We start from the raw sequence: 54104 nt of genomic DNA, 5'->3' as shown, positions 1-54104 counted from the left end.
CCCAGTTTCCAATGACCCTCCCCGGTTGAGCCGGGGGCTTTCACATCAGACTTAAGAAACCGCCTGCGCTCGCTTTACGCCCAATAAATCCGGACAACGCTTGCCACCTACGTATTACCGCGGCTGCTGGCACGTAGTTAGCCGTGGCTTTCTGGTTAGATACCGTCAAGGGATGAACGTTCTACTCTCATCCTTGTTCTTCTCTAACAACAGAGTTTTACGATCCGAAAACCTTCTTCACTCACGCGGCGTTGCTCGGTCAGACTTTCGTCCATTGCCGAAGATTCCCTACTGCTGCCTCCCGTAGGAGTCTGGGCCGTGTCTCAGTCCCAGTGTGGCCGATCACCCTCTCAGGTCGGCTATGCATCGTTGCCTTGGTGAGCCGTTACCTCACCAACTAGCTAATGCACCGCGGGTCCATCCATCAGTGACGCAAAAGCGCCTTTCAACTTTCTTCCATGCGGAAAATAGTGTTATACGGTATTAGCACCTGTTTCCAAGTGTTATCCCCTTCTGATGGGCAGGTTACCCACGTGTTACTCACCCGTTCGCCACTCTTTTTCTTTCGGTGGAGCAAGCTCCGGTGAAAGAAAAAGCGTTCGACTTGCATGTATTAGGCACGCCGCCAGCGTTCGTCCTGAGCCAGGATCAAACTCTCATAATGATTTGTTTGAATGACCATACGGTCATTAAGCTCATAAAAATTAACTTTGCTAGCTATTGCTTGCATGTATTTGTTTCAATAAATTGAAACGTCCTACACATTGGTTCGTTTGCTTGCTTTGTTCAGTTTTCAAAGGTCTACAGTGCTGTGTTAGCAACTTTTATATCATATCAGAGCGACAATTGATTATCAACTCTTTTTTAAAAGTTTTTTTCGCTCGTTGTTTTTCAACTTCGCAGCGGCTGTCTCAGCGACTTCATTAGAATAACAAATGATTTGTTATTTGTCAACAACTTTTTTTAATTAATTTTGTTGATGTATCAACATCGATTAACTATTTTATTATTGCGACTTCGTTATAATATCATCTGTTTCATTTTTGGTCAAGTCTTTTTTGAAGTTTTTTCAAACGCTCTTTTGACCCGCTGGCTCAATTGCCAACGTTGAATACTTTATCATTCTAAGAATGAAAGAGCAAGCTTTTTTCTGAAATATTTTCAACTAAGTCGAGATAAACAAAAAAACTACCCAAAATAGGTAGTTTAATCAATATCGATCGTACGAAAACGGATCTGATTTTGATCGTCTCGTTTTAAGGTTGTTTCTTCTTTCAGATAAGAAAACTTCTTCTCATTGATCGCTGGATTCTCAAGCATTTCTTCATAACCCGCAAAAATATCATGGATATATTTTTTATAAGCTTTTTTCTTTTTGATTCTTTTCTTCATTTGGCACCGTCCTTTACGTGCTTATCTTAGCAAGCCGAAAGGATTCTGACAACCATTATCCGCATTTTCATACCAAAAATTCACTTTGACACAACTATTCCATTAATTCAGCCAAGTGACACTAATGGAATAGAATGCTTAGCTTGCGGTCAAACGTTTTTGAAAAGCCAATCGCTCTCCGTTCGGAAAAGGGAATGTTACCTCTCCTTTGTATTGATAGCCAGCTGCTTGAATATTCTTTTGCATACCAATATTAGCTTTATACGTATCGATACGTAAATCAACGATTCCTTGCTCTAATGCAACCACTTCAAGAGCTTGCAGCAATTTGGCGCTTAACTTTTGCCCTTTAAAATGAGAACTGACAACGACGCGATGAATGGATAGATATGGACCGTTTCCATCCCACCCTGCGCCGGTAATTGCGTTGTAGACAGGATCTTCACCAGAAACCAGTGCCGCAGACGCTGCGATTTTCCCATCTTTCACTAACACATAGCTTTCACCTTTTGCAATATCTTCTTTGATTTGAGTTTCTTTTGGGCCATAGCCATTTTGCCATTGTGGGGATCCTTGAGCTTTTAAAAAAGCAATGCCTTCTTCAAAAAGCGCCATCAACTCAACCAGATCATCCTCCGTTGTTTTACGAAACTTCTCCATTAAAAACCACCTTTCTTCTATAAAAAGAAGCGGATAGTAAAGCATTCAAAGTCGTTCTTAATCAATCGTTTTTAATTTCCCCTGGAACTCACTGATTGATTGATACCCTTTTTCTTTCATGATCGCTGCTAATTCTTTCGTCAATCGTTCAAAGATCACCGGTCCTTCTTTTTGCAGCTCTGTGCCGATCTGCAACATAGAAGCGCCACATAACAAATGTTCATACGCATCTTGACCATTACGAATCCCACCAGTCCCGATAATTTTGATTTCTGGCTTGAGACGTGTATAGAAAGCCCGCACATTGGCTAATGCCGTTGGTTTCACATATTCGCCTCCCAAACCGCCAAACCCATCTTTTGGTTTGATGACTACTGAGTCAGTAGCAGGATCGATAAATAAAGCATTCCCAATACTATTGATTGAATTGATATAAGTTAACGGATACTTGTTCAATATCTTAGCCATCTCATCAAAGTGAGCCAAATCAAAGTATGGCGGCAATTTGACACCTAAAGGTTTTGTGAAAAAACCAAAGACTGTTTCCAAAATTTGATCGGTCAAAGGAAAATCATAGGCAACTTGGGGTTTTCCTGGCACGTTTGGACAAGAAAGATTTAACTCTGTGATTCCTTCAAAATCACTTTCTTGGATTTTCTTCAATAACTCAATGTTTTCAGCCACGCTCATACCAGCGACAGAGAAAAAGAATGGCGCTTGCTGGGTCATTTCCTGCTGTTTTTTGATAGCATAGTCTAAGTAGTAGTCCACCCCTAGATTTGGTAATCCCATCGAATTGATGCTTCCTAACGGTAAATCGGTATAACGTGGTTCTGGATTTCCCGCACGTGCTTCTAGCGTTGCACTCTTCGTGACAAATGCCCCAGCTGCTGATGCCGCTAATTCATCTAATTCCTCGATCGTCATACAATGGACTCCTGAGGCGTTCATAAACGGATTTTTGTATGTATATTTCCCAAAATTCGTAGCTAACATTGATTCATTCCTCCAATCTTTCCAACTAGTTTACCGTTTCATTTCCTAAAATGCAATGCAATCTTCGCAAACTTTCTGCAAGCACTGACTAAAAGCAAGATAGTTAAAGACAAGCATCCAACTTAAATCCAAAAAGACTCTTCTATCAACTTTATTCAGCTGATAAAAGAGTCTAAGACATTTATTTTCTACGATAAAATCCTTAACGAATCCCCAAAGCAATCCGTGCATAACGACTCATTTTATCAGTCGTCCAAGCGGGATACCAGACTAGTTTTACTTCTGGATTTTTGACTTCTGGAATATCGCTTAGTGCTTCGTGTATCGATTCAGTCAATACGTCGGCTAAGGGACAGCCCATTGTTGTTAAGGTCATTTTGATTATGGTATTGCCTGTTTCTGCATCAAATTCGACTTCATAAACTAAGCCTAGATTCACTATATCAATCCCCAACTCAGGGTCAATCACGGTTTCCAAGGCAGCCAAGACACGCTCTTTGATTGCTTCTGCTTCTACTTCAGTATATGCCACGGTTGAAGACCTCCTTTAATTCTTGTTTCAAATAATACCTTCTTTTGCAAGATTTGTAAATGGACGATCCTTGATTATGGACGGCTTTTCTTGTGTATTTTCAGTTCTGGGAAGACCCCCGTCGTTTTAAAGGTCCGTTGTTCATCATCTGTCGCAAAACGACCTGTGATCGATTGGGTCGGCACAAAGTTAATAAACGCATTGCCGTCTGCTTCTAAAACGGCTTGTTCTAAATCGTAGATCTCGTAGCGGGTCACGACCATCATGATCATATTGCCCGGTACGCCTGAATAGCCTCCGACTGAGGGGAACAAAGTCATGCCACGAAACACATGCTTAGAAATATTTTTCCCAACAGCTTCCGCATTGGTCGTAATAATCATGGCCGTTACCTTTTGATGACTTGTGTGCAGCATGTCCACAACGTAGCTCATTGCGAAAATCGAAATGATCGTGTACAACGCACTTTCCCAAGAAAAGACGAAACCTGAGACCATGACAATAATGCCATTTAAAATAAACATATATTTACCGACTGTTTTTCCAGTCGTTTTTGATAATATCAACGAAAGGATATCCATTCCGCCGGTGGTAAAACCCATTTTCAGTGAAAACGCAACGCCGACGCCTAACAGTACGCCACCGAGCAAAGCGTTAACCAAAATATTGTCAGTGATTGCTCCTTGTGGAAGGATTATCGTTAAGACAGAAACGACAACGACATTGATAAAGCTCAATAGTGTCGATGATTTCCCGAGTTTGATGAACCCGAGAACAAAGATAGGCAAGTTTAAGAGGAAAATAAACAGCCCTGTACTAAGGTGAACGCCAAAATGTTCCAAGGCAAGTGCCACGATCAATTGGGCGACCCCGTTCATCCCAGCAGAAAGAACGTTTGCGGGAATCAAAAAGAAATTTAAAGCAATGGCTGCGGTGATACCTGACAGCAAAATAACCCCTATTTTTTTCAATCGTTCTGATTGTTCGTGCTTCGTTAATAACTTACTCACAATGATCTAGCTCCTTCACTAAAAATCTCCTTCCAAAGAATAGCAGTTTGTGTGAAAAAATGAAACAATTATTTGCAAAAATTTACTTTTCATTCCCGCATCGTTCGCCTCCATGTTAAAATCATAGGTAAGAGATGAGAGGAGTGATTGATTTTGGCAAAAGAAGCAAGTTTTGATGTCGTATCTGAGATCAACACAGAAGAAGTGAAAAACGCCATTCAACAGGCGGAAAAAGAATTGAAAAACCGATTTGATTTTAAAGGCTCCACGGTAGAAATCAAGATGGATGAGGGCAAATTGACGATTGTCGGGGATGACGAATTTAAGCTGGAGCAAATCAAGGATGTGCTCTTTGGGAAGCTGATCAAACGGAATGTACCAACGAAAAATATTCAATTTGGCGAAACGGAGCATGCCTTGGGAGCAAAAGCTCGTCAAACAGCAGAATTGATCAATGGGATCGATAAAGAAAACGCCAAAAAAATAACGACTGCGATCAAAAACGCCAAGCTAAAAGTTAAAACTCAAATTCAAGACAATCAAATTCGGGTAACCGGCAAAAGTCGTGACGATCTGCAAGAGGTGATCCAATTGTTGCGTAAACTGCCCTTGACGATCGACTTACAGTTTACAAATTATCGCTAATCAAAAAAACTAGAACAGAGTCTAACGTGTTGGTTAGGCAAAATCAGCTTTATCTGCTGATTTTGCACAACCTCTCCTGAAAGCTCTGCTTCTAGTTTTTTTCTTGCCAAAAATGAGTCAATGCCTTTGATAACTCTTGCGGCCGACGAATGTTTAAGGCATGCTGCCAGTGCAGTGGGAAAAGTTCTTGGTAACGCGGTGTCCGAAAACGTTGATCCAGCAATAACACCACGCCGCGATCGCTGACATCCCGGATCACTCGACCGGCTGCTTGCAGGACTTTATTCATCCCGGGCAGCTGATAGGCATACGCAAAGCCATCTGCCTTTTTCTCATCGTAATATTCCCGAATCAATTCTTGCTCGTGATTGATTTGCGGCAGTCCGACTCCTACCACTGCCGCACCGATCAAGCGATCGCCTTTCAAGTCGATCCCTTCAGAAAAAATTCCACCAAGGACACAAAATGCCACTAATGTTTTTGGCTGGCTCTCTTGTCCGTCTTGACTTGTTTCTAGCAAGGATGATCGTTGCCGCTCAAGAGATTGAAACTGTGCAAGAAACGCCTCGCGCTCTACTTCGTTCATGGCTGTCCCCTGAATCAAGACCTCCACCTCTGGCGCCTGTTGGGAAAATGCTGCCGCCACATCATCCAAGTAACGATAAGAAGGGAAAAAGACCATATAGTTTCCCGCTTTCGCTGCGGTCATTTGCTGGATTGCATCAACGATTGCAGGAATGCTGGCTTCACGTTGGCGATACGTTGTTTGGATATAGTCTGCAATAAAAATCCCCTGATTTTTCGGATCAAAAGGACTTGGCAGGCGATAGCGCAAAGCTTCATTGCCGCCTCCTAACACCTCTTGATAATAGGACAAAGGAGTAAAGCTCGCAGAAAACAACAGGCTGGCCTTGCCCTTATCTAACACAGATTCCAAAAACGGCGCTGGTTCAATGCAAAATTGCCGTAGTTTGATATCATAGCGGTCGATCTCCACCGTCGTTTCGTAGTGATCATCATAAAATTCACTGATCTTCAAATAATGGTTAGCTTCAAAATACACTTGCAGCACTTCTTCTTGCAATTCATGCTCAGGATTTGCCGGCAACCATTCCTTCATCAATTCAGCTACTTTGTAGAGCTGATTGACCATCGTTTCATGGGGAGCTGCTTGATGGTGATATTCCCACTCTTCCTCTTTTGCTATTTGAGCAATAGCCGCAAATTCTTTGTCAACTTTGTTTAGGGCGCGTTTTAATTTTTGCTGGTCATTGGATAGTTTCTTCTTTAATTCCTTAAATGGCTGCCGGGTAATGGTTGCCGAATACATTTCTTTGGAACGGTTGACTAAGTTATGGGCCTCATCCACTAGAAAGAAATATTCTTCATCCGGCTCCTCAAAAAATCTTCGCAAATAAACGGTGGGATCAAACAAATAATTATAATCACCAATAATGACATCGCAAAAGACACTGACATCCAGTGAAAGCTCGAAGGGACAGACCGTATGTTTCTTTCCGTAGGTCTCGATCACTTCTCGGGTTATTTGGTTCTCGTGATGCAACAGATCCCATAATGCTTCGTTGATTCGATTGTAATAGCCTTGCGCATACGCACAGTGTTCTGGCGTACAGTTTCGTTCATCTAAAAAACAGATTTTGTCTTTGGCGGTAATCGTGACACTTTTGGTTTCACTACCGTTGTCTGCTAACTTGCTCAGTGCATCTTCGGCCACTTGTCTGGTGATCGTCTTCGCCGTCAGATAAAAGACCCGATCAGCCCCTTCTTCCCCTAGCACTTTTAATGCGGGAAACAGCGTTGACATGGTTTTTCCAGTTCCAGTTGGCGCTTCCGCAAAAAGTCGCTTGCCATTTTTTAGTGTTTTATACGCCGCTGCTGCTAACTCTCGCTGCCCTTTGCGAAAGGTTTCAAAGGGAAAAGACAGCAGCTGCAAAGACGTATTGCGGACACGGCGCCAATTCTCTTGAAAAACTAACCATTTATGATATTCCTGAAGTAATTCTTCATAAAAAACAGCTAATTCTGAAAACTGAAATGTTCTTCTCGTACGGGTGGTCAGCTTTTCAGTGGTTTGATAATAAGTCAATTGTACGGCGATTCGATCGATGGGTCTCTTCGGATCATTACCTTCAGCAGTAGGTTCCGCTTCTGGTTTCTCTTGATTTTCACTGTCACTAAGCGCTGCTTGTTCATTTTCTTGTAGTAAAAACAAATAAGCATAAACCATTCCCTGGGCAAAAAACAAATCGATTTGATCTTCAGGGATATCTTCGAACGCTGGTTCTGAAGTTTTGATCTCATCGATCACCCAAGAATTAAGAGTTGCATCAAAAAAGAGACCATCGGCACGACCTTCGACAGTGATCGAATCTTTCTCAATTTGGCTTTCTCGTTTGAAAAAGACTTCTTTTTGATACGCATCCCCAGCCTCTTTTTGTAGTTGGCGATGGATACGGGCGCCTTCTTGCGCGGTATGATTACTGACTTTGCGGCTATCAATATCGCCTCGGCGCAAAATAAATTCTACGATTTTTCTAACCGCAACTTTTCCTTTATACACGTGTTCACCTTCTCGTTTGCCATTATAGCGGATAGATTACTTTTGGAAAAGCGAACAGAAACAGCTTTTCATCCTCTGCGGAGAGTATCCTATCCAAACAGGTTTTATCACCATGAAAAAACCACTTGCAACAAAACACCTACTCATCAGATAATTGACTTCATTTTTTTTTTCCAGAAAATGGGTTTGGCGAAGGATTTACAAAAAAGCCTACTCTACTCACCTAAGCAAGTAAAGCAGGGCTATTTTTGAAAGATATTTATTGATCGACTTGAATATCATAACTGACACCATTTTGGTCAAAAGCTTGTTGATTGTCTAGATCTAAGGTGAACTCAAAGGTCCGTCCATCTGCTTTGATTGTCAAATGCTTCCCTTCAACCGTGTATGATGCATCTTGATAGGTGATCTCATAAATTTGATAAGGGTCGTTGGACAACTGTACCTCTGAATGGGAAAAATGACGCTGAAAATCACTTTCGATTTGTCCTTCATACAAGGCAACATCACTAGAGCTGGCTGAACTATCTTCTAAATCTGCCATCGGCAAATACTGCTTAACGATCGTCAACTCATTCTCATGAAAATCATAAACCCCTTGGCTTTGCGGAAAGATGACACTCTCATCTTGGATCAGCATCAAATCAAGGTCCCCATTTTCAACCGTTTTTGAGGCGGAAGTAACAGTTTCAGAAACTTCTTTCGAATCGTTGATGGTTAGCTCCTCTTGGCCACAGCTCACTAAAGCGAGCGCGGCGAAGCATAGAGTGAAAAAAAATTGCAGGGATTTTTTCATAAAAAACACCTTCTTACAAAAAGTTGAGGTATACCAATCAAAACTAACGCAAGATACAGATCACACACTTTCCTCGAAGTTGGTCACGAAGAATGTTCATGCTTTCGTCAAAAACTAGACCCGTTTCAAACGAATCAACGCTTTCTTATTTTAATTAGTATAACAGCAGTTTTTTGCTAATGCGGTTTCTTAGAAAAATTTTCGAATTCCCACAATAATTCTAAGCTTTTCTCTCATCAAACTATTGGTTAGCCTTATCACCTGCCTGCCAAAGGTTGATCACAGCATCTTCACGAAGTAAAGCCTATCCGTGCCAAGCACAGGTGTATCCGTAAGCACAGCAAACGGTTCGAAGCCGACTGCTTGGTAGAATTGCGGCGCTTGGTAGTCTTGGGTGGTAACCGTCACGGAACGACACCCCGCTTTTTTACCGTGATCAAAAAGTGCTTTTATCAATTGTTTCCCGATCCCCTGATTCTGATGGCTTGGATCAACTGCTAACAATTGAATATGGATCGTATTGCCTGTCCGTTTTCCAATCACCCCACCAAGTTGATCCTGATTGTCAAAAAAAGCAAATGAAAGCTGCTCTTGATCGGAAAAGGCACTCACTGCCTCTGTTTTTTTCGTTGAATGATTTAGCCATTGACAGACTGCCTGACGATTGTCTTCTGCGTTTATCGTTTTTATCATTAATTTTTCACTCCTAAAAACCTTTCTTTGTTTCCTCTTATACTTTAAGCTATACTTATAGTCAGACACAAGTATTTGTGATCCTAGGAGGTTTTAGCATGAAAATCATTGGTTTAGTGACAGGACCCGTTCAAGAAAATTGTTACCTAATTTGGAAAGAAGATGTTTTGTTGATTATTGATCCTGGAGCAGAAGCAGCGAGATTGATCGCTGAGATCGAAAAAACAGGCGCAAAACCAGCAGCGATTTTATTGACCCACACTCATTATGACCATATCGGCGCAGTTGACCATTTGCGGGATTATTATCAGATCCCCGTTTACGTGAGTCCGCTTGAGCAAGGATGGCTAAGTGATCCTATGAAAAACCTTTCTGGCCGTCATCCTGAATTAGGAACCATCACCGCACGTCCAGCTGAATTCGAGCTAGAGTTGAAAGAGTACGAGATAGCTGGCATGTCCTTTAAGGTTGTTGCAACCCCGGGTCATTCCATTGGCAGCGTCAGTTTTATTTTTGACAATTTTGTCGTTTCCGGAGACGCCTTATTTAAAGGTAGCATTGGTCGGACAGACCTGCCAACCGGAAATTTGGAACAATTGCTGACCAGCATCCAAACGCAACTCTTTGTTTTACCGAATCAAATGGCGGTCTATCCTGGCCACGGAGAACCAACAACGATCGAAATTGAGAAACGGACCAATCCGTTTTTTAACGCATAAACGTATGACGAATCAAAAGGAGGAATAACTAGTTATGGCAAAGACGGAATTGTATGTCGTGCGTCACGGAAAAACAATGTTTAACACATTGCAGCGGGTGCAAGGCTGGTGTGACACACCATTGACTCGAACCGGTGAACAAGGCATCCACTATTTAGGCCTTGGGTTACGCGATGTGGATTTTGTAGAAGCAGTATCCAGTGACAGCGGTCGCGCGATTGAAACCATGCGTCTGATACTGGGTGAACATGTCAGAGGACCGGAGATCCCTTATCACATCGACAAACGGATTCGTGAATGGTGCTTTGGCTCACTTGAAGGGGCCTATGATGCAGAAATGTGGGGCGTTCTGCCGCGGATTCTTGATTTTCCTGATTATGATGAGATGATTGCTAATCATGTCACGTTTGAGGCGATCGCCAATGCGATCTACCACGCCGATACAGCCAATTGGGCGGAAACCTTTGATGTTTTGACCGAACGTGTCAAAACAGGGTTTGAAGATATCGCCTATCGCGTTGAGAAAAAAGGCGGCGGCAATGCGTTAGTTGTGTCTCACGGCTTAACGATCGCTTTTCTTTTGCATCTGATCAATGATGAGAACAATGTTCGTATGGATATTGAAAATGGTTCGGTCACTCGACTGATCTACGAAGACGGCAGCTTTACCATCGCCGAAGTTGGTAACACAGAATACATCAAAAAAGGCTTAGCGCTCTCTCAAGAGCTTTTGTCCTAAGAGAAACCTCTGACGGCTAATCAATTTCTTCAAGAAAGGAGCAGTTTTTGTTTTAAAAACTGCCCTCTTTTTTTAGGAAAAAGATTGGTATTCGAATCAGGAAACGGTATACTAAGAGTTGTATTTTGTCATAGAAAGGACTGGACCAATGTTTTTTACAAATTTTATAAAAGCGATTTTATTTGGGATCATTGAAGGGATCACGGAATGGCTGCCAATTAGCAGCACTGGTCACTTGATTCTTGCCGACGAATTTATCGGTTTGAATGTTACCCCCGAATTTATGACGATGTTCAATGTTGTCATTCAATTGGGCGCGATACTAGCGGTCGTCTACTTATATTTCCATAAACTGAACCCTTTTTCCCCACAAAAAAATGAAATAGAGAAAAAAGATACGTGGACGTTATGGTTTAAAGTTATTGTTGCGGTCTTGCCATCGGTTATTATCGGATTGCCGTTAGATGATTGGTTAGATGCGCACTTCTACAACTTTTTCTCCGTTTCGATCGTCTTGATCGTTTATGGGATCGGCTTTATCGTAGTTGAAAAACGAAACAAGAATAAAGCACCGAAATGTACCGATTTGAACAAATTCACCTACAAAGCGGCCTTGATTGTCGGCATGTTCCAGGTATTGGCATTGATCCCAGGAACTTCTCGTTCTGGTGCTACTATATTAGGTGCTATCATGATCGGCGCTTCTCGTTATGTTGCTGCTGAATTTTCATTTTTCTTAGGTATTCCAACCATGTTTGGTGCCAGTGCCTTGAAAATCTTCAAGTTTTTGAAAGATGGCAATGCCTTTGATTTCCAAGGAACCGTCATCTTATTAACAGGAACCATCGTCTCATTCATCGTTTCGATCATCGCGATCCGTTTCTTGATGAACTACATCAAGCGTAACGATTTTACCGTATTTGGATGGTATCGTATCGTTTTAGGAATCATTTTGATCGGCTATTGGCTGATCCAATTATAAGCAAAAAGAGCAACTCTTGTGGCACTTACCTGCCCAAGAGTTGCTCTTTTTTTGTTTGAAAGGTCTCTAGTTCCTCACGTGTTTTTGATTACCATACCGTCAATAATATCCACCGCACTTTCGGTGTCGTTGATAATTGATTCAAAACGATCATAAACATCTTTCCATTTAATGATTTCAAGAACGTCCGTTTCGTCTGTGAATAACGCTTTTTTCATTTTTGAATACAAACGGTCTGCTTCTGATTCAATCGTATTCACATCATTAATCATTTGACGCAATGTTTTTGAATTTTTGAACTTAGGAAATTCTTTTAAGGCCGTTTCAACGCCTTGTGTCGCTTGAACGATCATTCCAGCAAATAAGTTGGTTTCAGGGCGGATCTTCGTAATGACCAAATTCTCAAATAAATAAGTCAGTCCCATAATGCCATCCAAAATATCATCTAGACGCTCTGAAATGACTAGGATGTCCTCGCGATCGATAGGGGTGATAAATGAATCATATAACTCATTGGTTAGCTCAGCGATCACTTTATCCCCTTCTTTTTCCAAAGCATGAATCTCAGCTGCTGCTTCGGTCAATGCTCGTTCAGAATAATCGTTGATCAAAAGCGAAAAACGTTTGGCAGCTAAATGGCCGTTCGTCGCCAACTGCTCCATTGCTGCAAAATAATCGAATCCTTTTTTTCGTGCCATTACTTTCTCTCCTCACAAAATTAGCAATAAAAATTTGACCATTAGAAACGCAATCAATCCACAGCCAGGAAAGGTTAAAATCCAAGCATAGATCATTTCTTTTACAATGCGCCAATCAACGCTAGAAAAACGCCGAGACGCTCCAACGCCCATGATAGCGGTCGTTTTCGTGTGCGTTGTTGAAACTGGGATACCAAATACGGAAGACAAGAACAAACAGATTGCTGCAGTAACATCTGCAGAAAAGCCTTGGTATTTTTCCAGTTTTACCATATCCATCCCCACTGATTTAATGATCTTCATCCCACCGACCGATGTACCGATCCCCATGGTCAAGGAACAAAGAACCATCACCCACAGTGGGATGGCAAAGCCATTGCCGGTCTTTTCAGCAAGATTGTTGTAAAAAAGGCCTAACATGAACACACCCATGAATTTTTGTCCATCTTGGGCACCATGCAAGAAGGCATTGGCACCAGCCGCGATGGCTTGACCAACCGTAAAAATTTTGTTGGCTTTTCGCCGTTGGGTATCGCGAAAGAGCCATACGATCAGTTTCGTGATCAAAAATCCACCAATAAACCCCATTAACGTAGACACAACGAGACCGATTAAGACTTTCATCCATTCTTCACCGTTGACTGCATGTAAACCACCCAGAGCCATGGCAGCCCCTGTCAATCCCGCAATCAATGCGTGAGATTCACTGGTTGGGATCCCAAAATACCAAGCTGCGACCGTCCAAACAACAATTGAAAACAAGGCAGCGGCTAATGCGATCTGTGAGACCCGAAAACTCCCGCCTGAGTCAAAAGTCACAATATTACTGATGGTTTCTGCAACTTGCGCATTAAAATACGTCATCACCAGCACACCTAAGAAATTCATGACGACTGCCATGCCAATGGCGATATTCGGGCGTAAGACTCTCGTGGAGACAGCGGTTGCAATAGCATTCGGCGCATCCGTCCACCCGTTGACGAAAATCACCCCTAATGACAAGACAATCGTTAGAAACAAAGCGATATTCACATAGATTCCCCCATTTAAAAATTCCGAAGTAATCATAGCATAGAAAGCTCTTTCTGTGTAAACTTTTTATAACTATTCAGTAAAAAATGTGTAAAGAAGCATTTTTCAAAACCATAAAGCAAAAAATAGCACGGCCAAAAAACAAATTTTTGTGTTAAGTAAAATTTCTTTACAACTTTTATTGCAATCACTCTTGGCATTAGGTATAATGACTAGTGTTGATTTATACGTTTTCTAAACGTAATTGAACTTTTTTTTCGGAGGTGAAATACATGCCAAACATTGAATCTGCAATCAAACGTGTTCGCACAAGCGAAGCGGCTAATGCTAAGAATTCATCTCAAGTAAGCACAATGCGTACAGCAATCAAAAAATTTGATCAAGCTGTTGAAGCTGGTGCTGATAACGTAGATGCGTTATATAAAGATGCTGTTAAAGCAATCGATATGGCTGAGACTAAAGGATTGATCCACAAGAACAAAGCTAGTCGCGACAAATCTCGTTTAAGTAAAAAAATTGCAAAATAAGCAAATTAAGAAAGGCGCAGCAATCATCGATTGCTGCGCCTTTCTTTTTGACTTACTGTTTGCCATGTTTTAAAACAAATAGCTGGAACAAATACTCTTTGTCCATCTGGCCACTTTTTACTAAGTAATCATTTTCGATCAATTCGTTATAGAGTGCCGCTAATTGCTTTTCTCCAAAGCCTCGCGCTTGCTGCATCGCTAACTTCACTCGGTACGGATGAATCCCCAACGTTTCTGCGATATTGGCTTGCTGGTAGCCAATTTTCATCAAAATCGCTGCCTGTAACAGTAGACGCACTTGGCTGATCAAAATAGCATTGATCTTGATCGTCTCTTCCCCTTGCAATAATAGATCGTCATACAAGCGCAACGCATCCGATACGTTCCCCTTTAAGACATCACTGGTTAATTCAAAGACATTATGTTCCAACGTCTTAGGGATCAACTGCAAGACGATCTCTTTCGTGATTTTATTGCCGTTTCCTGCATACAATCGTAGTTTCTGTAACTCCTGCATCGCTTTTGATAGTTGCAGATCCGTTAACCGTAAAAACAAATCAAACGCCTCTCGGCTCATCTCGATGCCATCATTGGCCAACGACTGTTGGAGATACTGACGCACGTCGGCTTCTTTCATAGGTGCGACATCAATCACAACTGCGGCTTTCTTCAGCTGCTTAGTAATTTTTTTCCGTTCATCTAATTTATCGACATCTGCAAAAATCACCATTACCGATGATTCCAATGGGTCTTTGATGTAATTCAAAAAATCATCTAGGTCATGCTCAGGTGCATTGCTCTTTTTTTCAGCCGTTAAGAAAAATGGCCGCTCAACGAAAAGTAATCGCTGATCGCCAAAAAAAGGCAACGATTGGGCTTCTTGGATCACCATATCAAGGGGATCTTTCTCCATGTCAAAGGAAGCAAAATTCAGATCATCTTTCCCAACGGAAAAACGCTCCAAAAAGGCCGTGCGAACTTGCTCTTGTAAAAACATTTCACTGCCGATGACTAGATAAATCGATTGCAACTCCTTGGTTCGAATTGCTTGCAACGCTTTTTGTAATTCCATCGTTCCCCCCGCTTTCATTCTTATCCTACCATTAGTCAATCGGATAGTCTAGCAGCGTTTTTATCAAAAATGATTGTTGTTTTTCAGACCAAATAAATTGGATCATGCCTTGCTGATCGGTTCGCAAAACGGTCTGATTTACCAACGTTTCAAGCACCTCTTCATGAGGATGCCCGTACCGATTGTTCCGTCCACTTGAAACGATCCCGAATTGGGGATCGATTGCCGCAACAAACTCAGGTGCCGTCGAGGTTCGACTGCCATGATGCCCTAGTTTCAATACATCAACTTTAAGATTCGGATAATCATGAATCAACTTTTTTTCCCCTGCTTGTTCGAGATCGCCAGTAAATAAAAATGTTTTATCCCCTACCTTGGTTTTAATCACCAGCGAATCTTCGTTTTGCCCTGCACCTGATTCTGGTGCCAATACTTGCAACTGAAGGAAATCACCCACTACTTGGCCAACCGTCGTCCAAACAACGCTTGTCTGCTTAGGCAGTTCGTTTAAAAGCTTGGCGATGCGGTGATCTTGTTCACTTCCTGGTACGAGATATAACGTTTCAACGGGGATCGCCTTCATCAATGCTAGCGCATCTCCCATATGGTCCGTGTCCCCATGAGTTAGAAACAACCCGGTGATTTTCCTGACTCCCTCCCCTTTCAAAAAAGGAATCAATGTAGATTCCGCGGCAGCTTGTCGTTTGCGCTCTTGCCAGTTTTCTTTCGGAAAAGACAGAGAACCTCCAGTATCGATCACATAAACTTCGCGATTTTTTTCTGCCTGTAAAACGATACTATCGCCTTGACCAACGTCGACATAACTAATGGTGGGTAAAACGCGATTCTTCTGAAAGACGATTGGTACAACAAGCGAAAAACAGATCACCAGCAGCCACCGTTTCTTTTGGTAACAGAGCAAGCTGAGCAAACAACAACTAGCAGCCAATCCTGCAGGAACGGCACCCACCGTTATCGACACGCCTCCTACAGCGCCCACGACAACTTCCATAAGCAGCAAAAGCCCTTCAAAAAGGGCAATCAGCCCACTGATGGTTGGGAAAAGTGTCCCAGCAATGAACATTACGAAACAGGCTGGTAGCAAAACCAATTGAAAAAACGGTAAAAAGACAAACGTCAAAAAGCCCCCAAATAATGGGAATTCATAAAAGAGCGAGACAATGACAGGCGCAGCCAGCACCGTGAGGAACTGACAGCGCCAAAACCACGTCAATCCGATTGGTCGCTGCATTACTATCAAGAACGTCATCAAAAGACTTAGTTGCCCCGATGTTTGAAGCAATACTTTGGGATCAACGAATAAAAGAGCCGTTAAGACGATCCCATAATGATCACTTGCCGATAGCCGTTGTTGATAAAGAGTGGTCACTTGAGTAACCGACAATGCCAAGACAGCACGCCAGACACTAATGCCGCCGCCACAAATCCCAATTACGACCAAGAAAAAGACCCCCATTGGCAACAGCATTTCTTTTTGCGTAAACCCCAATCGGCAGAAGCATCCGCGAAACCATTTGAAAAATAAGACAACATGCATTCCTGAGATCGTAAAAAAATGCAATAAGCCACTCGCACGATACATTTGACGTACTTCTTGAAAGTCATGGTCTTTAAAACCAAAGAGCAACGCATTGATATAGGCTGCTGAGCGTTCAGGAAAGATTCGTTGCACAGAAGAAATAACCTCTGCTCGAACTTTTGCAAGCGAAAAGCCTGAGTCTGCTTCTTCCATTCCTACAATTTTCTCAATATGGACTGTGCCAATAATCGATCGACTGGCCAAATAGGCAGAATAGTCAAAGCTATGGCGATTTCGTGGTTTTTCAGGAAGAGAAAAAAATCCTTTCACCAGCAGCTTTCTTCCCCAAACGGATCGATCCTGCCATTGCTGTTTTTCAGTCTCTGAATAAACCGTGTAACGGCCAATCACTTTACCTGCAGAGGATTTTGCTTCAAATGTAAGTAGATCGCCATTGACTTTGATCGTGTCTGGCAGCACATTGACTACCCCTTGATACTCACCTTCTTGTATGTTCCCAGTCCGAGAAAGAGAAACGCGGACACTTAACAGCAACAGTCCGACAAAACAAATCATGCACAAAAATGCTTGTCGTTTTAAGACAAGCATCCCGAAATAATAAAGTGCAATGAGTCCCAGTAAGATGGACTGCCGATAGTAAGCAGTCACCGAACAAGCAAAAATAATACTAAGAAATAAAAATGAATCAGTTCTTTTTTGTTGGTTGTGCATCATTCAGCACACCAAACGAAAGTTTTTCAAAATACACCGGATCGAGTTCAACTTGGTGGACGGAAGCACCTACTTGTTGAATCAGTTCCATTGCATACTGATTGTTGCGATAGTCATTCAAATAATGGATCTTTTTGACCCCTGCTTGCAAAATTGCTTTCGTACAGGGAAGGCAGGGAAAATGCGTCACATAGATTTCCGCATTGTCTGTTGACACCCCTAATTTTGCACATTGCAATAAGGCATTCATTTCTGCATGAATCGTCCGAATACAATGGTCATCGACAACATAACAGCCATCGTCAATGCAGTGTACATCGCCACTGACGGACCCGTTGTAGCCTCCAGCGATGATTCGGCGATCTTTGACTAATGTAGCGCCGACTTCAAGTCGGGAACACGTACTGCGTAAAGACAGTAATACAGCTTGTGCCATAAAATACTGGTCCCATGGGATTCTCGTATTGCTCATTCGTTTGCTCCTTTGTCATTGATTAGTTCTATTCTAATCGAATTTCTTGAATTTTCAACCGTCATTTCTTAGTATTTCTTACATTTATTTGGTTCAGTCCGCCACTGTAATCATCTCTTTCAAGGACTCAAAGGTCTTCTCTCCGATGCCTGTGATCTTTTTTAGGTCATCAATCTGTTTAAAAAAGCCATATTCTTCTCGGTAAGCGATGATTGCTTCTGCTTTTTTGGCACCCACACCTGGCAGTTCTTGCAGTTGCTGTGCATTGGCTTGATTCAGATTGATTTGTGTCACTGCTGTTTGGCTGCCACCTACTCCTGAAGCATTCATCTCCATAAACGCTTGATCCTCTTTATGAGGGACGATCACCATCTGTTGATCTTGTAGCACTTGTGCTAAGTTTATGGCTGTTTCTAACGCCTCTTCTGTCAGACCACGTGCTTGTTCGATCAATTCATACATCCGCGCACCTGATTTCAAGCGATAAATTCCCGGTTGGTGCACTTCCCCTTTGACATCGATAACGATCTCATACTCTTCATCGTGAAGACTATCTTCTTGAAGGGCTCCACCTTCCCCCATTTCAGACGATTGACCTGCTGCATCTGCCATTGAATGCCAGTTTGTTTCTTTTTTTTGCGAGAACGGTACAAACCAGATGATCAGCAACACCATCAAAACAGCACCACCAACTGCAAATCGCCAATAGTCTTTGAACAGCTTCCATCGATCCATTTTCACCACCTCATAGATGAAATACGCAGATAATTCAGTATTATTTGGAAAACGGAAAAATAAAGACGATCTTTTTGCAGCAAAAAAATGACGGAACCAATCATAGTGCCATTTTCATAGAATGCAAATTCTTAGACAAAATGACAATGTATTGCAGAATTAGGGTGCTGTTAAGGCAAATCTTCAAAAAGCGCTTGAATCAGATTGAAACTATTGATACACTATTTGATAAAAAATCACAGGGAAATGTTGGATGTCTAAAGTAACCCAGCGTCTCAAAGTCCATGGATAAGAATGCTGCCAATGATAATCACCCTTGTGATAAATTGAACATTTCATTTGAAATTTTTCACAAAAAAAAGGAGGCCGACTTGATTAAATCGTATAGATGGCAAATGATGCATATCTTACTGGGGAGTTTCTACCTAATCTTGATGATTTATTTCACTCACACTATTTATCAAACTACATATTTAGGCATTCGGGCTTACCAAATAAATGACGAATGGTTTATAAAACGTATTTATGATGGTGGTCTGGGAGCGGATACTTCGCTGCAAATCAATGATCAGCTAGTAGAGCTCGATGGAAATTTGCCAAAAGAGAATAAACAATTAACAAATTGGCTAGTTGTCGAGCAAATCAATTCACTCACGATCCAAAGAGAGCAGCAACGAATCACTTATCGCTTTGATTCGCCCAAAACATTTCTGCCGATATTTTTTACACTTTTAGCTTTTAGTGGATCGTTAGTTTTATTCTTGCTCTTTTTTTATCGAAAACAGCTTCTTTCAAAAAGATCACGGCTTTTTTATTTATGGCTCTTTGTATTTGCGTTTATTTTTTTAGCGGCGTTTCCTTCAAGTATTGGGAATACGTTAGGTAGAGTGATTTTGATTATCTCCTTATCCACTTTTCCATTTTTCTTGAATTCATTTTTGAAGATCAACAGCTCATATAAAATAAGCAATATAGGAATCTTTCCAGCACTGCTCCTCCTATTAAATCTAGCAGCAACCTGTTATGCCGCTTTTTTTCAGATTGGCTATGTACTCGCTGAATATTTAGCAGTCGGTTTTGTTTACAGCTTGATGCTACTGATGCTTGGCGAATATTGCTTCTCTTTTTTTAATAAAAGTCACAAAAAACATAGAACAGCTACCAAAGTCAACCTTCCAGTAATTCTATTTGTAAGTATTGCCCCTTTTCTTTATTTATATGCATTCCCTATTGGATGGAGTGCACCTTACTATATGCTGGTATTTTTTATCTTTCTGCCTTTTATAGGAATTTTCCATCGCTTAGCAATTGATCGCGTCTTGAAATTTCGGTACCGTATCACAACCAGATCGATCTATCTGATACTCTCACTATTTTTAACGGTAATCGTCATTTTTATCAGCCAACTTAACGCTTACGTTCCTAATCTACTAATTATTCTTTATCTCTTCCTTTTAATATATACTCTTTTGCCGCTTCTACAAGAATTATTCTATTTAGCAAGTCGCCATAATGAACCAATGAATTCACTAGATGTATTTTTAGCAGTTGAAAAAGAACGAGAGACAATTTCAAGCTATATTCACGATGGGATCATTCAAGAGATCATCCACTTGTTACGTCAAATTGAAAATGATAGACAAACAGTGCCAAAAGAAAAAATCATCCAGCAGCTTGATGAATTGATTTATGATTTAAGAGAACTTTGCTCAGATATATATCCTCTGCTTCTGCAAGAAATAGGATTAGAAAAAACATTGGCTTCTCTTTTCGTTCAAATACAGCAAAACCACCCTGTGCTCATACATTTTGCCTATGACCGAACCATCCATTCAGATTCACCTGAAATCAACAACTTCATCTTGCGCTCAGTCAAAGAATTGCTCAATAACAGTATTTTGCATGGACATGCAACAGAACTGATAATCACAAATGCAGTTGAGGATGATACAGTAGTATTCGAAATTAGTGATAACGGAACTTTTGGACAAGACTCTCTTAGTAAAGGTCCTCATTTCGGATTAAATGTAATTAAAGAAAAGCTTTCGTTATTGTCGGGTAGATTTGTCATTCACTACTCACCTACAACCATTCAGCTTAGAATTCCAAAAAATATTTTCGAAGGAGCAAACTATGCCGATTAAACTTGCATTGTTAGACGACCACGAACTCGTCCTTGAAGGAATCAAAAATACGCTGCAAAAAGAGCCCTCATTTTCGATTATAGGCGCATTTACAAAACCAACAGATTTTTTTCAAGCTATGGCAAACCAGTCAATTGATATTGTCCTCCTCGATATGATGCTAAAGGGCACGCATGCCTTTGAGCTGATTCCTCGTATTCATACCTTAACTGATGATACTTTGCCAAAAATAATTATGCTGTCGGGTTTTTATGAACCACTTTTTCATAAGCGTGCCTTTGAACTTGGTATATGGGCTTTTTTGAGAAAAGAAGCTTCGTATGATGAATTGATCACAACGATAAAAACGGTCTACCATGGCAATAAAGTTTCCCCTGAACACCTTTTTCTTGAAAAAGACATGCGTCTCTTAAGTGAGATAGAACGGCAAGTATTAGAATTGATTTCGCAGGAACAAACCAATGAAAAAATCGCAAAAAAACTATTTATCAGTCGCAGAACCGTCGAAAACCACGTTTCATCTATCTGCAATAAGTTGAACGTACAAACAAGGATCGGTGCTGTTCGAGAAGGAATCAAACTGAATTTAATCAAATGATGAACTCCGCAAAAAAACATTCGGATAATACGGATGTTTTTTTGTTTTTGCTTTATTAAGATAACAGTACATACAAGAAAACTTTAGGAGGATCAAAATGATCGAATTGAAACATATCAATAAATTTTATGGTGAAAATAATCGTAAAATCATTGCATTAAATGATGTGAGCCTCACGATCAATAAGGGTGAATTCACCATCATTTTAGGGCCATCAGGCTCAGGAAAAAGCACTCTTTTAAACCTATTAGGCGGTATGGATCGTCCAAGCCAAGGAGAGTTTCGCATGGGAGAAAAAGAAATCTCTCATCTTTCTGATGAACAGCTTTCAGATTATCGGCGTGACGTCGTCGGTTTTATCTTCCAGTTCTACAACTTGATTCCTAGCTTAACCGCTTTAGAAAATGTCGGCATTGCACAACAACTGAGTACAAATAATGAACCAGCCTCTCACTACCTTGAATCTGTAGGGTTATCCCATAGAAAAAATAACTTCCCTAACCAATTATCTGGCGGAGAAATGCAGCGAGTATCGATTGCACGTGCTTTGGCAAAAGCCCCAAAACTCTTACTTTGCGACGAACCAACTGGCGCTTTAGATTCACATACAGGGAAAAAAATATTATTTTTATTAAAAAAAGCTGCGGTGAATGTGGATACTGCTGTGGTGATGGTCACACATAATGCAGAGTTCGCTCAATATGCGGATAAAATTATTCATTTGCATGACGGAAAAATCAAGTCGATTGAACAAAATAAGCCTCTGAAGGTAAAAACAAAGGAGTCTTGATATGAAATTTCTGTCTATAAAACTGGTTAGAGATCTTAAAAGAAATTGGACGCAATTCTTCTCCGTCTTCTTAATGGCGTTTCTAAGTGTCCTTGTATTTGTTGGGTTACAAGGTGTTTGGGGCGGTTTGGAAAAAAGCCTGGACAACTTTATTGATGCAAATGGTCTGGCAGATGCTTGGGTTTATGGTACTGGCTTTACTGAAAACGATATCCAATCAATCCAAGCACTAGATGGGATAGAAAAGACATTCTCTCAGTACGAATTTACAGTTTCTGATTTGACTAATCAAGCGCCTTCCTCATCATCAGAACGCACTTTGACTCTTAGTGCACCACTTGGAAAACCTATCGCAGAGCCTTATTTCGTTCAAGGTACTACATTCCATGAATCCCCTGGCTTTGTTTGGATCAATCACGACTACGCACAGGCGAATGATCTTACCTTAAATCAATCACTGAGGATTATGGTTGACGGTCGCGAAATTGAATTGACCATAGCAGGGATGATTTTAACAACTGATAAGCTTTTCTTCACTGGTACACAAGAGTATATTGCCCCCGACCCGAAACGCTATGGCTACGGGATTTTATCAGAAGCGACTTTAGAAATGATGCTGGAGACATCCGTTTTACCTAACGTCGTCGAAGTCTCTGGGACTAACTCTCGCTTAAGAACCGAAATTGAATCGATTATGGGGGAACGCCATATTGCGTACTATGATCAAGCAACCTTGACGGAAGTTTCTGAAGCCTTGGGCCGCGTCACTCAAATTCGAAATCTATCCTTTATGTTTTCGTTCTTGTTTATCTTACTAGCAATTCTTGCAATGTATACAACGATCAAACGGTTGATTGATACCCAAACAAAAGAAATCGCAGTCCTTCAAGCGTTGGGGTTTTCAAATAGAACAATCGGGTTTCATTTCACTAGCTTCGGCTTGATCATCGGCAGCTTTGGCATCGCCGCTGGCTTGGCAGCAGCGCCCTTGCTTTCGCATTTTGTTTTAGAAACGCAAAAGAATATTCTATCTCTCCCACACTGGACAGTTTCCTACAATTCCCTTTCATTAATCGTTTGTCTGCTCGTGTTAATCATTTGTATGGCTTCTGCTTATTTTGCTTCTGATCAAGCATGTACTGGCCTGCCAGCGGACTTCCTTAGAGGGAATACAAAAGGCAAGAGTGCCCATTTGTTACTAGAAAAGCTTTCGTTCTTCTGGAACCCGTTAAGTTATGAAGCCAAATGGGGGTTTCGCGATGCTGCTTCTAACAAAATGAGAGTTTTAATGGGGATCATCGGAGTTGCTGGTGGTATGATGCTGATCACAGCCGGACTAGGCATGCCCCAATCCATCAACCACTTAGTTAACAAAGCTTATACAGAGGATTTTACTTATCATCAACGAATAAATACTAGTGATTCAGCATTTTTGGAAGAATCCTTTGGACAAGAGGTGCAAATTTTGCCTACCCGTTTTGCACCTGATGACGGCTACAATCGCTTACTGATGATCATTGATCAAGGGGATTTTGTTCATATGAAAACAACTGACAATGAGTTGATCACTCCTGGCGGTATTTATCTAACAGAAGGTTTTGCTAACAGAGCGGGCATTCAAAAAGGCGATCAAATAGAAGTCTTTCCTGCATTTCATGAAAGCTCATTTCGCTTTGAAGTATCTGGGATCATAACTAGTGAAACGAACCAAGGTGCTTATTTGTTAAAAAAAACTTGGCTGGAAGCTGGTGGGACTTTTCTGCCTCAGACGCTTTTAGTAGACGAGGAAACTGCTGAAGCATTGTCCGGCAATCCTGCAATCACATCAACGATTGCGCGACAAGATCAAATGGACAATGCGTATGAATTTGTTGATAGTCTAGGAGGGATCTTTACAATGATCATTGCTTTTGCAGTTTTGTTAGTCATCGTTGTCCTATACAATTTAGGGACGCTAAATTTTGTTGAACGAACTCGTGACTATACGACATTAAGCGTCCTTGGCTTTAGAAAAAAAGAACTTCGCCGAATCACCATGATTGAAAATGCTGCAACAACGATGGTTGGCTGGCTGATTGGAATTCCTGCAGGAAGTTGGTTCCTTTCACAGTATGTAAGCACCTTTTCAACCATTACGATTGAATACACCGCCCACTTCACCTGGATTAATGTCGCAATCGCCTCTATGATTGTTTGGCTTAGTTCGTTAAGTACAACATTTCTTGTCAGCCAACGGCTTAAAAAACTAGACTTGGTTTCTGCATTGAAAAATGTTGATTGATTCTCTGCAAAAGGAGGCACATCTATGATTGGTTTCTACGATTACACCGTCTTTCTAACCTATTTAAAGTTTTTTTGGAGGTATCGGTATTTATAGCACTTCAGTTTTCTGCATCTCTTTTTTCTTCTCTGTTCATTGACCACGATTGCTGCTTTTTTAATCGAAAAAGTGAATTGGGGTCTCTTTGGTACTTTCGGTATGTACTGGCTCGGACTAATTTGTGACTCATCACTAATTTTTTTCGTCATTGACAGTCTCATTCGGATATCTGGGAATATAGGAACGATCAACATTTCTGAAAAAGGAAAGCTGCTGATTGGTATAGGGTCGATCGTTTTAATCATAAGCTACTTGATTTATGGGATTGTGTCAGCAAATCGTATTGTCCATACGACGTATGAAGTAAAGATTGAGCTTGATGCTGCTAACGCAACAATCTCAAATGAGCAGTGTTTTTTAACTAATCAGTTTCAAGCAATTCAGGAATTCACGACGCCGATCCTCGGTGATACAACGTTGTATAATATGGCTGTTCGCTGGTATCGATCGCAATACCGATCCCGAGAAATTGATACTCATCGTTTAGAATCGTTGCCCGATGTCCCTCTGAATTCATTAAACCTTGATGGGCGTAAATACTGCTGGCTTGGCCAAATGCCAAATTCTCCCCTGCAGCAGTGAAGCTGATCCCGTCTTCTTGCATCCGATCAAATGGAGTCGATCCATCTAACCCAATATGGTCAAAATATCGATGTTCTGCCATGTCTTGGCTATGCTTCACGGCAGTCTCACTGGTTGCTTCACTGAATCCAAGGGGCGACAAACCAAATTTCACTCGGGTGGCATTCGTTAATTCAAATAACTGTGTTCGTAAGCCGCTTAAAATGGCGGCTTGATTTTGGCGAAAATCATTCGCATGGCGTGTTTCTAACGAGCGATTGATGATTTGAATCGCAGTCACTGTATCTTCGGCATGAACATCATAGAAAAAAGTAATCAATTGATCGTCTTGTAGGAACAGATCATAGTCGGCATCGGAATCGATGCGATACCGTCTTGATCCTCGTTGTAGACTTTCTTGGCGCGTACCCATCTGATTACGAACGCTGGCTTTTGAAGACCCGATACCTAGCGTGTCATCGATAAGAATCGTGTCTTGATTCGTATAGATCCCTTGCGCAATATCATGTTCATCGTACATCACCATCATGAAGTTACGAAAATCATCGTGATAGGAAGTCCAGTTCAGTCCATATCGATTCGCTGATTCATTGATCGCTTCTCCAAAGGTTTCTTCGATCACTTGTCGTGATTCATTATATAAATATGTCTGGGCAGGTGTTTCTGCCGATGGCCTGGCTGAAGTGTCTTGTGAAGGAGAAAATTGGGACGAGAGAGATTGAGTGATCTCGTTGAGTCGAGCATCCCGAAATGCCAAGCGCCCGTCTTGCCATGTAATCATCTGGCTCACAAAATAAAGAAGTCCGATGAGAAAAATGCTTTTGATTAAGAATTTTATTTTTTTCATATGACACCTCCGTCAATGAATCATTATGTGTTAGCTGTAGCGCGATCGTTTATCCACTCATTCATCCCTAGATTGGATCGCTGATAAACCGTCCTGCCTTTTCTAAAGACTATCATTCCTGTGGAAAATTGACCAGCTGCAGCATGAAACTTCTTAGATGGTCTATGTCTTTTTAAGCTCCTGTTAAGAAACTTTTTTACTCACGAAAACTTTGCAGCGCCATCGAACGCTCCATCAATGGATTGGCAATTTTAGCTAAGGTATGACGATCGTATTCTTCTGGTCGCTTGATAGTGAGGTAAAGAATAAACTGTGGATCATCCGTTGGATAGATCGAGACCGCCGAATAAATATAATCAAACTCTCCTGTCATGTAACCTTGACCATTCTCATTGGCGATCTGAGCAGTCCCAGTTTTGACAGAAATCTCATGGTTCGTCAGTTGGTATACATCATAAGCGGTGCCATAGCGTTCATCCGTCACTACATCGGTCATGTATTCCAATACAGCATCAGCCGCTGTTTGTGAAATAGGCTGAGAAACGACTTCTGGAAAAACTTGGGTCTCTTCTCCCACTTGCCGAATCAATTGCGGACGAATCATCTCGCCACCATTGGCAAATGCGCTAAATAACTGCATCATCTGCATCTGATTGACCCCAATCGCATGGCCATAAGAACTCATGGCATAATCCACCCGATTTCTTGAAGGTAAGATACCAGGCACCTCACCGGGAAGCTCACTTCCTGTAACTTTCCCTAGTCCAAAATCAGTTAAATACTGCGCCCATGCATCAAAACCGATCCGTTGCTGAAGTCGAACCATCCCAGTGTTGCTTGACCAAGCTAACGCTTGCCGCATCGTCAACTCACCATTTGCTCCTGAGTCGTGGTCGTTGATGACTCGATCTTCAATCTGCATACTCACAGGATTGTAGCGTTCCGTCGGATCAAAAACACCTTCATCAATCGCTGCCGCAACGGTTGCCAGCTTCAAGGTCGAACCTGGTTCATACATCTCTTCCGTAAAAAGATTACGCCAAATAAAGTGCTCATCCGCAATTCCTTCTTGGGTCTCTGGATGAAAACTAGGTCTTTGAGCCATCGTTAAAATCTCTCCAGTTTTCGCATCCATTAATAAAGCCGTCAGATTCTCTGGTCGTGTTTGTTCCATAACCTCATCCATCACTGATTCAGTGAATAACTGCAGATGAGCATCTAATGTCGTCCAAACATCGTTCCCATCTACGCCTTCTTCTACCATTTGATTGGTTGCAGGAACAGGATTCCCTGAAGCATTGACTTGAAAAGACTCTCGCCCATTTTGATTCTTCAAAAAGTCGTTCAGTACATATTCTAATCCAGAAACTCCGACTCGAATTTCATCATCATCTGACGTTGTCCCTATCAAATGTGAAGAAAAGATGCCATTCGGATAGCTGCGACTTGAACGAGCATCGAAATAGATACCATTGATTCCAGCTGCATCAAACGCCGCTTCGATTTGATTTCGAGTGGTCACACTTAGACCACTGCCAACATTGCCAAATTCCACTTGAAAGACAGACGGGTCTATTTGATTCGCACCGTCTGTCAAGATAGACAAAACTTGCTCGTTAGAAATAGGTAAATACTCCGAAAGAATCGTTGCGGTCTCCTCAAAGCGCGCTCTGTCTAAATACATGGGTCGGCCATTATCAATGTAATCTTCAGAAAGAACCGCTCGAACAGTATAGGAAAGAATATCTTGTGCGATCACTGTCCCCTGCCGATCAAAAATCGCCCCTCGACTTGTTTCGATGGATCGTGAACTATAATACAAACTTTCTATTCTTTCAGACAAAGAGACGCCAGCAATCACGCCGACTTGAACAATGTAAATCAAACGTGCAGAAAACCCCATAAAAAGCGCAAGACTGATTATGTATAACCAATGACCGACTAGCTTACGATTTTTCTTCGCTTTTTTCTTTTTGACTATATGATAGTCATACATCGCCAAAGCGCCCCTTTCGATCGAATATACCTCTATAGTATTGGGTATTTGTGATGATCTTGTGAGGGAAAGAACAATTATTTTTCAAAGAGTCATTTTCTTATTAATTCAGCGATTATGCTGTGATATACTTTAAAAAATATAAATTATTTTTAAGGATGTGAATAAAATTGCAAAAAATATTGATTGTCGATGATGACACTCATATGCGTGCCCTAGTGAAAACTTATGCGGAGATCGAAGGGTATCTATGTTTTGAAGCATCAGATGGAAAAGAAACTTTGGAAAAATTAACCAATCATTCATTCGATTTGATTCTCCTAGATGTCATGATGCCGGGAAAAGATGGCTTTCAGACGCTTTCGGAAATCAGAGGTAGCTGTAACACGCCAGTCATCATGATTACCGCTCGAAAGGAAGAGTATGACAAACTCTTTGGCTTCAATCTTGGTGCCGATGATTACATCGCCAAGCCATTTAGCCCTAAAGAGCTGATGGCTCGCATCAAAGCTGTGTTGAAACGAAGTAGTCAATTTCAGTTCGAAAAGATCGTTTATGGCGATCTCGAAGTCAATGTTTTTTCTCATACTGTAACGATCAAAGGGAATCCTCTGCCACTTACGCCAAAAGAATTCGATCTGCTGGTCTATTTGACAAAAAATAATCATATTGCTTTGAGCCGAGAATCAATTTTAGAAGGTGTCTGGGGCTTCGATTATTTCGGTGATACCAGAACAGTGGATACACACATCAAGTCCTTGCGAGAGCGTCTAGGGGATTACCGAGAGTTGATCCAAACGGTTTGGGGCGTTGGGTATAAATTTGATTATGAAGACTAGTCGGTTAGGTTTTACTTACATCAAAAGTAAATTACTCGTGCGGCTTTGGTCCGCCAATATGCTGCTGGTCGTCATTGGCATTGCTTTTTTATGGACTGTTCAAATTTTGCTCTTTGAACCAAATTATATCAATGTAACAAAAGAATCACTTTTAGAAACAGTTCAAGAAACAGCTGCCGCTGTTGAAGAAATGGCAGTAGATCCAGATGATTTACCAGAAGATCCATTGCTTTTCCTCAGTAAAACGATCGTTGGGACTCTTTTTTTAGTCGACGAGTATGGCGAAATTCTGGCGGCATTTAACAATGGACAACAATTAAACATAGATGGGTTGAGCAACGAATACAGCTGGTTGTTATCTCATGCACCCACTGTCCTTAACGGTGAGAGCCTTAGTGCTGTAGAAGACTTTGAAAAGTCTTCTGCCATTCTTATTGGCGTTCCTACGACTCTTTTCCAACGCCCAGCTGCCCTTTTGCTCTCCAATACGATCACTCAAATCGAAGCGCTTCAAAGCATGAATCGACAGCAACTCTTTCTATTCACCATCATATTAACAATTTTTGCATCAACGATCTCCTTTTTTTTAGCACAGCATTTTATTCGCCCGATCAAAACCATCAAAGAAGCCATCATCCGCTTAACCAACGGAGAGCTTTATTCCGTACCCAAACTAAACCGTGGCGATGAATTAGGTACACTTTCTGAATCTGTTGCGGACTTAAGCACAGAACTTCAGCGAGTAGACGTGTTGCGAAAAGAAGTGATTGCCAATGTTTCTCATGAACTACGATCCCCCCTCGCGTTGATCACGGGTTATGGGGAGATGGTACGTGATGTTTCTGGAAGTGACGAACGCCTTCGAAAAGAACATATGGAACTAATTATCAGCGAAGCCCACCGTATGAGTGCCATGGTTGATGACATCATGGATTTCTCTATCATGCAAGCAGGCTACACACAACTTAAAAATGAAATCTGGAATACATACGAGGTGGTTTCCTCCGTCGTTGCCTACGCAAGAGGGATCGCCAATCAATATGACATCACTGTCGATTTTGAAGCAGATAGTAAGAATGGAATTGCTCTTTTTGATCGCATCAAAATGGAACAGGTTTTGCGTAATTTAATAAACAATGGCATCAACCATACACCTAAAAACGAGCGTCTTTTGATCAAATTAACGAATACATCTACAAGAACAAAAGTTGCTGTCATCAATCCCGGAAAAGATATCCCTCCAGAACAACTCGAACTCATTTGGGAAAGATACCAACGCGTCCAACATCAAGCAGGACATAAAGAAGGAACCGGCATCGGCTTAGCGATCGTGAAAACCATTTTGACTTCTCACGCCTTCGATTATGGCGCTGAGTCGAAAAATGGCGTGACTTCTTTTTGGTTTGTTGTGCCGAGACTAGAAGACCAATGAGAACCACGTTTATACCGTTCATCATAAGTAATGAATGTCTTACTTTCTTTGCACAAAAAAAGCCTTGATTTCTCAAGACTTAATGATTTCTTGTATTTCAGCCATGGATTGGACAGTATGGTCGGCGGATACATCTTTTAAGAGACCTTCTATATCATAAAATATCGTCTTGACACCTGCTCCTTGTCCTGCAAAAACATCCATCGTACGATCGCCGATCATGACGGTCTGATCTTTGTCTAAATGATATTTTTCGACAAGATAAATCAATGAAGTTGGATCAGGTTTACGGGGAAAGTTGTTTTCCGGTCCTACGATCTCAACGATCAGGTCTGCCATCTGTTCTTTTTCTAACAGCTCTTTTGTTGAAACGACATCGCGGTGGGTCAAAATGTAGTTCTTGCCACCAGCAGCAACCACGGCTTCTAATGTTTCTTTGGTTCCTACAAAGGAAAGCGGCAAACGATCATCCAGCGCTTCATTTGCTTTGAATGCTTTAGTGAACTCTTGAAAATCTAAGTTGTATTTTTCAGCAACTTTTTTGGAAGATGAATCTTTCAATATATAATAAATCTCCGCTGGATCTGGATCGAAGCCATACTCCTTCAATGTCTTAATAAAAGCTTTTAACATGATTGGGTAGCTGTCGTAAAGTGTTCCGTCAAAATCCCATATGTAAGATTGGTACATGATATCCCTCGTTTTCTCCCTTTTTCAAATGAATGAAAGTTCCATTCATTTTCTGTAACTCTAAAAAGTTTACCACACTTTGTTTGGTTTGTCTTATTTATCAAGGGATTTCCTCCACAAGAAAAAACGCCATTGACTATACAATACTTCCGCTTGCACAAACCTACATGCAAGCGAATGTATTGCAGAACAATGAACGTTCCTCCTTACGAAAAAATTACCAGCTACCAGAAACACCGCCACCGCTGCTACTTCCTCCGCTAAAACCGCCAAAATCATTCGAAGAACTTTGTGTATCGGCAATGACTTGTTCTTGATGGGACACGTGATTATTCATCATCACAAAGAACAACGCCATATTCATCCCATGCGGGTCATACTCTTGGCGAGCATTATTTAAAACTGCTGCTCGATCAGAAGCATCAAATGAGGATAATTTGTTTGCTAAATCTGGGTGATTTTGATAAACCTGTTTCAAGTCAACTTGGAACAAGGCATCTGTTTTCACTTCCGCTAGAACATTAGAAACTTCTTTCGGAATGGCTTGTACCATCTCAGCATAGGTCGCTTTTTCCGTCACAAGTTGCGCTAAATAACGCCCCTGCTCATTGCGTCTTCTGATCTCTTCTTTGGCTTGCTTAGCTATTTCTGCTCGATACGCATCTGCTAAAGGCAAATTCTCAGGTAACACCGCATCAGATAAATCATAGTCTGCCATCCGTTCAGACACTTCCCTGCCTAATTGGGCTTCATAGGTTTTTAAGGTGTCATGTTGTGTAAGGATCACCTGACCGAAATGTTTGACCGTGGTTTTTTTCTTCATCAGCAAGTTTGAAAAATAAGAGCCAATTGCTGGATTCGTCAAGGCATGTTGGATAACTCGTTTATCCGCAGTCGACAATCCGGTGATCGAACTCAATTTCGCTGGCACGTAAGTACTCGTCACATACTGCGTAAATGCTTGTTGACAATCTTTTGCTGTCTGATACTGATGGTAACGCTGATAGTTCTTTCTATTGCTAGCCCATTTCAAGAAATCTTTCTGTTGGAAGTGACTATCTTCTAACAGATGTTTCGGCAACGGCAGGTGCTCTTCAAATCGCCGTTTGGTTTTAAGATGGCGAAAACTGATGAACCCGACAAGGCCTGCAGCTGCTGCCGCTACGACACCACTGACGATTTTTCCAATAGTGAACCACATTTGCTTAGTGGCTTCTGCTTCTTGTGCCTGTTTTTCTGCTAACATTTGATTGCCATCTTGATAAATCGTCCCTAATCCAATCGTTTCATCCGCTTCTTTCATTCGCTGATAGACTTCATTAGAAGCTGCCAATATCGCTGTATCATAATCTTCATCTCGTAATGCGTCTTTGGCATCTTCATCCACTAAATCATCTTCCGATAGCTCACTGAAGACATAGGATAGTCCATCGCCATAACCCAGACGAAATTCACGATCATCAATGGCAAAGAGAAACAATAGTCCATTATTGTCCTCTGGATTTCCTAAACCATATTCATTGAACAGTTCCAAATTACGCTCTTCAATCGATTGCCCATCTAAGGAAGGGATCGTGATCACAGCATATTCTGGCGCGCCAGTCAATGATTGGAACCCCTCTTTATTCAAGGCATCGATCTGTTCGATCGTCTCTTGTGAAAGGACCCCGGCATCATCGCGAACAAATGTCTGTCCAAAGGCAATTGATGGTTGAAGGACAAAAAATCCCATCAAACCAACAAAAACCAACATCCCAAGTTGGAAGATTTTCTTCATTTTACCACCCCTTTTTATCGTGTTATCTTTCATTGTATTCGATTCCAAACAAAAAAACATCCGCCTTAGGAATGAAAAAAATAGTAACAGGACCAAAAAACCTTTAAAAGACAGCATTCTGATTAGTCTTTTAAAGGTCACTTTATCATATTTTCTTACAAAATGAACACGAGCTAGTTTTTAAATGAATGGATCGGTGCGGGAATACGGCCGCCACGCAAAATGAAATCAGTAGACTTCGCAGGATTGGTTTTCATCACTGGCGCTGTCCCTAATAACCCACCAAACTCGATGCGATCGCCGATTTCTTTGCCTTTCGCTGGAATGATTCGGACAGCTGTCGTCTTGTGGTTGATGACACCGATCGCTGCTTCATCCGCGATCATTGCGGCGATCGTCTCAGCCGAAGTATCTCCCGGAATCGCAATCATATCTAAGCCGACAGAGCAGATCGCCGTCATGGCTTCAAGTTTTTCTAAATTCAATAAACCAGCTTCTACTGCTTTGATCATTCCTGCATCTTCAGAAACGGGGATAAAAGCACCCGACAGACCACCAACATGGTTGCAGGCCATTACGCCGCCTTTTTTGACTGCATCATTTAACAATGCCAAAGCAGCTGTCGTTCCGTGGGTACCGACAGATTCTAAGCCCATTTCTTCTAAAATCAATGCCACACTATCGCCGACTGCAGGAGTTGGCGCCAGCGAAAGATCGACGATCCCGAATGGAACGCCCAAGCGCTCTGAAGCCACGCGCCCGACCAATTGCCCCATCCGCGTGATCTTGAAAGCTGTTTTTTTGACTGTTTCCGCCACGACATCAAAGGACTCGCCTTTGACTTTTTCCAAGGCACGTTTGACGACACCAGGTCCGCTGACACCGACGTTGATTTCCACATCAGCTTCACCGACCCCATGAAAAGCCCCCGCCATAAAGGGATTGTCTTCCACTGCATTCGCAAAGACGACGAGCTTCGCACAGCCCATATCTGATGCCTCAGCCGTCTTCTTGACTGTTTCTCCCATCAGACGTACTGCATCCATGTTGATCCCAGCTTTCGTTGATCCAATATTGACCGACGAACAGACAAAATTGGTTTGAGCCAAGGCTTCTGGAATCGATTCGATCAATGCAAGGTCGCCGCCTTGATAGCCTTTTTCTACTAGTGCGCTATAGCCGCCGATGAAATTTACTCCGACTTCTTGCGCCGCTCGATCCAAGGTCTTCGCAACTTTGATACAGTCTGCGGGTGTCGGCTGGCAAGCTGCCACTACGATCGCTACAGGGGTAACCGAAATCCGCTTGTTAATAATCGGAATGCCATATTCACTTTCGATCTCTTCGCCGACTTTGACAAGATCTTTCGCTTTTGTTGTAATTTTTTGAAAAATTTTCTCACAGGTACGATCAATATCGGCGTCGATACAATCCAATAATGAAATCCCCATCGTGATCGTACGAATATCTAAGTTTTCTTCTTCCACCATGCGAATGGTTTCAAGTATTTGATTTGTCTCCATAGTGCCTCCTATAATTTATGCATGGTATCAAAAATCTCTTGATTTTGAATGCTGATTTTCACACCTAATGCCTGACCTATTTGGTGAAGCTCCTCACGAACACCGTCAAAATCCTGATTGGCATCCATGTTTAAAAGCATCATCATCGTGAAGTAATCTTCCATGATCGTTTGGGACACATCTAAAATATTGATTTCTAATTCTGCTAATTTCTGGCTGACACCGGCGATGATCCCAACCTTGTCTTTTCCAATAACGGTTAATACGGCTTTCATATTCTCCCGCCTTTCATTAAATTTTTCTTATTATAGCACAACAAAACCACATTTTCGATGTAACATCAAACGAAAATGTGGTTTATTCTTTAAATGTTCGTTATTACGCCCGTTCAATCAAGTTTGCTTGGCTATCAAACTCATAAATGATCGGCTGTGCGTTAGGAATATCGATCGTATCCATGTCATCTTTGGGCACGTCCTCCAAGTATTTGACTAACGCCCGCAAACTGTTCCCATGACCAGTAATGAGAATATTCTTATGATCTTTAAGTAACGGAACCACCTGATCTTGCCAAAATGGAACCACTCGGGCCACGACCATTCCCAGATTTTCTCCCTTAGGAATCAAGCGAGGATCCAAAGAATCGTAGCGTCGATCGAAATCATTTTCCTCCACATATAAAGGCGGTTCATCATATCCTCGACGCCATTTTTGCACCTGTTCTTTTCCATATTGTGCCACCATCACATCTTTATTGACCCCAACCAGTTGCCCATAATGACGCTCGTTTAAGCGCCATGTTTTGTGTACAGGGACCCAAAGCTGATTGCTAGCTTCCAAAACGGCATCACACGTGATGATCGTTCGTTGAAGCACAGATGCAAAGGCAAAATCAAAAGTAATCCCCATTGCTTTGATCTGTTCCCCTGCTACCCATGCTTGTTGCCGGCCTTTCTCGGTCAGCGAAACATCCAGCCATCCTGTCCAATAATTTTCGAAATTTGCTTCACTTTCTCCGTGTCGAATCAATACGACCTTCATCCTACCGCCTCCTCTTCACTTTTATTATCGCAAGAAATCAAAAAAATGTCTTATGTTTCGTTTTTTTTGGCTTCTTCTGAGACCATTTTCCATTTGTTCATTCAGTGTGGTCACATTTCTTTATTATCGGTTTTTTTCAAAGTGAAAGATCGAATATATATGTTTAGAAAAAAGACGCTGTGCCTTCTTCACATTGCTCTTGGTTGGATTGCAAAAAAATTGAATAAATGGTTTTACGCTCTACAACATTTTTTGACTTTTTTTCTCTGACTTATTGACTTCAACTGATGTTATGCTATGATAGTTTCTATCACTTATATGTATTTTTATACATTTATTAGTTATTATTTGCATTTTTAATAGATGCGCAGAAAAAGTTAAAGGGGCGTTTACATGAAAAGGTTTAGTAAGGGTACTGTTTTATTAGGGATCATCACAGCATTGCTGCCGTTTTTCTTTGTCGGACAAGCACATGCAGAAGAAACTGATCCAATCTATGAAAAAGTCAAAGAAAATGGTGTATTAGTCGTGGGTTTATCTGCCGATTATGCACCTTATGAATTCCGTGCCAATGTTGACGGAAAAAATGAAATCGTGGGAATCGATATTTCCATTGCCCAAAAGATTGCAGATGACTTAGGGGTCGATCTGAAAATCGAGGAACTTGGATTTGATGCGTTGTTAGGGGCGTTAAAAACAGGCAAAATTGATGTCGTCATCTCTGGGATGGCTGCTACGGATGAGCGCCGCAAAGAAGTCAATTTCACTGACACCTATATGGAAGTCCAACAAACTGTTCTGGTTCGAGCGGAAGACGCGGATCGTTTCCAATCGACGGCTGATTTTGATGGTGTGGCTGTCGGTGCACAACGACAAACCACCCAAGAAGAGCTGGCAAATACAGAATTGACTGGCGCGACTGTCACCTCTTTGCAAAGGGTGCCTGATTTGATCACCAATCTAAAATCACGCAAAATTGATGCGATCGTGATGGAAGGTCCCGTTGCCGAAGCATATGTGACGGCGAATGATACCTTGGCATTAGCCGAAAATGTCACGTTTGAAAACGGTGTGAAGGAGACCGCCATCGCCATCTCGAAAGAAGCGCCAGTTTTACTGGAAAAACTCAATTCCTCCATTGAAACTATCATTAGTAATGATCTTTTAAGCCAATACAAAGAAGATGCCTATCGATTGATGTTTACCGAAGAAGGCACGATCGATGAAGAGCAAAGCTTTTGGGAAAAATATCTGCCTTTTTATATCACCGGAACTGGCTATACCATCTTCCTAGCCTTGGTTGGGGTATTATTCGGCTCTATCGGTGGCAGTTTGTTAGCCTTTATGAAGCTTTCTAAATCAAAAGCACTGAAAGTCATTGCCGCTGTCTATATTGAATATGTTCGAGGAACACCTTTGTTAGTACAAATATTTATTGTATACTTTGGAACAGGCGTGTTAGGCTTAGAGCTTTCGAAATTAGCTGCCGGCTGTATTGCCTTAGCACTAAACAGTGCCGCCTATGTGGCAGAAATCATTCGTGCCGGGATCAATGCCGTCAACAAAGGACAGCTGGAAGCCGCTCGTTCATTAGGAATGAATCAGATCCAAGCGATGCGCTTCATCATTTTCCCGCAAGCCATCAAAAACATCTTGCCTGCTCTAGGAAATGAATTTGTCACGGTCATTAAAGAGTCTTCGGTCGTATCGGTGATCGGTGTGTCTGAACTGATTTTCCAAACAGGCGTCGTTCAAGGGGCCAGCTTCAAACCGTTTTTACCATACGTTATCGTATCATTGATCTACTTTGTATTGACCTTCGCCCTCTCACGTCTCTTGGGTGTTGCTGAAAGGAGAATGAAAACTAGTGATTAAAGTTGAAAAATTAGTGAAAACATTTGGCGAGAATACCGTCTTAAAAGAAATCGATCTTGAAGTGACACCTGGTGAAGTCGTTGTGATCATCGGACCATCAGGAAGTGGAAAAAGTACTTTCTTACGCTGCTTGAACCTTCTTGAACAGCCGACCGGCGGGAAAATCACCTTCGAAGGCAATGATTTATTGGCAAAAGGGGTGAAAATCGATCAGATTCGTCAAAAAATGGGAATGGTTTTTCAAAGCTTCAATCTATTCCCTCATAAAACGGTGTTAGAAAATCTGACTATCAGCCCGATCAAAGTCAAACAGCAAGAGCAAGCCGCTGCCGAAGAGACAGCGAAAGGATTGCTGGAGCAAGTTGGCTTAGCTGAAAAAGCGGATAGTTACCCCTCTAGCCTTTCTGGCGGGCAGCAGCAACGGGTCGCTATTGCTAGAGCGTTGGCAATGGATCCTGATGTAATGCTCTTTGACGAACCAACATCGGCTTTGGACCCAGAAATGGTCGGAGAAGTGTTGACGGTCATGCAAGCTTTAGCAGAAAAAGGCATGACGATGGTGGTCGTTACCCACGAAATGGGCTTCGCTAAAGAAGTTGCCGATCGTGTCATCTTTATGGCTGACGGTATCATTCAAGAACAAGGAACACCCGAACAAATCTTTGAGCATCCGCAAAATGCGCGGACACAGGATTTTTTAAGCAAAGTTTTATAGAAATTGGAGATGACAAAATGAACCGTCCGTTGATTGCAGAACGTTTTTTACAACCAGAAGAAAATCTTTTAATGGAGATCGCCACTCTTGCGAAGAAAACCCCAAATTTGATTGATTTGTCGATTGGTGATCCTGATTTGATTACAGATGCGACGATCATTGAAGCAGCTTTTGCTGACGTCAAAGCGGGTCATACAAAATACACCGCTTCAGACGGTAGTGCTGATTTTATCCAAACTGTCGTTGATTTTTATCAAAAGCAATACCAGCTTACTTTTTCTCCTAGCCAAGTACGAGGAACTGTCGGTGCATTGCATGGCATGTACTTAGCTTTGGCTGCCATCATTGATCCTGGTGATGAAGTGATTATTCATGAACCATACTTTTCACCTTATAAACAACAAGTCGAACTAGTCGGTGGTGTGCCGGTCTTTATCCCGACCTTTGAAAAAGATGGCTTTCAAATCGATGTCGAGGTCTTAAAATCCGCCATCACTGAAAAAACTCGGGCGATCATCATCAATTCACCAAACAATCCTACTGGTGCTGTTTTTTCTCCAGAAACTTTTGAAAAAATCGCAGCAGTTGCCATTGAACATGACTTGCTGATCCTCTCGGATGAAGTCTATGAAGCCTTTTGCTTTGATGATACCTTTGTACCGATGGCAGCCTTCGCACCTGAGAACACCATCACATTCAGCAGTTTCTCAAAAGCCTTTGCCATGACTGGCTGGCGGATCGGCTACATGATCGCACCTGAATCGATCAATCTTACGGCAAAACTGATCAATGAGGCGATCGCCTATTCGGCACCAACCCCTTCACAACGGGCAGGTATTTACGCATTGAATCACTATGATACCCTCGTGCCGCAAGTGGTTGCTGTCTTTAAGGAACGACTGACTTACATTGAACAACGGGTTGCTGAGAGCCCATTCCTTTCCTTATCCCCTGTCAAAGGAAGCATGTATGCCTTCATCAACATTGAACAAACAGGGTTGGACTCTGTCAGCTTTGTAGAGAAATTATTAAAGGAAACCAGTGTGCTGATGATCCCTGGGAAAGCCTTTGGAGAAACGACCGGCGATGGCTATGTTCGCTTAGCTGCCACCCAATCGTTGGACTTGTTAAAAGAAGCTTTCGACCGGATTGCCGCGTGCTCATTTGAATAAAGAAAATCCCACACACTAGTAGTGAGTGGGATTTTTATTGTTGATGGACACGACCAACATTTAGCAGCTGTTTCGCTAAATCACAAGTTTCATGTAGAAAAAGGGACAGAAGAATCCGATTTGATTCTTCCATCCCATGACTATCTACTCGTTTTTACTTTTTTGCTTCTTCAAGCAGTTTTGCCATCGCTTCTTTTTGATAAGCTTCTGTCAATTCAGCGATTTTTGCTTTTTGGGCTGCCTCGTCCATAGTTGGATCAGCCATTAATGCAGCTTGCATTTTTTCTTGGACATACGCTTGTCCTTGTGTTTTCATGGTGTCCGCTTGTTCTTTCGCTAAAGAAGCCAGTTTTTTTGCTTGATCCACACTCAAGACTTCCCATGAATCTGGTAATGAGAACGTATTGGTACGGCTGACATATTGGCCATCGTTATCAGCGATTCCGAACAAGAAGCGTGATAGGTCACTTTTATAAACCCAGCGCGTCGTTTTTGTTTCTAATTGAGCTGACTCAGCCCCTGTTTCCACGACATTGGTCACTTTATCAGTACCGGTTTGTTTTGGTTCCTCTTGATCAGTATCCGTTTTATACAGGTAGATTTTTTCCGTACCATCTCCTAATGGCTGATACAATAGTAAATCAAAATTCTCATTATCGGCACTAGAAACCAGTGCTGTTGTTTTAGCAGTCGTTTCTTTTTCCATTCCAAAATGGTAAGTCAAATTGGCCATCAATGCGACGACACTTGCTACGAAGACTAGACCTAAGACCAATGATAAACCTGTTTGCCGCTTGTTTTTGGCAAAAACATTCAGTACCGCAAACCCTAACACGCTAAGAACGATCAAAAGCAAGATCATTTGTCCGCACCTCCTTCAAGAACCGTCAATCGTGGTTCTTTTTTCTTTAAGGAGAAGGCGATCAAGAAACCTAAGAAACTAAAGACCGCTGCCACATAAAAGGCGGCATGGTAGCCGGATAAAGTCGCTTCGATTGCTTGGTCTTTGTAGGCCAAAGGCGTTTTATCCAGCAAAGAATCACTTGGCAAGTTGCCTTTGGTGACGTTTGTCAAGACACTGATCAAGATAGCCGTACCAATTGAGCTGGCTACTTGACGGAAGGTATTGTTTACTGCGGTACCGTGACTGATCAGATTACCAGGCAAGGCATTCATTCCTGAAGTCGTTACTGGCATCATCACCATTGAGATCCCGAACATCCGAATCCCATAAAGAATGATGATATGCAAAATCGGTGTATCTTTTGTTAAGAAAGCAAATGGTAAGGTTGCGGCGGTCAAGATAAACATCCCGGTGATAGCTAAACGTTTTGCACCATACTTATCAAAGATCGCACCAGTGATTGGCATCATGATCCCCATGATCAACGCACCTGGTAATAACATCAATCCTGAATGGAACGCTGATTCACCACGAATGTTTTGGATATACAATGGGAGTACCATTTCAGCACCGATCATCGCCATATTCGTGACCCCTGAAAGGATCGACGCCAAGGTAAAGGTCGTTGATTTGAACACGCGCAACTCTAAGAACGGATGCTCAATGTGCAATTGACGCCATGCAAAGAAAGCAATGAAAAAGACACCGGCTGCAAGAAAACCGATTACTTCAATACTGCCCCACCCTTTGTCACCGACGCTTGAAAAGCCATAGAGCAATGTACCAAAACCAAGCGTTGATAAAATCGCTGAGAACAGATCGATTTTCGGATGCGACAATTCAATCACACTCTTCATTAGAAAGAGCGCTAAGACTAAGACTAAAACGACGATCGGAATGACCATTCCGAATAAATAACGCCAGTCATAATGATCAATGATCCAACCAGATAACGTTGGGCCTAAGGCTGGTGCCAACCCAATAACGATTCCGGACATGCCCATAGCTGAACCGCGTTTTTCTGGTGGGAAGATCGACAACATGATATTTTGCAAAAGCGGCATGGAGATCCCTACACCAGCAGCTTGCACTAAGCGGCCAATCAATAATGTAGAAAAGTTCGGTGCTGCAAAACAAGCGATCGTTCCAGCCAGGAAGATGCTCATTGCCGTTAAGTAAAGATTTCTTGAGCTGAACTTGTTGATCAGCCATGCGGTGATCGGGATCATGATCCCATTGACCAGCAAGAAACCGGTGGTTAGCCATTGGACATCAGATGCAGAGATGTCAAAGGCATCCATCAAGGTTGGAAAAGCCGTTGTTAACAATGTTTGGTTCAAAACAGTACAAAACGTACCGATCAGCAAAACCATAACCAGTAAGGAACGATTGTAAGGTTTGCCGTAGATATCTAAAGGACGACTCGTTGACATATTTCACACTCTTTTCAGTATATTTTTCATAAAACCTTCTTTACTTTAAATCTTTCCCTAACATTTGTCAACCTACTTGACATAAAAGTAAAACAAGTTACAATGTTAACAAATACCTTTACAAGAATGGAGTCCGTATGTCTCATCTTTTTCGAAAACTCGTTGATAATGAAAACTTGTTGGTCGGCATCAGCGAACTTAGCCAAATGTGTGATATCTCCCCTCGCCAATTGCGTTATTGGGAACAAAAAGGATTTATTCAATCGGTCCCACAAGAAGAAAATGCCCCACGAAAATACCGACTGCCCACGGTCGTCAAAGTGGAAATGATCAAAACGTTTTTAGATGAAGGCTTTACGTTAGCCAAGGCTGTTGAAAAAGCAGACAAAAAAATCAAGACCGCCCATCATATTCGCAAAGTGTTTTCTGGGGTTTTACAGAATTTAGAAGTCATCAATGAACGGTTTACGATCATCAGTCTGGGACCAGTAGACGAAGACGGAAAAATCCTCCATATCATTCACGATGAAGAAACAGACCGATTGCAATACGAAGTGCTGCCGGCTAATCAAACGATCGATTTTGAGAAGTTCAAGCAATGCACGTCAAAACAAGCGGAATAAAGGATTCCCTATCCTCACCTCCTAATGAAGCAAGCACCCTTGATGACGGTGCTTGCTTCTTTTTTGGTGTTCGCTTTCCTTTTAAAGAAGGTGTCGTTTCATTTACATGGAAAAAGCCTCATGATATAGTCGAAGGGAGAAACGAACCTTTAAAAGAATGGGAAGTGTCATATACATGGAAAAAGAAGTTTTTATCCAACAAATCAAGGACGGAGTGATCGTTTCTTGTCAAGCATTGCCTGGAGAACCCCTATATACCGAAAACGGCGGTGTCATGCCCCTATTGGCAAAAGCAGCTCAAGAAGCTGGTGCTGTTGGCATCCGTGCCAATTCCGTTCGCGATATTCGCGAGATCCAAGCAGCTGTTGATTTGCCGATCATCGGAATCATCAAAAAAGACTATCCACCGGAAGAACCATTTATCACAGCAACCATCAAAGAGGTACACGAATTAGCAGCTTTACATATTGCGGTGATCGCCTTGGACTGCACCTTGCGCAAACGTCATGATGGCTTGACGATCAATGCCTTTATCAAGCAAATCAAAGCTCTTTACCCCCATCAACTACTCATGGCAGATATCGCCACCTATGAGGAAGGCATCAATGCCTTTGAAGCGGGTGTCGATTTTGTTGGTACAACTTTGTCCGGCTACACGGCGAATAGTCCTACCAATGAGGAACCGGATTATCAGTTGATCCAGCAATTGGTTGCGGCGAAGGTTCCAGTAATAGCCGAAGGCAAGATCCACACCCCGGAACAAGCAAAAAAAATTCAGGATATGGGTGTGACCGGTATCGTGGTTGGTGGTGCCATCACCCGACCAAAAGAGATCGCCAGTCGATTCGTGCAAGAGCTTCGCAACTGAGTCGTTCATTTCCTAAAATAAGTCTTTCTATGCGCCTTGTGACAGAAGGCGCATTCTTTGTTGTCTTTTTGAGAAACGTTTATACTTAAAAGAGAACGAATGACAACAGAGAAAGCGAGTGAAGAAAATGACAAAAATCAATGCTGGTACAGCAATGATCAAGATTTTTGAAGCGTGGGGCATCGACCATATCTATGGAATCCCCGGTGGATCTTTCAACTCAACGATGGATGCTTTGTACCATGAACGGCAATCGGTCAAATATGTTCAAGTACGTCATGAAGAAGCGGGTGCGCTGGCAGCGGCGGCTGATGCCAAACTAACGGGAAAAGTCGGTGCGGTTTTCGGTTCTGCTGGTCCAGGTGCCACCCACTTGATCAATGGCTTATATGATGCCCAAATGGATAATGTGCCTGTCGTTGCCTTATTAGGACAAGTGGCTTCAAGTTCGATGAACTACAATGATTTTCAAGAAATGAATGAAAATCCGATGTTTGCAGATGTCAGTATTTACAATCGCACGGTCATGTCCCCTGAAAGTTTGCCCCACGTGGTGGATGAAGCCATTAAAGCCGCCTATAAATTTAAAGGCGTTGCTGTAGTAACGATCCCGGTCGATTACGGGTTTGCAGAAATCGACGAACAGGAGATTGCAACCGCCAAAAATCATAAGACGGGTGTTCTCCAGCCGGATGAAGACGATTTACGAGCTGCCCTTTCTTATTTTGAACAAGCAAAAAAACCTGTCCTTTATATCGGACAAGGTCTCTTTGGTCATTTTGATGCCATCGATGCTTTCTCGAAGCATTTCTCAATGCCTGTAGCGGCTTCTGTCTTAGCCAAAGGCATCGTGCCTGATCTTTATGAAAACTTTCTTGGATTTGCCGGACGGGTTGCGACAAAACCAGCCAATGAAGCTTTGGCAGAAGCTGATCTCATCGTTTTTGTCGGCAGTGACTTCCCTTTTGGACGCCGCTTTTTCAATCCTGATGCCAACTTTGTCCAAGTTGATATCGACGCCTCGAAATTTGGTCGTCGTCATCAGACGGATGTCTCCGTTTTAGGAGATGGTGCGACCGCTCTTAGAAAATGGACAGAGATGGCAGCCCCTCGTCCTGCAGATGCCTGGATAAAAGCCAATCAAGAAAACGCTCGGAATTGGCATGCATGGCGCCATAGTTTTGACCATGATGCGCAAGAACCTTTGCGTCCTGAACCTGTCTATCGAGAAATCAACCGTATCGCAGCTCCTGATGCCCTGTTTGTCACAGATGTTGGTAATGTGACGATCCACAGTATCCGTCATTTAGAAATGACGGGTGAACAGCGTTTCACAACGTCTGGCTGGTTTGCGACAATGGGCAATGGTGTACCTGGTGGGATCGCCGCTCAATTGAGCTATCCGAATTGCCAAGTATTTACCTTTAGTGGGGATGGCGGTTTTGCGATGCAAATGCAAGACATCCTTACTCAAGTGAAATATGATTTGCCAATCATCAACGTGGTCTTTTCCAATGACTCATTCGGCTTCATCGAAGCGGAGCAAGAAGATACCGAGCAAACCAAGTTCGGTGTGCAACTAGCCGGTGCTGATTTTGGTAAAGTTGGGGAAGCATTAGGTGCGAAAGGCTTCACGGTAACGAAGGAAGAAGAATTAGCATCCGTCTTTACACAAGCTAAAGAAAGCCACGGCCCCGTCGTGATCGATGTCAAGATCGCTAACGAACGACCTCTTCCCGTCGAAGAATTGAAACTGGATCCTAAACGCTTCAGTGCTGAAGAAATCGCAACGTTTAAAGCAAAATACCAAGTCCATGATCTGCCAGCTTTGAGTGAGTTGTACGTGAATTCTGAGGAATAAAAAAAAGAGAGAAAGACAGCAACCCTGTCCTTTTCTCTTTTTTTAATCGCTCATTTCGTATTAATAATCCATCGCCTTACTTATTATAAATTTTCGGGCCTTTACGCATGTTTTTCCGATCATTTTTTGGGGATTCCATCTTTTTTGAACGTCCGCCGCCTTGTTTTTTCTTGATTAGTTCTAACATTTTTTCTTTTTGATCCATCGATTCCACCTCTATTTCTTAGCAATACGATCTGTCGGTTGAAAAGAAGTGTTCCTGACTTCTTTTATGTTTGCGAACAACTACTTTATTTCGATTGGGTTAGAAAACAAACGCTGCCTATTTTCGTGTCTAGAGTCAGCAGTTCCTTTTGACATTTTTACTACCCTGATTTAATCTACTTTGATTTTGATTGTTTGTCAATGGCTCTTGAAAAAACCATGTGCTTTTGTTGCCTTCTCCCAAATAACAAACCACCATTTATTATATTATTTTATCATTTTATCTAATTAAATCGAATATTTTTATTATTTATTGGTATAATTATAATAGAATCTCTGTTCCTTTCTTTTGTTTCCTTCGTTCTTCTTCCGATTGTCTCCTAACTTTCGTCGCTCTCACAAATCACGCTATTTGAAAGGAGGTGGATATGTGCTGCACACTTATGCACCTGAGCAAATTTATTTGTATGTTTTGATTGGCTGTGCTATTTTAGCCTTTTTGCTGCTTCTGTTTGGGGATATCTTCGATTTCGACGGACCAGTCGATCCGATGTTAATTATTCCATGGTTTGCCTTTACAAGTCTCTTCGGTTACTTAGGAGAAACTTTTCTGTCTAGCTATTCGCTCCTACTTTTCGTCATTAGCGGCTGCCTTGCTACAGGGCTCGTTTTTCTCTTGAATTTTTACGTGCTGATTCCCATGCGAAATGCGGAAGCGACACTGTCAAGTTCTGAGAAAGATTTTGAAGGTCGCATCGCAACGGTGCTGACGCCGATTCCTTGTGAAGGAATGGGCGAAATTCAACTCACAAGTGTCACTGGTTCAAGCAATCGACCAGCTACGGCTTTCCAACCAATCGATGAACTATTAGCAGCTGGATCGAAGGTTTTGATTATTGAAGTCAAAGAACGAGTTTGCTACGTCGTTCCTTACACAAAAAAATTTTTGGATAACTAAACTAAATCACTAAAGAGGTGTATCTATGGATATTCTATTATCACCAATCGTTTTCCCGATCGCCATCGTGGCATTCATTTTATTAATGCTTTTGATCGTCTTTGTCACGAAATATCAAACAGCCAAGCCCGATGAAGCATTGATCATCAGCGGAAGCTATCTAGGTAGCAAAAATGTACACGCCGATGAAAGCAACAACAAAATCAAAATCGTGCGTGGTGGCGGAGCCTTTGTTTTGCCAGTGTTTCAACGATCGAATCGAATCAGTTTGCTCTCCAGCAAGCTGGATGTCTCAACGCCGGAAGTCTACACTGAACAAGGGGTTCCCGTGATGTGTGACGGAACTTCCATTATTAAGATCGGCTCATCCGTGGAAGAAATTGCAACGGCAGCGGAACAATTTCTAGGAAAAACCCGTGAAGAATTAGAAAATGAAGCGCGGGAAGTGCTAGAAGGCCATTTGCGTTCGATCCTTGGTTCGATGACTGTGGAAGAAATTTATCAAAATCGCGACAAATTCAGCCAAAGTGTGCAAGAAGTAGCCTCTGTCGATCTAGCGAAAATGGGCTTGATCATTGTCTCCTTTACGATCAAAGAAGTACGAGACAAAAACGGCTATTTGGATTCTCTTGGAAAGCCTAGAATCGCCCAAGTCAAACGGGATGCTGAAATTGCGGAAGCTGAAGCACTGAAAGAAACCCGCATCAAAAAAGCCCAATCGGAACAAGAATCGCAAACAGCGGAATCAAAACGCATGACCGAAATCGCTGAAGCATTGAAGGAAAAAGAATTGAAGCTGGCGCTTTATAAGAAAGAACAAGACATCGCCAAAGCCGATGCCGATCAAGCCTATCATCTACAAAGTGCCATCATGAAACAAAAAGTCCGAGAACAAGAGATTGAAGTCGAAGTCGTTGAACGACAAAAACAAATCGAATTGGAAGAAAAAGAAATCTTGCGTCGTGAGAAGCAATTTGATTCAGAGATCAAGAAAAAAGCCGATGCGGATCGTTATGCGCTTGAACAAGAAGCGCTAGCCAAAAAAGCATCTGCCTTAGCTACCACTGAAGCCGAGCAATTTCGAACAGAGTCCTTGGCAAAAGCCGAAGCCGATAAGATTCGTTTGATCGGTTTGGCAGAAGCCGAAACCACTTTGGCGAAAGGAACGGCAGAAGCCGAAACGAAAGAAAAAGTCGCTGAAGCCTTCAAGAAATACGATGAAGCAGCCATTCTGAGCATGATCGTCGAGATCCTGCCACAATTAGTCAAAGAAGCAGCCGCACCATTAGGCAATATCGATAAAATTTCAGTCGTTGATACAGGATCAGGTGAAGGTGGCGGTGCCAATCGTGTCACCAATTACGCCACCAATCTCTTATCGACCACACAAGAAACGTTGAAAGAAACCCTCGGTCTTGATGTGAAATCGTTGATTGAAAACTTCGCCGGTTCCACTACGTGCGAGCCGCCTCAAGAATAAGAAAACTGCTGTTAGTCTTCATCGCTTTACAAGCGACAAGGCGAACAGCAGTTTTTTTCTTACTCATTGCTATTATGCTTACTCAGTAACCTCTTTGACATATTTTGCAGGTACACCAGCCACGATCGTGCGCTCAGCGACATCTTTGGTCACCACCGACCCAGCAGCAATGATCGCATGGTCACCGATGGTCACACCGGCAACGATCGTTGCATTTGAGCCAATCCAGACATTCTTCCCAATCGTAATGGGGGCTGGATAAAGCGTGCTACGATCTTCAGGGTGAAGGCCATGATTCAAGGTAGCTAGAACAACGTTATGCCCAATTAGGGTATCATCACCGATCGTGATCCCTCCTTGGTCTTGAAAATGACAACCCGCATTGATAAAGACATCTTTGCCAATGCTGATATTCTTGCCATAATCTGTATAAAAGGGTGGAAACAGCGAAAAAGTCGGCTCAACTGGTTTTCCTGTTAATTGGGCAAAAAGTTCTTGTAACTCATCAGACTCATGGTAGACTGTATTGATTTTCATCGTGATTTTTCTCGCCTTAGCACTCAGAGCTACCATTTGTTTGGAAGCTTGCGAACCGGCAAGTAAGGGTTCGCCACTTGCCATGAGTTTGTTTAATTGATCGATCGTCATGTGTTTTTCTCCTATTCATTTGTTATTCACGAGGATTTCTTAACGAAAAAATAACCTCTACGTCTTCCGCCCCAAGTACTTCTTTTAACCCCGTCGGATCTTCAATGACACCGATACGATTATAGCCACCATAAGAATTGGTAAAGGTCTGATAAAACAGCACCAACGTATGACTATTCCAGCTCATGATTTCTCCTTCGTGAATGATCTCCGGCCGTTCTGTAGTCATTTCTGGCAAATTCTCAGAAAAACGATAATATTTCTCGTTGTTGTTCAAATCACTCATTGTCACCGTAAAGGGCATTTGATTCATTAGGTGCTCAGACACCTCATTTTCATAAAACTTCGCTAGAAAATCCTGTTGACCAACCGTAATGACGACAGCTGTTGCTGCTGAAAACTGCTGGACATTCTCTTGGCTAGCTTCCGATGAAGTTTCGTTAGCGGATTGCATATTGGTTCTCTCTGTTTCGCTTGTCCCACAGGCACTTAATAAGAACAGCAAAATAGCGGATATCAATTTTATAAGCATCTCTTCGCTCCTTTCTGGTGATGATTCTATGTAGAAACGGGCAACTGAATGCGTATTTTCAAAAAAACACGACTGCTCAGCAGAGGCAGAGTGACCGAACAGTCGTGAAGATCGTTGTGGCTATTTAGTTCAAATGTTCTTGGAAGAATTGGGTCATTTGATCAAAAGGAATTACGTCTGTTTGATCATATAGATCAACGTGCGAAGCATTAGGAATGACCGTCAACTCTTTGTTATCGCCTTGTAATTGCTCAAAGGCGTCTTGACTGAAGTAAAGAGAGTGGGCTTCTTCTCCATGGAGTAATAAAACGGCGCTTTGGATCTCATCGATATACGACAAGAGCGGCATATTTAAGAACGACAGCGATGATGTCACGTTCCAACCGTCATTGGAATTTAACGAACGTTCATGATAGCCGCGTTCCGTTTTGTAGTAATCAAAATAATCTTGCATAAAGACCGGTGCATCCTCCGGTAGTGTATCTGGCACTCCACCTGCTCTTTCGTAGCTACCGTTAGCAAAATCAACTGTCCGCTGGGCGTTCAGCTGTTGGCGCAATTCATGACGTCCTTCAGCCCCCATCTCATCAAAATACCCCTGAGCATTGACTCTCGACATGTCATACATCGTGGCGGAAACCGTCGCTTTCACACGGGTATCAATGGCTGCGGCATTCAATGCCATCCCGCCCCAACCGCAAATTCCGATCAAGCCGATTCTTTCTTCATCTACATTTTCTTGGACTGACAAAAAATCGACTGCTGCCTGAAAGTCTTCTGTATTGATATCTGGTGATGCCACATAGCGTGGTTCCCCACCGCTTTCGCCTGTGTATGAAGGATCAAAAGCGATCGTAACAAAACCTCGTTCAGCCATCGTTTGGGCATATAGACCAGATGTCTGTTCTTTGACTGCCCCAAAGGGTCCGCTAACCGCGATTGCTGGAAGTGGTCCTTGCGCATCAATTGGTTCATAAAGATCAGCAACTAAAGTGATGCCGTAGCGATTTTCAAAAGTTACTTTTCGGTGATTCACCGTGTCACTTTCTGGGAAAACTTTGTCCCATTCATCTGTAAATGAAACATTTTCTGTCATCGTTTCTCCTCCTGAACTGGCTTGTGTTGCTTCGTTTGCCGCCTCGTTATTGCTGCTGCAAGCACCTAAAATAAGTGGTGCTAGCATCAATAGTGATACAAGTGTCTTTTTTTGCCAATTTTTCATTTCATTCGCCTTCTTTCATGGTCAATCATCCTGTACCTTAGGGCGACATATACAACTTCTTTTCTCTTTTGATCTTTTGTTGATTACCGGTAACTCATAGATCAAAAGAGTGATTCTCGGATTAAATCTATTGTACTTCGCGATCTTTTCCATGTAAAATATCAATATCAAATACCTAACTATTCATTATACGAATAACAAGAGGAGCATTTTAAATGGAATTAAAAAATCTGACCACCTTTTTAGCAGTTGCAGAAAAAGAGACAATTTCGGCTGCCGCAAAACATCTGCATCTTTCTCAACCTTCCTTGTCCCGACAATTGATGGAGCTAGAAAAAGAATTAGGCGTGACGTTGTTCACCCGAGGCAATCGCAAAATCACACTAACAGAAGACGGACTGTTGTTTCGTAAACGGGCGGAAGAAATCGTAGAATTATTAGAAAAGACCCGCTCAGAATTTTTGTCGCCTCGAGATACGATCGCCGGCAATGTATCGATCGGAGCTGGAGAAACTTACGTGATTCAGTTGCTAGGAGCAATCATCAAAGAAATCCAAGCTGAATACCCTAACATCAAATTTCACTTTTATAGCGGCAACGCCGATGAGGTCAAAGAACGATTGGATAAAGGATTGTTGGATTTCGGTGTCGTAATCAGTCCAGCAGACGTCAAAAAGTACCATTCCTTACGCTTACCTGCCAAAGATACCTGGGGCGTGTTGATGCGAAAAGACAGTCCTCTAGCTGTCAACGAAGTCATTACCCCAAAAGATCTCTGGGACGTTCCCTTGATTACTTCGCGACAAAGTTTGGTCAGCAGTGAACTTTCTAAATGGTTGAAAAAAGACCTGAAAAAATTGACGGTCGTCGCCACATATAACCTAGTTTACAATGCATCAAAGCTGGTAGAAGAAGGTGTCGGTTACGGATTGACTCTAGATAAATTAGTCAACTTCGCCCCAGATAGCCAATTGTGTTTTAGAAAATTGAGCCCAGCACTGGAATCAAACCTTGACGTCATTTGGAAAAACACTCAAGTTTTTTCAAAAGCTTCTGGACTTTTCTTGGAGCGGATGAAGGAACGCTTTACAGTAGAATGATTTCAAATAAAAAAAGATTTATCTCAAAACAACTATGAGATAAATCTTTCTTTACGTTTTTTTCTGATTCATTTTGAATGTTAACTCTTTAGACACCGCCATCCTCCAAGCTTAGCAAATTTCCTTCTGGATCGCGGAAATAAGCAATATGAAAAGCTTGGTCCCCTTCCCCCAAAACGGTTTTACTTACTTCAAACACTACACCAGCATTGTTCATTCTCGTATAATCTTCTTCAAAATCCGTAGTATGAAATGTTGCCGAAAGCGTATCAGATGAAATCCGATTCTCTGAAATCGGGTAGCCCTCCATTTGATCGATCACGGCATCCACTTGGAACATACCAAAAAAAGGCGCCTCCTCTTTCTTCGATGCAAAGCTTGTATAAGGACCTGACTCATCGCCATAAGTTGGTACCAAGCCGACTTTTTCCGTATAAAATTCATAACACTTCTGATAGTCTCCTTTGACTTGAACGCAAGCTGTGATTCGTTGAATGGTCAATTTGTCTTTTCTCCTTTTCGAATGTGTCTTTCATCTATTTAAAGTAATTAAAGCATATGTTAACCATAATAGCATATTTATCGAATAAAATTTATTGTATTGTGAATTCCCTTCGATAATCTAATCAAAATTAGCGTTGGTTTTCCCAATAGTTACTTATATTAAGAATCAATCAGATGAAATGTAATAAACTTAAAGTCTTCTGATTGACTTTTACTTTTCTAAACCTAAAAATGGGTAAACTATAACAAAGATTCCTTTTTGATAGATGCAATAAAATCAGACTATCCAAGTTAAATAAATCTTACTCTTACTTTATTTATTTTTTTTGAACACGATCAATTCGGTGATATCTTCAAAGAGTGATGGATTAGCGACATCAAAAATCACAGAAAAAAACTTCATTTTCGTGCCATTGGTCGGCGCCTTATGAATCCTTTCTTTTGTGTCATCACTGATTGGTAGAGACAATAACTGTGTTCGGACTTTCTCGCTAAAGTGAAAGGAGACTTTGAAGAAGCCCTCCCACATCGAGAGCCAAAAAATTGGTTTCACTTTATTCGTTCCACGAGTCGTTGTCCATTTGTATTCGCCTTTGGATAACCACGCTTTCCCATCTTGGTAATAGCGCCAATCCATAAGAGAGATTCCCTCGTTTTTAAGCGTTTCGACAAAACGTTGATAAATGGCATATTCCTCTCCCAATGATTCAGCAATCAGCTGCTCTGTTGGTTTCACGTTTTTGTCTCGAAACAATTGCTCTTTGCCTTCCATCCTCCCACTCAACTCCTTGCGCTTTTTTTAGGTTTTTGCTACGTTACAATTTAATTTTGTTGATATCATCAGTGATGACCCAATCGTCCATATTTTTTTCACGATTGTACTGAAATGGCGTTATTTCTTCTAATTCAGCGATTTCATAGACCGCTAGATACTTTTTCCCTGCCCAACGATCGACTTGCTTTTTCGATAGATTCAACTCTTTTTCATAGCGTTCTACAAAATCTATGGATTCTTCTTTCGTCATCTTTTCAGATTCAGTCACATTGGCAATGATGCCCCGATGAGTGATGGTCAAATCGCCGCCGGTCTCCACAAAATAAACAAGATCGTTGATTTTGGCTCTTCCTCCTAAGGGTGATTTTCTGCCAGCTGCCCCCCGAATGATCATTGTTTTGTCGCCATGAATCAGTTTCTCAAGCTCTTTGGCTTCCTTATTTAAATAGACCAAATGTTCTGCCCGCCCAGCTTTTCCTTGATACCATTCTGCTGTTTTTGTCATAAGAAGTTCCTCTTTTCATATGAATTGTTTTTTAGCGTTGTCCATTCCATACTGAATGGTTATTGGAACATTTTTTCAATCGTGTATAGGTGAGAGCTGCAACTGTTTCGATTGATGAATGAATAAAAACATTTGTGCAAAGGCATCTGGGATACCGCATTGGTCAAATGTTTCCGCATCTTCTTTCGTTTCGAACTTGGTGATGTCAGCCCAAATTTCTCAATCTACTAATCATTCAAAAGAAAGGTATCCTCTTTGTTTGAAAATGTATTCACGGTTGAATTGTTCAACGACTGGAACAAATTCTGCTGTTGAAGCACCTTTTATTAATTTGTATAAGTTATGAAATGCAACCTGTCCCATCGTGTGTTCCTCCTTTCCGATTCCCTCAAGAAACAGAGCATTTAAACAACTAATAGTCGTCGATTCAACATTCGAATGACTTTTTAACATCCCGTTGTATTTTTCCCTATAATTTCTAAACAGTTGCAACAAAAAGTCCGTTCATCTGAAGAGCATCCGATACTAAAACGATCACTCAATCACTTCCCCTAAAAGCTTGTCGTGGGGAACGATCAAACATTTCTCGATTGCTTTCCAATAGCTTTCATACAGCCTTTTTTGGGCTTTGCCATAGTTTTCTTCGGTATCAAACTCCCAATAGTGGGCATATTTCACACATTTTATGACTCTTGTCAATGGATCAGGCAGGCGTCCTTCCTTGATGGTGCTCATTTCTTTAATGTAATGGGTTCGTTTCATTAATCGAAAGAACAAAGCCCCCTCCATGGCCTTCATTGCCTCTGTTGCTTCCTGCATGATTGCTTCAAAGGTATCGACTTCACTTGGTTTTACTTGATAAATACTGATTTCTGAAAACACTCCGACCGCTCCTTTCACTTGTGATTTTCTTCTCAATTATAGTATACCAAGTTTACGCCGTTGATAGTTTGGTCATTTTATTCATTTCTCATTTATCTTCCGTTTATTATTGATTTGGCCTCCTATATGCGGGATCAAATTGCTAGATTTTAAATTCATAAAAGACTAGCAGCCAAGCTTTATCCGTAGTCACCTGCTTGCCATAGTCATTAAAAGGATCATAAAGCTTTCACCTACAAAAAAAGCAATCAACTTTTGACAGTAGACTGCTTTTTCTTAACGCTCATTATTGCAAAAAGAACGGTTTTAGCTCTGTCTCGATAAAGTCGATTCGATCAAAGACAGTTGGCTTAAAATAAGCCGTAATAGCAATGACGCAATCTGATTCGGGATCAATATAAAGGACATTTCCGCTATTACCGATGGCGGCATAGGTGCTTTTCTCAGTATCCAAAATCCACCACAAATATCCATAACTCATGTTTTGAAATTTCTCTATGTTTGTCTCTAGCGGATTGACCATTTCAGTGAGCCATTGTGAGGAAATCACTTGTTTCCCTTGATGGATGCCTTGGTTCAAGCATAGCTCACCGATTTTGGCTAAATCTTTTGCTGAAAGGCATAGCCCGTAACCTGCCGCCCCAATATTTA

Annotated in this window: 54 protein-coding genes and 1 rRNA gene (2 of these 55 running past the window's edge); 21 read left to right on the top strand and 34 right to left on the bottom strand. The window is 41.8% G+C overall.

Going from position 1 to position 54104, the window contains the following annotated elements; all coding sequences use genetic code 11:
- The 6 genes from IGI86_RS07350 to IGI86_RS07325 all read right to left on the bottom strand — a co-directional run.
- Positions 1–664 (bottom strand): 16S ribosomal RNA (locus tag IGI86_RS07350); it reaches 896 nt to the left of the window's first position.
- Positions 665–1206: 542 nt separating this feature from the next.
- Positions 1207–1392, bottom strand: coding sequence for a hypothetical protein (locus tag IGI86_RS07345; protein ID WP_005236216.1), 186 nt, complete (start codon positions 1390–1392; stop codon positions 1207–1209).
- Positions 1393–1530: 138 nt separating this feature from the next.
- Positions 1531–2052: a GNAT family N-acetyltransferase gene (locus IGI86_RS07340; protein ID WP_008381336.1), complete on the bottom strand. Its 522-nt coding sequence runs from the start codon at positions 2050–2052 to the stop codon at positions 1531–1533.
- 57 nt (positions 2053–2109) lie between these two features.
- Positions 2110–3048 carry a dihydroorotate oxidase gene (locus tag IGI86_RS07335; RefSeq protein WP_005236221.1) on the bottom strand — a complete coding sequence of 313 codons (939 nt, stop codon included), beginning with the start codon at positions 3046–3048 and terminating at the stop codon, positions 2110–2112.
- A gap of 202 nt (positions 3049–3250) precedes the next feature.
- Positions 3251–3580, bottom strand: coding sequence for a metal-sulfur cluster assembly factor (locus IGI86_RS07330; RefSeq protein ID WP_008381344.1), 330 nt, complete (start codon positions 3578–3580; stop codon positions 3251–3253).
- Positions 3581–3654: 74 nt separating this feature from the next.
- Positions 3655–4590, bottom strand: a complete 936-nt coding sequence (locus IGI86_RS07325) for a YitT family protein (RefSeq protein WP_005236241.1) — start codon at positions 4588–4590, stop codon at positions 3655–3657.
- A 153-nt stretch (positions 4591–4743) separates the two neighbouring features.
- Here IGI86_RS07325 and IGI86_RS07320 point away from each other — a divergent pair, with 153 nt between their 5' ends.
- On the top strand, positions 4744–5235 hold the full coding sequence (locus IGI86_RS07320; protein ID WP_144330388.1) for a YajQ family cyclic di-GMP-binding protein: 492 nt from the start codon (positions 4744–4746) through the stop codon (positions 5233–5235).
- 91 nt (positions 5236–5326) lie between these two features.
- Here the strand turns inward: IGI86_RS07320 and IGI86_RS07315 are convergent, their stop codons facing one another.
- The 3 genes from IGI86_RS07315 to IGI86_RS07305 all read right to left on the bottom strand — a co-directional run bounded on the left by IGI86_RS07315 (position 5327) and on the right by IGI86_RS07305 (position 9305).
- Entirely contained in the window at positions 5327–7816 is a 2490-nt protein-coding gene (locus tag IGI86_RS07315; protein ID WP_430617867.1) for an ATP-dependent DNA helicase, read from the bottom strand.
- A 259-nt stretch (positions 7817–8075) separates the two neighbouring features.
- Complete coding sequence (locus tag IGI86_RS07310; protein WP_016613385.1) at positions 8076–8612, bottom strand: hypothetical protein; 537 nt, start codon at positions 8610–8612, stop codon at positions 8076–8078.
- Between the two features lie 279 nt (positions 8613–8891).
- Entirely contained in the window at positions 8892–9305 is a 414-nt protein-coding gene (locus IGI86_RS07305; protein WP_008381348.1) for a GNAT family N-acetyltransferase, read from the bottom strand.
- Positions 9306–9403: 98 nt separating this feature from the next.
- Between IGI86_RS07305 and IGI86_RS07300 the strand changes: the two genes are divergently transcribed.
- The 3 genes from IGI86_RS07300 to IGI86_RS07290 all read left to right on the top strand — a co-directional run bounded on the left by IGI86_RS07300 (position 9404) and on the right by IGI86_RS07290 (position 11745).
- Complete coding sequence (locus IGI86_RS07300; protein ID WP_005236256.1) at positions 9404–10024, top strand: MBL fold metallo-hydrolase; 621 nt, start codon at positions 9404–9406, stop codon at positions 10022–10024.
- A 34-nt stretch (positions 10025–10058) separates the two neighbouring features.
- Positions 10059–10763 carry a histidine phosphatase family protein gene (locus IGI86_RS07295; RefSeq protein WP_005236258.1) on the top strand — a complete coding sequence of 235 codons (705 nt, stop codon included), beginning with the start codon at positions 10059–10061 and terminating at the stop codon, positions 10761–10763.
- A gap of 148 nt (positions 10764–10911) precedes the next feature.
- On the top strand, positions 10912–11745 hold the full coding sequence (locus IGI86_RS07290; RefSeq protein ID WP_005236259.1) for an undecaprenyl-diphosphate phosphatase: 834 nt from the start codon (positions 10912–10914) through the stop codon (positions 11743–11745).
- Positions 11746–11819: 74 nt separating this feature from the next.
- Here the strand turns inward: IGI86_RS07290 and IGI86_RS07285 are convergent, their stop codons facing one another.
- The gene (locus IGI86_RS07285; protein ID WP_008381351.1) at positions 11820–12443 is read right to left on the bottom strand and encodes a DUF47 domain-containing protein; all 624 of its coding nucleotides are present in this window, start codon (positions 12441–12443) and stop codon (positions 11820–11822) included.
- Between the two features lie 12 nt (positions 12444–12455).
- Entirely contained in the window at positions 12456–13511 is a 1056-nt protein-coding gene (locus IGI86_RS07280; protein WP_005236263.1) for an inorganic phosphate transporter, read from the bottom strand.
- Between the two features lie 236 nt (positions 13512–13747).
- Here IGI86_RS07280 and rpsT point away from each other — a divergent pair, with 236 nt between their 5' ends.
- Entirely contained in the window at positions 13748–14002 is a 255-nt protein-coding gene (gene rpsT, locus IGI86_RS07275) for a 30S ribosomal protein S20 (RefSeq protein ID WP_005230162.1), read from the top strand.
- A gap of 52 nt (positions 14003–14054) precedes the next feature.
- Here rpsT and holA read toward each other — a convergent pair whose 3' ends face one another.
- The 4 genes from holA to IGI86_RS07255 form a co-directional block, all read right to left on the bottom strand.
- Positions 14055–15074, bottom strand: coding sequence for a DNA polymerase III subunit delta (gene holA, locus IGI86_RS07270; RefSeq protein ID WP_301389368.1), 1020 nt, complete (start codon positions 15072–15074; stop codon positions 14055–14057).
- 31 nt (positions 15075–15105) lie between these two features.
- Positions 15106–17349, bottom strand: coding sequence for a DNA internalization-related competence protein ComEC/Rec2 (locus tag IGI86_RS07265; RefSeq protein WP_086317355.1), 2244 nt, complete (start codon positions 17347–17349; stop codon positions 15106–15108).
- The gene (locus IGI86_RS07260) at positions 17321–17818 is read right to left on the bottom strand and encodes a ComE operon protein 2 (protein WP_005236270.1); all 498 of its coding nucleotides are present in this window, start codon (positions 17816–17818) and stop codon (positions 17321–17323) included. The genes IGI86_RS07265 and IGI86_RS07260 overlap by 29 nt, the downstream gene beginning before the upstream one ends.
- Before the next feature lie 93 nt (positions 17819–17911).
- Entirely contained in the window at positions 17912–18553 is a 642-nt protein-coding gene (locus IGI86_RS07255; protein WP_430617866.1) for a helix-hairpin-helix domain-containing protein, read from the bottom strand.
- A gap of 371 nt (positions 18554–18924) precedes the next feature.
- Between IGI86_RS07255 and IGI86_RS07250 the strand changes: the two genes are divergently transcribed.
- The 4 genes from IGI86_RS07250 to IGI86_RS07235 all read left to right on the top strand — a co-directional run bounded on the left by IGI86_RS07250 (position 18925) and on the right by IGI86_RS07235 (position 24366).
- On the top strand, positions 18925–20697 hold the full coding sequence (locus IGI86_RS07250; RefSeq protein ID WP_139843939.1) for a sensor histidine kinase: 1773 nt from the start codon (positions 18925–18927) through the stop codon (positions 20695–20697).
- Positions 20687–21295 (top strand): response regulator transcription factor, encoded by a 609-nt coding sequence (locus tag IGI86_RS07245; RefSeq protein ID WP_194187967.1) that lies wholly within the window; start codon positions 20687–20689, stop codon positions 21293–21295. Before IGI86_RS07250 ends, IGI86_RS07245 begins: the two co-directional genes overlap by 11 nt.
- A gap of 97 nt (positions 21296–21392) precedes the next feature.
- A complete protein-coding gene (locus tag IGI86_RS07240; RefSeq protein WP_430617865.1) occupies positions 21393–22085 on the top strand; it encodes an ABC transporter ATP-binding protein in 693 nt (230 codons plus the stop codon).
- Position 22086: 1 nt separating this feature from the next.
- Positions 22087–24366, top strand: a complete 2280-nt coding sequence (locus IGI86_RS07235) for an ABC transporter permease (RefSeq protein ID WP_005236281.1) — start codon at positions 22087–22089, stop codon at positions 24364–24366.
- Positions 24367–24853: 487 nt separating this feature from the next.
- Here the strand turns inward: IGI86_RS07235 and IGI86_RS07230 are convergent, their stop codons facing one another.
- Positions 24854–25894 (bottom strand): CAP domain-containing protein, encoded by a 1041-nt coding sequence (locus IGI86_RS07230; protein WP_008381363.1) that lies wholly within the window; start codon positions 25892–25894, stop codon positions 24854–24856.
- Positions 25895–26090: 196 nt separating this feature from the next.
- Positions 26091–27890 carry a penicillin-binding transpeptidase domain-containing protein gene (locus IGI86_RS07225; protein ID WP_430617864.1) on the bottom strand — a complete coding sequence of 600 codons (1800 nt, stop codon included), beginning with the start codon at positions 27888–27890 and terminating at the stop codon, positions 26091–26093.
- A gap of 170 nt (positions 27891–28060) precedes the next feature.
- On the opposite strand from IGI86_RS07225, the gene IGI86_RS07220 reads away from it, so the two are divergent.
- Together IGI86_RS07220 and IGI86_RS07215 are read left to right on the top strand one after the other, a co-directional pair.
- Complete coding sequence (locus IGI86_RS07220) at positions 28061–28729, top strand: response regulator transcription factor (protein ID WP_005236299.1); 669 nt, start codon at positions 28061–28063, stop codon at positions 28727–28729.
- The gene (locus IGI86_RS07215; RefSeq protein ID WP_086317345.1) at positions 28719–30161 is read left to right on the top strand and encodes a sensor histidine kinase; all 1443 of its coding nucleotides are present in this window, start codon (positions 28719–28721) and stop codon (positions 30159–30161) included. The genes IGI86_RS07220 and IGI86_RS07215 overlap by 11 nt, the downstream gene beginning before the upstream one ends.
- Positions 30162–30233: 72 nt before the next feature.
- Here IGI86_RS07215 and IGI86_RS07210 read toward each other — a convergent pair whose 3' ends face one another.
- The 5 genes from IGI86_RS07210 to IGI86_RS07190 all read right to left on the bottom strand — a co-directional run bounded on the left by IGI86_RS07210 (position 30234) and on the right by IGI86_RS07190 (position 35192).
- The gene (locus tag IGI86_RS07210) at positions 30234–30851 is read right to left on the bottom strand and encodes an HAD-IA family hydrolase (protein ID WP_016613374.1); all 618 of its coding nucleotides are present in this window, start codon (positions 30849–30851) and stop codon (positions 30234–30236) included.
- A 217-nt stretch (positions 30852–31068) separates the two neighbouring features.
- Positions 31069–32661: a TPM domain-containing protein gene (locus tag IGI86_RS07205; RefSeq protein WP_005236304.1), complete on the bottom strand. Its 1593-nt coding sequence runs from the start codon at positions 32659–32661 to the stop codon at positions 31069–31071.
- Between the two features lie 140 nt (positions 32662–32801).
- Complete coding sequence (locus tag IGI86_RS07200) at positions 32802–34151, bottom strand: PFL family protein (RefSeq protein ID WP_008381372.1); 1350 nt, start codon at positions 34149–34151, stop codon at positions 32802–32804.
- An 8-nt stretch (positions 34152–34159) separates the two neighbouring features.
- Positions 34160–34426, bottom strand: a complete 267-nt coding sequence (locus tag IGI86_RS07195) for an ACT domain-containing protein (RefSeq protein WP_005236306.1) — start codon at positions 34424–34426, stop codon at positions 34160–34162.
- Positions 34427–34529: 103 nt separating this feature from the next.
- Positions 34530–35192, bottom strand: coding sequence for a 2,3-bisphosphoglycerate-dependent phosphoglycerate mutase (locus IGI86_RS07190; RefSeq protein WP_008381373.1), 663 nt, complete (start codon positions 35190–35192; stop codon positions 34530–34532).
- Between the two features lie 393 nt (positions 35193–35585).
- Between IGI86_RS07190 and IGI86_RS07185 the strand changes: the two genes are divergently transcribed.
- The 3 genes from IGI86_RS07185 to IGI86_RS07175 are packed head-to-tail and all read left to right on the top strand — an operon-like array spanning position 35586 to position 38954.
- Positions 35586–37067 carry an ABC transporter permease subunit gene (locus IGI86_RS07185; protein ID WP_430617863.1) on the top strand — a complete coding sequence of 494 codons (1482 nt, stop codon included), beginning with the start codon at positions 35586–35588 and terminating at the stop codon, positions 37065–37067.
- Positions 37060–37782 carry an amino acid ABC transporter ATP-binding protein gene (locus IGI86_RS07180; RefSeq protein ID WP_005230134.1) on the top strand — a complete coding sequence of 241 codons (723 nt, stop codon included), beginning with the start codon at positions 37060–37062 and terminating at the stop codon, positions 37780–37782. The genes IGI86_RS07185 and IGI86_RS07180 overlap by 8 nt, the downstream gene beginning before the upstream one ends.
- 17 nt (positions 37783–37799) lie before the next feature.
- Positions 37800–38954, top strand: a complete 1155-nt coding sequence (locus IGI86_RS07175; RefSeq protein WP_430617862.1) for a pyridoxal phosphate-dependent aminotransferase — start codon at positions 37800–37802, stop codon at positions 38952–38954.
- Positions 38955–39108: 154 nt separating this feature from the next.
- On the opposite strand, the gene IGI86_RS07170 is transcribed toward IGI86_RS07175, so the two are convergent.
- A complete protein-coding gene (locus IGI86_RS07170) occupies positions 39109–39816 on the bottom strand; it encodes a DUF4811 domain-containing protein (protein WP_016613368.1) in 708 nt (235 codons plus the stop codon).
- Entirely contained in the window at positions 39813–41291 is a 1479-nt protein-coding gene (locus IGI86_RS07165) for an MDR family MFS transporter (protein WP_034872230.1), read from the bottom strand. The genes IGI86_RS07170 and IGI86_RS07165 overlap by 4 nt, the downstream gene beginning before the upstream one ends.
- A 137-nt stretch (positions 41292–41428) precedes the next feature.
- On the opposite strand from IGI86_RS07165, the gene IGI86_RS07160 reads away from it, so the two are divergent.
- The 4 genes from IGI86_RS07160 to spxB all read left to right on the top strand — a co-directional run bounded on the left by IGI86_RS07160 (position 41429) and on the right by spxB (position 44643).
- Positions 41429–41914 (top strand): MerR family transcriptional regulator, encoded by a 486-nt coding sequence (locus IGI86_RS07160; protein WP_016620848.1) that lies wholly within the window; start codon positions 41429–41431, stop codon positions 41912–41914.
- Entirely contained in the window at positions 41890–42132 is a 243-nt protein-coding gene (locus tag IGI86_RS07155; protein WP_430608763.1) for a hypothetical protein, read from the top strand. The genes IGI86_RS07160 and IGI86_RS07155 overlap by 25 nt, the downstream gene beginning before the upstream one ends.
- Positions 42090–42782: an N-acetylmannosamine-6-phosphate 2-epimerase gene (locus tag IGI86_RS07150; RefSeq protein ID WP_218193113.1), complete on the top strand. Its 693-nt coding sequence runs from the start codon at positions 42090–42092 to the stop codon at positions 42780–42782. The genes IGI86_RS07155 and IGI86_RS07150 overlap by 43 nt, the downstream gene beginning before the upstream one ends.
- A 127-nt stretch (positions 42783–42909) precedes the next feature.
- Positions 42910–44643, top strand: coding sequence for a pyruvate oxidase (spxB, locus tag IGI86_RS07145; RefSeq protein ID WP_430617861.1), 1734 nt, complete (start codon positions 42910–42912; stop codon positions 44641–44643).
- A 76-nt stretch (positions 44644–44719) separates the two neighbouring features.
- On the opposite strand, the gene IGI86_RS07140 is transcribed toward spxB, so the two are convergent.
- A complete protein-coding gene (locus IGI86_RS07140) occupies positions 44720–44848 on the bottom strand; it encodes a hypothetical protein (protein WP_005236316.1) in 129 nt (42 codons plus the stop codon).
- A gap of 411 nt (positions 44849–45259) precedes the next feature.
- Here IGI86_RS07140 and IGI86_RS07135 point away from each other — a divergent pair, with 411 nt between their 5' ends.
- A complete protein-coding gene (locus IGI86_RS07135) occupies positions 45260–45805 on the top strand; it encodes an NfeD family protein (RefSeq protein ID WP_218193115.1) in 546 nt (181 codons plus the stop codon).
- A gap of 25 nt (positions 45806–45830) precedes the next feature.
- Positions 45831–47285, top strand: a complete 1455-nt coding sequence (locus IGI86_RS07130) for a flotillin family protein (protein WP_430617860.1) — start codon at positions 45831–45833, stop codon at positions 47283–47285.
- 78 nt (positions 47286–47363) lie between these two features.
- Here IGI86_RS07130 and IGI86_RS07125 read toward each other — a convergent pair whose 3' ends face one another.
- From IGI86_RS07125 to IGI86_RS07115, 3 genes are all read right to left on the bottom strand, one after another.
- Positions 47364–47933 (bottom strand): sugar O-acetyltransferase, encoded by a 570-nt coding sequence (locus IGI86_RS07125; protein ID WP_005236324.1) that lies wholly within the window; start codon positions 47931–47933, stop codon positions 47364–47366.
- A gap of 22 nt (positions 47934–47955) precedes the next feature.
- Entirely contained in the window at positions 47956–48465 is a 510-nt protein-coding gene (locus IGI86_RS07120; RefSeq protein WP_008381393.1) for a cyclophilin-like fold protein, read from the bottom strand.
- Positions 48466–48589: 124 nt separating this feature from the next.
- Positions 48590–49687: an alpha/beta hydrolase gene (locus IGI86_RS07115; protein ID WP_404832147.1), complete on the bottom strand. Its 1098-nt coding sequence runs from the start codon at positions 49685–49687 to the stop codon at positions 48590–48592.
- Between the two features lie 215 nt (positions 49688–49902).
- Between IGI86_RS07115 and IGI86_RS07110 the strand changes: the two genes are divergently transcribed.
- Positions 49903–50787 (top strand): LysR family transcriptional regulator, encoded by an 885-nt coding sequence (locus tag IGI86_RS07110; RefSeq protein ID WP_429961848.1) that lies wholly within the window; start codon positions 49903–49905, stop codon positions 50785–50787.
- 88 nt (positions 50788–50875) lie between these two features.
- Here IGI86_RS07110 and IGI86_RS07105 read toward each other — a convergent pair whose 3' ends face one another.
- From IGI86_RS07105 to IGI86_RS07080, 6 genes are all read right to left on the bottom strand, one after another.
- Complete coding sequence (locus IGI86_RS07105; protein WP_008381397.1) at positions 50876–51289, bottom strand: VOC family protein; 414 nt, start codon at positions 51287–51289, stop codon at positions 50876–50878.
- A 315-nt stretch (positions 51290–51604) separates the two neighbouring features.
- Positions 51605–52063, bottom strand: a complete 459-nt coding sequence (locus tag IGI86_RS07100) for a DUF3788 family protein (RefSeq protein WP_086317335.1) — start codon at positions 52061–52063, stop codon at positions 51605–51607.
- A gap of 43 nt (positions 52064–52106) precedes the next feature.
- A complete protein-coding gene (locus IGI86_RS07095) occupies positions 52107–52571 on the bottom strand; it encodes a hypothetical protein (RefSeq protein ID WP_008381399.1) in 465 nt (154 codons plus the stop codon).
- Between the two features lie 231 nt (positions 52572–52802).
- Positions 52803–52934, bottom strand: coding sequence for a hypothetical protein (locus IGI86_RS07090; protein WP_008381400.1), 132 nt, complete (start codon positions 52932–52934; stop codon positions 52803–52805).
- A gap of 171 nt (positions 52935–53105) precedes the next feature.
- On the bottom strand, positions 53106–53471 hold the full coding sequence (locus tag IGI86_RS07085) for a hypothetical protein (RefSeq protein WP_005236340.1): 366 nt from the start codon (positions 53469–53471) through the stop codon (positions 53106–53108).
- Positions 53472–53739: 268 nt separating this feature from the next.
- Positions 53740–54104: the 3' portion of a serine hydrolase domain-containing protein gene (locus IGI86_RS07080; protein WP_008381404.1), read on the bottom strand. The gene runs 619 nt beyond the window's last position; only the last 365 of its 984 coding nucleotides appear in the window; the start codon falls outside the window, past its right edge; the stop codon is at positions 53740–53742.

The organism is Enterococcus sp. AZ188 (assembly GCF_050544075.1).
Taxonomy (GTDB): Bacteria; Bacillota; Bacilli; order Lactobacillales; family Enterococcaceae; genus Enterococcus_D; species Enterococcus_D entomosocium.
Note: the sequence above shows the minus strand (reverse complement) of the source record. Positions and strands in the feature narration are given on the sequence as shown.

Excerpts from the sequence above, each read along its gene's own strand:
- IGI86_RS07345 (WP_005236216.1), bottom strand. The coding sequence starts at position 1,392 with ATGAAGAAAAGAATCAAAAAGAAAAAAGCTTATAAAAAATATATCCAT.
- IGI86_RS07340 (WP_008381336.1), bottom strand. The coding sequence starts at position 2,052 with ATGGAGAAGTTTCGTAAAACAACGGAGGATGATCTGGTTGAGTTGATG.
- IGI86_RS07335 (WP_005236221.1), bottom strand. The coding sequence starts at position 3,048 with ATGTTAGCTACGAATTTTGGGAAATATACATACAAAAATCCGTTTATG.
- IGI86_RS07310 (WP_016613385.1), bottom strand. The coding sequence starts at position 8,612 with ATGAAAAAATCCCTGCAATTTTTTTTCACTCTATGCTTCGCCGCGCTC.
- IGI86_RS07305 (WP_008381348.1), bottom strand. The coding sequence starts at position 9,305 with ATGATAAAAACGATAAACGCAGAAGACAATCGTCAGGCAGTCTGTCAA.
- IGI86_RS07300 (WP_005236256.1), top strand. The coding sequence starts at position 9,404 with ATGAAAATCATTGGTTTAGTGACAGGACCCGTTCAAGAAAATTGTTAC.
- IGI86_RS07295 (WP_005236258.1), top strand. The coding sequence starts at position 10,059 with ATGGCAAAGACGGAATTGTATGTCGTGCGTCACGGAAAAACAATGTTT.
- IGI86_RS07290 (WP_005236259.1), top strand. The coding sequence starts at position 10,912 with ATGTTTTTTACAAATTTTATAAAAGCGATTTTATTTGGGATCATTGAA.
- IGI86_RS07285 (WP_008381351.1), bottom strand. The coding sequence starts at position 12,443 with ATGGCACGAAAAAAAGGATTCGATTATTTTGCAGCAATGGAGCAGTTG.
- IGI86_RS07280 (WP_005236263.1), bottom strand. The coding sequence starts at position 13,511 with ATGATTACTTCGGAATTTTTAAATGGGGGAATCTATGTGAATATCGCT.
- rpsT (WP_005230162.1), top strand. The coding sequence starts at position 13,748 with ATGCCAAACATTGAATCTGCAATCAAACGTGTTCGCACAAGCGAAGCG.
- holA (WP_301389368.1), bottom strand. The coding sequence starts at position 15,074 with ATGGAATTACAAAAAGCGTTGCAAGCAATTCGAACCAAGGAGTTGCAA.
- IGI86_RS07265 (WP_086317355.1), bottom strand. The coding sequence starts at position 17,349 with ATGATGCACAACCAACAAAAAAGAACTGATTCATTTTTATTTCTTAGT.
- IGI86_RS07260 (WP_005236270.1), bottom strand. The coding sequence starts at position 17,818 with ATGAGCAATACGAGAATCCCATGGGACCAGTATTTTATGGCACAAGCT.
- IGI86_RS07255 (WP_430617866.1), bottom strand. The coding sequence starts at position 18,553 with ATGGATCGATGGAAGCTGTTCAAAGACTATTGGCGATTTGCAGTTGGT.
- IGI86_RS07245 (WP_194187967.1), top strand. The coding sequence starts at position 20,687 with ATGCCGATTAAACTTGCATTGTTAGACGACCACGAACTCGTCCTTGAA.
- IGI86_RS07240 (WP_430617865.1), top strand. The coding sequence starts at position 21,393 with ATGATCGAATTGAAACATATCAATAAATTTTATGGTGAAAATAATCGT.
- IGI86_RS07235 (WP_005236281.1), top strand. The coding sequence starts at position 22,087 with ATGAAATTTCTGTCTATAAAACTGGTTAGAGATCTTAAAAGAAATTGG.
- IGI86_RS07230 (WP_008381363.1), bottom strand. The coding sequence starts at position 25,894 with ATGAAAAAAATAAAATTCTTAATCAAAAGCATTTTTCTCATCGGACTT.
- IGI86_RS07225 (WP_430617864.1), bottom strand. The coding sequence starts at position 27,890 with ATGTATGACTATCATATAGTCAAAAAGAAAAAAGCGAAGAAAAATCGT.
- IGI86_RS07215 (WP_086317345.1), top strand. The coding sequence starts at position 28,719 with ATGAAGACTAGTCGGTTAGGTTTTACTTACATCAAAAGTAAATTACTC.
- IGI86_RS07210 (WP_016613374.1), bottom strand. The coding sequence starts at position 30,851 with ATGTACCAATCTTACATATGGGATTTTGACGGAACACTTTACGACAGC.
- IGI86_RS07205 (WP_005236304.1), bottom strand. The coding sequence starts at position 32,661 with ATGAAAGATAACACGATAAAAAGGGGTGGTAAAATGAAGAAAATCTTC.
- IGI86_RS07200 (WP_008381372.1), bottom strand. The coding sequence starts at position 34,151 with ATGGAGACAAATCAAATACTTGAAACCATTCGCATGGTGGAAGAAGAA.
- IGI86_RS07195 (WP_005236306.1), bottom strand. The coding sequence starts at position 34,426 with ATGAAAGCCGTATTAACCGTTATTGGAAAAGACAAGGTTGGGATCATC.
- IGI86_RS07190 (WP_008381373.1), bottom strand. The coding sequence starts at position 35,192 with ATGAAGGTCGTATTGATTCGACACGGAGAAAGTGAAGCAAATTTCGAA.
- IGI86_RS07185 (WP_430617863.1), top strand. The coding sequence starts at position 35,586 with ATGAAAAGGTTTAGTAAGGGTACTGTTTTATTAGGGATCATCACAGCA.
- IGI86_RS07175 (WP_430617862.1), top strand. The coding sequence starts at position 37,800 with ATGAACCGTCCGTTGATTGCAGAACGTTTTTTACAACCAGAAGAAAAT.
- IGI86_RS07170 (WP_016613368.1), bottom strand. The coding sequence starts at position 39,816 with ATGATCTTGCTTTTGATCGTTCTTAGCGTGTTAGGGTTTGCGGTACTG.
- IGI86_RS07165 (WP_034872230.1), bottom strand. The coding sequence starts at position 41,291 with ATGTCAACGAGTCGTCCTTTAGATATCTACGGCAAACCTTACAATCGT.
- IGI86_RS07160 (WP_016620848.1), top strand. The coding sequence starts at position 41,429 with ATGTCTCATCTTTTTCGAAAACTCGTTGATAATGAAAACTTGTTGGTC.
- IGI86_RS07155 (WP_430608763.1), top strand. The coding sequence starts at position 41,890 with ATGCACGTCAAAACAAGCGGAATAAAGGATTCCCTATCCTCACCTCCT.
- IGI86_RS07150 (WP_218193113.1), top strand. The coding sequence starts at position 42,090 with ATGGAAAAAGAAGTTTTTATCCAACAAATCAAGGACGGAGTGATCGTT.
- spxB (WP_430617861.1), top strand. The coding sequence starts at position 42,910 with ATGACAAAAATCAATGCTGGTACAGCAATGATCAAGATTTTTGAAGCG.
- IGI86_RS07140 (WP_005236316.1), bottom strand. The coding sequence starts at position 44,848 with ATGGATCAAAAAGAAAAAATGTTAGAACTAATCAAGAAAAAACAAGGC.
- IGI86_RS07130 (WP_430617860.1), top strand. The coding sequence starts at position 45,831 with ATGGATATTCTATTATCACCAATCGTTTTCCCGATCGCCATCGTGGCA.
- IGI86_RS07125 (WP_005236324.1), bottom strand. The coding sequence starts at position 47,933 with ATGACGATCGATCAATTAAACAAACTCATGGCAAGTGGCGAACCCTTA.
- IGI86_RS07120 (WP_008381393.1), bottom strand. The coding sequence starts at position 48,465 with ATGCTTATAAAATTGATATCCGCTATTTTGCTGTTCTTATTAAGTGCC.
- IGI86_RS07115 (WP_404832147.1), bottom strand. The coding sequence starts at position 49,687 with ATGAAAAATTGGCAAAAAAAGACACTTGTATCACTATTGATGCTAGCA.
- IGI86_RS07110 (WP_429961848.1), top strand. The coding sequence starts at position 49,903 with ATGGAATTAAAAAATCTGACCACCTTTTTAGCAGTTGCAGAAAAAGAG.
- IGI86_RS07100 (WP_086317335.1), bottom strand. The coding sequence starts at position 52,063 with ATGGAAGGCAAAGAGCAATTGTTTCGAGACAAAAACGTGAAACCAACA.
- IGI86_RS07095 (WP_008381399.1), bottom strand. The coding sequence starts at position 52,571 with ATGACAAAAACAGCAGAATGGTATCAAGGAAAAGCTGGGCGGGCAGAA.
- IGI86_RS07090 (WP_008381400.1), bottom strand. The coding sequence starts at position 52,934 with ATGGGACAGGTTGCATTTCATAACTTATACAAATTAATAAAAGGTGCT.